The following is a 55,482-nucleotide window of genomic DNA, read 5'->3' as shown; positions in this document are numbered from 1 at the left end:
GAACTCCAGCACCTGTGGCAGTTGTGCGCGCGGGTCGTGCCAGGCATCGAAACCGGCGGCCTTGAGCTGGCGCTCGGCATGACGGGCGACGTCCTCGGCGCTGCCGTAAACGCTGCCGGAAAGGATGGCGACTTTCATGAGGGGATCTCCGCAAATTGAAGCCGGCCATTATGCCGCAAGGCGCGCGCCTGTCGGACATCGCGGGCGGCGAATCGGCAAAATCCGACAACCGTACTGAACTATTCTTGGAAATCGTGATCACAGCGCGCAACAAACCGCCCGGCACGGATCGCCGCGCCGCGGTCGTCGGCGCCCGCCGCGCCGACTCTTCGAGGAAGCGACATGGCCGAACGGACAGTCCTGACCAGCGATGAGCTGGCCTTCATCAACAAGCTCATGCATCGCGCGGCCAACGGCCATGGCGAGCGCACTGCCGGCTTTCGCCTCGACGGCGGAGCGCAGTCCAACGAACTGCTGCTGGCGCTGGCGACCCACGCAGAGCTTTCGCTCGAAGCGAAAACCGCCGAGTTCCGCATGAGCTTCCCGGTGCAGATCAAGGAGGACGAGTTCCACAGCCTGCATCTGCATCTGGCGCCGCCGGTCATCTTCGAGCGCGGCCCGATCAACCGGGCCTGGCGCCTGCACCTCGAACAACCGCTGGCGCTGCTCAAGCGCGACGGCGAGGCAAGTCCGCTGCGCGTCTGCGAGCTGTCCTCGCACGGGTTGCTGGTCAAGGCCGGCAGCGGGCGCAAACCACCCAAGCATTTCCACCTTTGTCTGGCACTGCCCGACGACACGCCGCTGGAAGTCGAGGCGCACCGGGTGCGCGAAATCGACGACGGTTTGGCGGCCTACGAGGTGGAGTTCAACGGCGAACAGGATGCCGAACGCATCCGCAGCTTCCTTTACCGCCAGCATCGGCGCCTGCACCCCGAGTCGTCCGCCGATCTGGTGTAAGCTGGACGGCCAGCGCTGCACACCGGCATGACGGCAGCGCCTGACCGACCGAGGCGCCCGATGAGCCAATCCCCGCTTCCCATCCTGATCACCGGCGCCGGCCAGCGAATCGGCCTGCATTGCGCCGAGCGCCTGCTCGACGACGGCCATCCCGTCATCATCAGCTACCGCCGCGAACGCGAAGGCGTGGCGCATCTGCGCAGCCGCGGAGCGATCACGCTGGCCGCCGATTTCGCCGATACCGCCGGCATTCTGGCCTTCATCGAAACGCTCAAGGCGCACACCGACGGCCTGCGTGCCATCGTGCACAACGCTTCCGAATGGCACAGCGAAACGCCCGGGCAGGAAGCCGAGCTGTTCCAGCGCATGTTCAGCGTGCACATGCTCGCGCCATACCTGATCAACCTGCACGGCGCCGCGCTGCTACGCCACGGGGGCGCGGCGGACATCGTGCACATCGGCGACGACGTCACCCGTCGCGGCAGCAGCAAGCACATTGCCTACGCGGCGAGCAAAGCCGGGCTGGACAACCTCACGCTGTCGTTCGCCGCCAGCCTGGCGCCGCAGATCAAGGTCAACGGCATCGCCCCGGCACTGATCCAGTTCAATCCCGACGATGACGAGGCCTACCGGCGCAAGGCCCTGGCCAAATCGGCTCTGGGCATCGAGCCCGGCGCCGAGGTGATCTACCAGAGCCTGCGCTATCTGCTCGACAATCCCTATGTCACCGGCACCATCCTCACGGTGAACGGCGGCCGCCACCTGATCTGACCCGCCTACAAGGAGACCCCATGCCCAGACTGGAACCCTCGATGGCGCGCATTCGCGTCAAAGACCTGCGCCTGCGCACGTTCATCGGCATCAAGGAAGAGGAAATCCTCAACAAGCAGGACGTGCTGATCAACCTGACCATGCTCTACCCCGCCGCCGATGCGGTGCGTGACAACGTTATCGATCACGCCCTGAACTACCGCACCATCACCAAGGCAATCATCCGTCACGTCGAGGACAACCGTTTCGCCCTGCTGGAGCGCCTCACCCAGGAAATCCTCGACCTGATCATGCAGCACCCGCAGGTGCGCTATGCCGAAGTCGAAGTCGACAAGCCCCACGCGCTGCGCTTCGCCGAGTCCGTCTCGATCACCCTGGCCGCGCACCGCGACTGAAACGCGACGGTCCAGCGCCTCGCGCGACGGCGCTGGCGAGGCTGGTCGCTGCCCAGTACCGAGGTTATGATCCGGCCCACCTCAGCCAACGCCGAGAAGCAGACATGAACGAGCAAGAACGCACCGAACTGGAAGCCGCCGCCTTCCGCCGCCTGGTCCAGCACCTGCGCAGCCGTCCGGACGTGCAGAATATCGACCTGATGAACCTCGCCGGCTTCTGCCGCAATTGCCTGTCCAAGTGGTACAAGGCCGCCGCCGACGACCTCGACGTCGCCGTCAGCGTCGACGAGGCGCGCGAAGAGGTGTACGGCATGCCCTACGCCGAATGGAAGAAGCGCTACCAGAAGGAAGCGACGTCCGAGCAACAGGCCGCCTTCGACAAGGGCCAGAAGCCATGAGCAGCCTCAAGGACTTCCGCGCCAGCCTGCGCAACCGCAACCACCCGTTCAGCGCCACGCTCGCATTCATCGCTGAGCACTACGACTACCAGCCGAGCCGCTTCATCAACGGTGGTGTGGAAAACGCCGCGGGGGAGAACGAGGGTTCCTGCAAGACGCTGGGCCTCGCGCTGCTGGAAGGCTTCTCCACCGAGGAAGCGCTGCTGGCCTTCGGCGAGCATTACCAGGCCGTGCTGGCCTCACCGACCGGCTCCGACCATCGCAACATCCGCGCGCTGATGGAAACCGGCCTGCCGGGCGTTCGCTTCGACCGGCAGCCGCTCAGCCGGCGCTGAGCACCGCGTCGCCAGAAGAAAAAAGGGCCATTCCAAAGCGCTAGGGGAAGGCTGTGAGTGGATGACCCTTGGGAAACCGATGGCGCCACTCTAGGCGCCCCGCGCTGCCCGGTAAAATTCAACCCGTCCATCCTCACCATAGACCTAACCTATCCCTCCCCGGTGCGACTTTGCGCCGTCGGGCAAAGTCGGTATGGTCCCGTCGTTTTCCTCTGCTGGAGCTTGCGCATGTCGTTGCCCGCCCTTTCCGGCCCGCAGTACCTTCGTGAGGGCCTGAAACTAGTCCTCAGCCCGGGGTTGCGGCTGTTCGTGCTCCTGCCGCTGACCGTCAACGTGCTGCTGTTCGTCGGCCTGATCTGGCTTGCCATGCGTCAGTTCGGACTCTGGGTCGAGGCGTTCATGCCGAGCCTGCCGGACTGGCTGACCTTTCTCGAATATCTGCTCTGGCCGCTGTTCGTCGCGCTGGTCGTGCTGATGGTGTTCTTCACCTTCACCCTGCTCGCCAACGTCATCGCCGCGCCGTTCAACGGCTTCCTCGCGGAGAAGGTCGAGGTGGTGGCGCGCGGTGAGGATACGGCGCCGCCGTTCAGCTGGGCCGAACTGCTGGCCATGCTGCCGCGTACCCTGGCCCGCGAAGCGCGCAAGCTGGCCTATTTCGCGCCACGCGCGCTGGCGCTGCTGCTGCTGTCGTTCATTCCGGTGCTGAACCTTGTCGCCGCGCCGCTGTGGCTGCTGTTCGGCATCTGGATGATGGCGGTGCAGTACATCGACTATCCGGCGGACAACAACCGGGTGAGCTGGACGGAGATGCTGACCTGGCTGCGCCAGCGCCGCTGGCAGAGCCTGAGCTTCGGTGCGGTGACCTATGCGGCGCTGCTGGTGCCCGGCCTGAACCTGCTGATCATGCCGGCCGCGGTCGCCGGAGCGACCCTGTTGTGGGTCCGAGAGGGTGGCCAAAGTCACGCGCTGGCCAAACGCCCGAGCTAGCGCCGGGCGAAAAAGAAAAAGGCCGGAACGCCGCAAGCGTTCCGGCCTTTTTGCATCGCGACGAATGCGTCAGGCGAGCGTCTTCAACGCCTCGCGGCTGAATGGCAGCACGTCCTGCATCCGCCCTTCGCGCACTTTCTGCGCCCAGTCCGGATCGACCAGCAGCGCACGCCCCACCGCGACCAGATCGAATTCCTGCCGGTTCAGGCGCTCCAGCAGGCCTTCGATGTTCGCCGGTTGAGCGACCTTGTCGGTCTTGACCATGTACTGCAGGAACTCGTCGTCCAGGCCGACGCTGCCCACGGTGATCGTCGGCTTGCCGGTCAGCTGGCGCGTCCAGCCGGCGAGGTTCAGCGGTGAACCCTCGAACTCCGGCTCCCAGAAACGCCGCGTCGAACAATGGAAGATGTCCACACCCGCCGCTGACAGCGGCGCGAGGAATTCGCCCAGCTCCTCGGGGGTCTGCACCAGCCGTGCGCTGTAGTCCTGCTGCTTCCACTGCGAGAAGCGGAAGATGATCGGAAAGTCCGGCCCTACTGCCGCGCGAACCGCCTGAATCAGTTCGATGGCGAAGCGCGAACGGTTGGCCAGGCTGCCGCCATATTCGTCGGTACGCTGGTTGCTGCCGGCCCAGAAGAACTGGTCGATCAGATAACCATGAGCGCCGTGGATCTCCACGCCGTCCATGCCGATCGCCTGGGCATCGCGGGCGGCCTGGGCAAACGCGGCGATGACGTCCTGAATGTCCTGCTTGGTCATGCCGTGCACGACGACTTGGCCATCCTTGAGCTTTTCCATCGGGCCGTACCCCGGCACGCTCGCCTCCGGCTCGGTGCCGATGCGGCGCACATTGCCGACGTGCCAGAGCTGCGGAACGATGCGTCCACCAGCGGCGTGCACGGCATCGACCACCTGCTTCCAGCCGGCCAGTGCATCGGCGCCATAAAACCGCGGAACCTGCGGATAGCCGTTGGCGGCCGCGTGCCCGACCGTGGTGCCCTCGGTGATGATCAGCCCCACCCCGGATGCCGCCCGCCGCCGGTAGTACTCGACCACATCGGCGGTCGGCACGCCGTTGGGCGAGAACGAGCGGGTCATCGGCGCCATCACCACGCGGGTCGGCAGGTGCAGCGAACCCAGCTCGAACGGCTGGAACAAGGCATTTGCGGTAGCGGTCATGCGACTCTCCTGTTGTGTGTGTTGCGACGGTGCCGGGCGCAGGCTCACTGGCACTCCAGCAGCCGCGCCAGCTGATCGAGAAAACGCTGCAGCGGCGTCACGCTGCCGCTGACCTTCATGCGCAGCAGCGCGCCTTCCCAGGCGTTGCCGATGAATTCGGCGATGGCGGCGCAATCGCTGTCGGCGGCTATTTCGCCCTGACGGCGCGCCTGTTCCAGGCAGTCGGCCAGCAGCTCGACCGATTGCCCGAGAATCGCCAGCACCTTCTGGCCGATGGGCGGACACAGCTCGGCCATCTCGAAACTCAGGCTGCCGATGAAGCAGTGGTATTCGGGCTTTTCCTGGCGAGAGAAGTGCGCGGTCAGCTCGCGGTAATAGGCGAGGATGCGCTGGCAAGGGGTGCCGGGTGCCTCGTTGAGCGCCACCCGGTAACGCTCGAGGCGCGGGCGATACAACGCCTCGAGCGCTTGCAAGGCGAAGTCTTCCTTGCTGGCGAAGTAGTGATAGAACGAGCCCTTGGGCACGCCCGCGGCCTGCACGATCTCCTGCACGCCGGTGCCGTGATAGCCGCGACGGATCATCACCTGGGCACCTCTGGCGAGGATCAATGCGTGCTTGTCGTTGCGGGTCTGAGTGGTCATGCGGCGAGGATATGACCGGTCGTCTCGTCAGCCTAGGATCATCACCCGGGCTTATCGGCCACGATGTGTTACGAAGGCGCTACCGGCTTTCCCGGCGAGCGCGCAATCCCGAAACCCCGGCGCCCGTTGCAGGCGCCGGGGCGTGGGGATCAGGGCAGCGCCGCCTCGATCGCCTGGATCAGCGCCGGGTCATCCGGGCTGGTGCGTGGCGAGAAACGCGCCAGCACGCGGCCGTCGCGGTCGACCAGGAATTTCTCGAAGTTCCAGCTGATGTCGCCAGGAAAGTCCGCCCCCTCGCCTGCCAGCAGGCGATACAGCGGATGGCGTTGCGGCCCGTTGACTTCGAGCTTGCCGGTCAGCGGGAAGCTGACGCCGTAATTGAGGCTGCAGAACGCACGAATCTCTTCGTCGCTGCCTGGCTCCTGCGCGGCGAACTGGTTGCACGGCACGCCGAGCACGCTGAAGCCACGCTCGCGATACTGCTGGTGCAGCCGCTCAAGGCCCGCGTACTGGGGCGTCAAACCGCATTGCGAGGCGACGTTGACCACCAGCGTGAGCTTGTCGCCGAACGACGCCAGCGGCAGCTCCTGACCACCCAGCCCCGGCAGGACCAATTGATGAAATGCGCTCATGTCTTCCCTCCAGACAAAAAAAACGCCCCGGCCGCAACCGGAGCGCCTTCTACACGATCAGCTCGACCTGGCGCGGTCTCCAACGACCGGCGCCGCGGGCGTGCCAATCAGTGGTGATGACCGCCTTCGCCATGCACGTGGCCGTGGGCCACTTCTTCCTCGCTGGCGTCGCGGACGCTGACGATCTTGACGTCGAAGCTCAGGCGCTGGCCGGCCAGCGGATGGTTGCCGTCGACGATCACATCGTCGCCCTCGACGTCACGGATGGTGACGATCTGCATACCGCCATCCGGACCGGAGGCATGGAACTGCATGCCGACTTCCAGTTCGTCGACGCCTTCGAACATGGCGCGGTTCAGCGTGGCGACCAGCTCAGGGCTGTACTCGCCGTAAGCGTCCTGCGGCTCGATGGTGACCTGGATCTGGTCGCCGCCCTGCTTGCCTTCCAGTGCCTTTTCAAGGCCGGGAATGATGTTGCCTGCACCGTGCAGGTAGACCAGCGGCGCGCCGCCGGCGGAGCTGTCGATCACCTCACCGGCGTCGTTGGTGAGGGTGTAGTCGATAGAGACAGCCTTGTTAGCGGCGATCAGCATGGGCTCAAACCTTTGCTTGGGAAAATGACGACACAGTCTAACCGCGCGCCAGGCCGAATGTGAACCGACGGCCGAGCAACGGACAGTGTGGTTCTCGACGAGCTAATCGTGTAGTGCCATCGACAGCCCGACTACAACCTTTGGATGGCATCGCTTTTACTGTGGTTATGCAAGAATCCGGCTGCCTGAGATTCTTTTGTCACTTCATATCAATAACTTTCAGTGAATCAAGGAGCACCGATGCCGGCTCGTAACATCCTGGTGATCAACTGTGGCAGCTCGTCGATCAAGTTCGCCCTGGTCAACGAAGCGCAAGCTACCTTCCCGCTGCAAGGTCTCGCCGAATGCATCGGTACCGCAGAGGCTGTCATCCACTTCGAGAGCGCCGCCGGCAAGGAAAGCGTCAAGGTACCGAATGCCGACCACCAGGCCGCGCTCGCGCAGATCCTGCCGCGCGTCGAAGACGCCGCCGGCGGTCATCTGGACGGCATCGGCCACCGCGTGGTGCACGGCGGCGAGAAGTTCTTCGCGTCCACCCTGCTCACCGACGAAACCCTGGCCAGCATTGAAGCCAACATCCAGCTGGCGCCGCTGCACAACCCGGCCAACCTGAGCGGCATCCACGCGGCCATCAATCTGTTCCCCGAACTGCCGCAGGTCGGCGTGTTCGACACTGCGTTCCACCAGACCATGCCGCCGCATGCCTACCGTTACGCGATCCCGGGCTTCCTCTACGAGGAGCACGGTGTGCGCCGCTACGGCTTCCACGGCACCAGCCTGCGCTTCGTCAGCCGACGCGCCGCCGAAATGACTGGCCTGCCGGTGGAAAACAGCGGCTGGCTGGTTGCTCACCTCGGCAATGGCTGCTCCACCTGTGCGGTGCAGAACGGCGAAAGCCGCGACACCAGCATGGGCCTGACTCCGCTGGAAGGCCTGGTGATGGGCACACGCAGCGGCGATGTCGATCCGAGCCTGCACTATTTCCTCAACCGCACCCTCGGCTGGGATCTGGCCAAGATCGATAACCTGCTGAACAAGGAAAGCGGCCTGAAGGGTCTGTCCGGCCTGTCCAACGACATGCGCACCCTCGCCGACGCCCGCAACGCCGGCCATCCGGGCGCCGTGCTGGCGTTCGAGGTATTCTGCTATCGCCTGGCCAAGTCGCTGGCAGCCATGTCCTGTGGTCTGGACAGCCTGGACGGTCTGGTATTCACCGGCGGCATCGGCGAGAACTCCGCTGCCGTGCGCCAGCGCACCCTCGAGCACCTCAAGCTGCTCGGCTTCAAGCTTGACGACGCGGCCAACGCCCGCTGCACCCGCGGTGTTTCCGGCGAGATCCAGGCCGAAGGCAGCCGCCGCATCCTGGTGGTGCCGACCAACGAAGAGCGCCAGATCGCTCTGGACACCCTTGCGCTGCTCGACGCCTGATCCGACCCCGACAGGCGGGATGCCTGTCTCGCAGGCCCGGAGACCGCAAGGTCACCGGGCCTTCGCTCGTCCCGCCTGCGGCCCCGCATTCTGCAGCCAGAGCTCCCCGCTCCCCTGAAGGAGAACCCATGCACACTCTGTTTCTAGCCCCAACCGGTTTCGGCGGCGGTCTGAACTCCGTCAGCCTCGGCCTGATTCGCGCGCTCGAAAGCGCCGGCCTGAAGGTCGGTTTCTTCAAACCGATCGCACAACCCTTCCCGGTCGACCAGGGCCGTGAACGCTCCTGCATCCTCGTCGAAAAGACCCTCAACCTGCCCTCGCCCGAACCGCTGGCGCTGGAACAGGTCGAGCGCCAGCTGGCCGACGGCGAGCTGGACCTGATGCTCGAGGAAGTGGTCAGCCGCTTCCAGCATGCCGCTGCCGGTAAGGACGTGGTCATCGTCGAAGGCATGGTGCCGACCACCAGCTCCGACTACACCTCGCGCATCAATACCCAGTTGGCCAAGAGCCTGGACGCCGAGATCATCCTGATCGCCGCCCAGGGCAAGGACAGCCTCAAGCGCATGGCCGAGCGCATCGAAATCCAGGCGCAGCAGTTCGGCGGCGCCAAGGACCCGAAGGTACTCGGCGTGATCCTCAACAAGGTCAAGAGCGAGGACGGCGTGCCGGCCTTCATCGAGCGCCTCAAGGAACACCTGCCGCTGCTCGGCAGCTCCGACTTCCAGCTGCTCGGTGCCATTCCCTTTGCCGAGGAACTCAACGCGCTGCGTACCCGTGACATCGTCGAACTGCTCGGTGCGCAGGTGCTCAACGCCGGCGAAGCCGATCAGCGCCGCGTCGGCAAGATCGTGCTGTGCGCCCGCGCCGTGCCGAACACCGTGCAACTGCTGCGCTCCGGCGTGCTGGTGGTAACGCCGGGCGACCGTGACGACATCATCCTTGCCGCCAGCCTGGCCTCGCTCAACGGCGAGAAGCTCGCCGGCCTGCTGTTGACCGGCGACTTCACGCCGGACCCGCGCATTCTCGAGCTGTGCAAGACCGCCCTGGCCGGTGGTCTGCCGGTGATGATGGTGAGCACCAACTCCTATGACACGGCCAACAACCTGTTCGGCCTGAACAAGGAAACCCCGTCGGACGACATCGAGCGCGCCAGCCTGGTCACCGACTACATCGCCAAGCACCTGCATCCCGAAGTCCTGCACACCCGCTGCAGCGTCCCGCGCGCCGAGCCGCGTCTGTCGCCGGCCGCATTCCGCTATCAGCTGGTCAAGCGTGCGCAGGACGCCAACAAGCGCATCGTCCTGCCGGAAGGCAACGAGCCGCGCACCATTCGCGCCGCGGCCATCTGCCAGGAGCGCGGCATCGCTCGCTGCGTGCTGCTTGCCAAGCCAGCCGAAGTCGAGCAGGTCGCTCGTGAGCAGGGCATCAAGCTGCCCGCCAGCCTGGAAATCCTCGATCCGGATCTGATCGCCAACCGCTACGTCGAGCCGATGTGCGAAATGCGCAAGGCCAAGGGCCTGACGCCCGAGGATGCCCGCGAGCAGCTGAAGGACACCGTCGTGCTCGGCACCATGATGCTGGCGCTGGACGAGGTGGACGGCCTGGTTTCCGGCGCCGTGCACACCACCGCCAACACCATCCGCCCGGCGCTGCAGCTGATCAAGACCGCGCCGGGCTACAGCCTGGTGTCCTCGGTGTTCTTCATGCTGCTGCCGGACCAGGTGCTGGTCTATGGCGACTGCGCGGTGAACCCGAACCCGAGCGCCACCGAGCTGGCCGAAATCGCCCTGCAGAGTGCCGAATCGGCCGCCGCCCTCGGCGTGCCGCAGCGTGTGGCGATGATCAGCTACTCCACCGGCAGCTCCGGCAGCGGCGCCGAAGTGGAGAAGGTCGCCGAAGCCACCCGCATCGCCCAACAGCGCGCACCGCAGCTGCCGATCGACGGCCCGCTGCAGTACGACGCCGCCTCGGTACTCAGCGTCGGCAAGCAGAAGGCGCCGGACAGCAAGGTCGCCGGCCAGGCTACCGTGTTCATCTTCCCCGACCTGAACACCGGTAACACCACCTACAAGGCCGTGCAGCGCAACGCCAACTGCCTCAGCGTCGGCCCGATGCTGCAGGGCCTGGCCAAGCCGGTGAACGACCTGTCGCGCGGCGCGCTGGTCGAGGACATCGTCTTTACCATCGCCCTCACCGCACTGCAGGCGGCCAGCCAGAAAGCCTGACGCCAGCGTCACCCAAAAGCCCGCCCGCGCCTCGCGTGGGCGGGCTTTTTACTGCCGCTTCAGATAGTTACAGATGCCTGCATAATCGCTACTCTTGGCGACTCGACTCAGCCGTATCGACGAGCCAGCCATGCTTAGCTTCCTTCCCGCGCCGCTGCGCGGCGTGCTTTCCGCGCTTCTCCTCGCGCTCAACACCCTGTTCTGGTGCTGGCCGCTGTTCGCCCTCGCCCTGCTCAAGCTAGTGCTGCCCTTCGCGCCGATCCAGCGCACGCTGCGCTACGGCATGCATTGGATCGCCGAATCCTGGATGGCGGTGAACAGCTTCTGGATGAACCTGGCGCGGAACGTCGACTGGGATGTCCAGGGCCGCGAGCTGGTCGACATGCACCATTCGTATCTGGTCACCAGCAATCATCAGAGCTGGGCCGACATTCTGGTGCTGCAGTACCAGCTCAGCCGCCGCATGCCGATTCTGAAGTTCTTCCTCAAGCAGGAACTGATCTGGGTGCCGGTCATCGGCCTGTGCTGGTGGGCGCTGGAATTCCCCTTCATGAAGCGCTTCAGCAAGGAATACCTGGCCAAGCACCCGGAAAAACGCGGTGAGGATCTGGCCACTACCCGCCGTGCCTGCGAGCGCTACCGCACCAATCCGGTGTCGGTGTTCAACTTCCTCGAAGGCACGCGTTTCACGCCAGCCAAGCACGACCAGCAGGACTCGCCGTTCCGCCACCTGCTCAAGCCGCGTGCCGGCGGCATCGCCTTCGTGATCGACGCGATGGGCGAGCAGCTGAGCGCGCTGGTCGACATCACCATCCACTATCCCGACGGCCGTCCGAGCTTCTGGGACCTGCTCGCCGGGCGCATCCGCCAGGTGGTGCTACGCATCGAGCGGCGGCAGATTCCGGGCGAGTTCCTCGGCCGCAATTACGATCAGGACGAAGCGTACCGGCTGGCGTTCCAGCAGTGGGTCAACCAGCTGTGGACCGCCAAGGATGCCCAGCTGGCCAGCCTGCACGCGCAGTTCCCGCCGCGCTGAGGCGTCTCAGCGCGACTCCCAGCTCACCCGCGCCGGAAAGGCGGTTGCCTGTGCCGGGGCGACCGCCGGCGAAACCAGGAAGCCCTGCATCACATCGCAGCCGTTGGCCAGCAGCCACTCGCGCTGCGCCAGGCTCTCGACGCCTTCGGCGATCACCTCCAGCCCCAGGTTGCGCCCCAGGTCGATGATGGCATTGACCACCGCCGCATCGCGCGGCGAGTCGAGCATGTTGGTGATGAACAGACGGTCGATCTTCAACGTGTCGAGCTCGAAGTGGCGCAGGTAGGCCAGTGACGAGTAGCCGGTGCCGAAATCGTCGATCGCCACGCGGACCCCGAGCTTGCGCAGGCGCCGCAGCTTGTCGCAGCTCTGCTCCAGATCCTGCATCAGCGTGCCTTCGGTGACCTCCAGCTCGAGTTGCGCCGGCAGCAGCTGGTACTCGTCGAGCAGGCGCTGCAGGCTATCCAGCAGGCCGGCGCGGGCAAACTGCACCGGGCTGACGTTGACGCTGAGAATCAGCCCGTCGTCGAGCGCCTGCGGCCACAGGCGATGCTGGTTCAGCGCCTCGCGCAGCACCCAGTCGCCGACTCGCTCGATCAGCCGCGTCTCCTCCAGCAGCGGAATGAACACCCCCGGCTCAACCTGCCCACTCTGCCCGTTGGGCCAGCGCAGCAACGCCTCGAAACCCCGCAGGCGGCCGCTCTCGAGCATGATCTGCGGCTGGTAGGCCAGCTCGAAATCGTTGCGCTCGATGGCGCTGCGCAGGTTCTCCTCCATCATCAGGCGGGTGTGGGCCCGGCCGTTCATCTCGTCGGAGAAGAAGCGATACTGCCGACGCCCGGCACGCTTGGCCTCGTACATGGCCATGTCCGCCGAGCGCAGCAGCTCGTCGACGCTCTGCCCGCTGTCGGGGAAATGCGCGATGCCGATGCTCGCGCCCAGGGTGACTTCGGTGCCGTCGACGCGGTGGCGCACCGAGATCAGCTCGATGAGCTTCTCTGCCACGCGCGCCGCATCTTCTGGTTGATCGAGCGAGTCCAGCAGCGCGGTGAATTCGTCGCCGCCCATGCGCGCGATGATGTCGTAGGGACGCATGCAGGTTTCCAGCAGCCGCGCCACCTTGCAAAGGATTTCGTCGCCGGCGTCGTGACCGAGCGAATCGTTGATGCGCTTGAAGCCGTCCAGGTCGATGTAGAGGATCGCCATGCGCTTGCCGTTGCGGTCGACCCGCGCCAGCGCCGACTCCAGCGCCTGGTGGAAACCGCGGCGGTTGAGCAGCCCGGTCAGCGAGTCGGTCACCGCCTGGGTTTCCAGCTGCACATGGAGATTGCGCACCACCGACATATCCAGCGCGATGACCACCATCGAGCGTTGCTGGCGTGGCAACGGCGAGCTGGACAGCGCCACCGGCAGCGTCGAGCCGTCGCTCCTGTAGAGCTGCGCCTCGTGCAGACGGTAGGTCGCGCCGTTGCGCCAGTGCTCGTAGAACTCCGACTCGCGCCACGACACGCCAACCTCGGGCACCGCCAGATGCGCCAGCAGAGCGGTGCCCTGCAGGTCCTCCACGCGGGCATGCAGCATTTCGGCGATGGCCGGATTGGCGAAGGTGACGTAGCCGTCCTCGCCCACCACCAGGATGCCCTCGGCGGCGTTGCTCAGCACCGAGGCGTTGAACGCCCGGGCGCTGTCCAGCTGCTGGGAGAGCAACTGCAGGTCGCGACGGTTGTGTTCGTGCGCCAGCAGCGTGTTGATCTTGTGCTTGAGCACCTGCGGATCGAACGGCTTGAGAATGAAGTCCACTGCGCCGCTGGCGTAGCCGCGCAGCACCGACTCGCGGGTGTGCGCGATGGCCGAGACGAAGATGATCGGCGTGTAGCGCGTATGCGGGCTGCCGCGCATCAGCCGGGCGACCTCGAAGCCGTCCATGCCGGGCATCTGCACGTCCAGCAGTACCAGCTCGACGTCCAGTTCGAGCAGCGCCTTGAGCGCCGCCTCGCCGGAGTTGACGCTGTGCACCTGCCAGTCGCCGTCGCCGAGCAGGGCCTCCATCGCTACCAGGTTGGCCTCGCGATCATCCACCACCAGCAGCGTACGGCTGCGCGGTTGCGTCTTAAGCTGCGCTCTTCCCATAGAGGCCCTCCCGCATCGCTGCGCGCGCGTGCACGCGGGCACCCTCGCACGTAACGGCGCCGTACCTGTTTGCGGCAACTCCAGCGTCTACTCCCACCGCTCCTCTACTCCTCTTCAGCCTTGCCCTGCTCCGCCTGCAGCCCCAGCCAGTGCTGCAGCAGCGTCGCCAACGCGGCACGCTCCACGGGCTTGGCCAGCACATCATCGGCACCGAGCGTCAGGCAGCGCTGGCGCTGCTCCGCGCCGGCATCCTCGACGAGGGCGATGATCGGCACCTGACAACCGTGTTCGCCCTTGAGCGCGGCGGGCAACATCACACCTTCCGCGTCCGCTCGGCTCATGTCCAGCAGCACCAGATCGAAGGCACCCTCGGCAAACCGCGCCAGCGCCGACTCGGCACTGGTCACCGGCTCGACCTGCAGTCCCAGCTGGTCGAGATCGGCGCTCAGCGAATAGATCAGCCGCACGTCGTCGCCGACCAGCAGCACCTGGCGGCCCAGCTCCGGCCGCGGCGCCTGCTGCATCGTCTCGGGTCTGTCCGTCGCGGTGGCCTGGCGCACCAGCTCGCCGATGCGCTCTGGGCTGTCGGATTTCGCCAGCAGCACCGCCGAATAGCGCCGCAGGCGCTGCAACTGCTCGTCGTCCAGCGGCGCCTGGCTGCTCACCAGCACCAGCATGCCCTGCAGCGGTCGCAGACGTTCGAGCGCTTCGAGCAGCTCCAGACCGTTGTCATCGGCCAGGTCGAAATCGATGGCCAGCGCACTGAACGCCTGCTCGGCGAATGCCAGGCGCGCCGACTCGCTGCGCCCGGTGGCGGTCACGCTGTAGCCCAAGTTCTCGAAGCATTCGCGAATCTGCCGTCGCCGCTGCGGATCGCCTTCGACCAGCAGCAGGCGCAGCGGGTTGTGGCCTTGGCGGCGCAGCTCGATGAACAGCTGTTCGAGCGTCACCCGCTCGACCGGCTTGGTCAGGTAACGCGCGTCATCGTCGTGCCAGTCGCCCGGTTGCGGCACGCTGGAAATGATCGCGACCGGCAATCCCTGCAAACGCTCGTCGGCGCGCAGCTCGCGATAGACCTGCCAGCCGCTGATATCCGGCAGCAGGATGTCGAGAATCACCGCGGCGAAACGCCGTTCGCGCAGCATCGCCGATCCTTCGTTGCCGGTGGCGCAGCGCGTGCTGACGAAGCCGTGGCTCTGGCCGACTTCATCGAGCAGCGCGGCAAACGCACCATCGCCCTCGACGATCAGCAGGCTCGGCTCGTCGCCACGCGGCTGCACGGCGTCCGGCAGCGCCGGTCGACGCTCCGGCAGCGGCAGCTCGACGGTGAAGCGCGAGCCCTGCCCCGGCTCGCTCTGCAGCTCGATCCGGCCACCCAGCACGGCGACCAGCTGCTGGGTGATCGCCAGCCCCAGGCCGGTGCCACCGTAATGCCGGCTGATCGAACCATCGATCTGCTGGAAGGCCTGAAAGATCCGCTCATGCTGGTCCCGCGCGATGCCGATGCCGGTGTCGCGCACCTCGATCTGCAACGTATCGCCGCCACTCGCCCCGTTTTGCGCGAGGCAACGCACCAGCACCTGCACCTCGCCGCGCTCGGTAAACTTCAGCGCATTGGTCAGCAGGTTATGCAGGATCTGCCGCAGGCGCAGGCGGTCGCTTTCCAGCCGCTCGGGGACGTTCGAGGCAACATCCAGCGTCAACTTCAGGCCCTTCTGCTGCGCCATCGGCGCCAGCGCCGCCTCGGTCTCGGCCAACAGGTCGCGCAGATTCAGCGGCTCGAGCTTGAGCTGCAAATGTCCGGCCTCGATCTTGGCCAGGTCCAGCACGTCGTTGATCAGCTGCAGCAGATCGTGGCCAGCGCGGTAAATGATGTCGGCATGCCGTACCTGCTTGTCGGTGAGATTGCCGCCACCGTTCTGACGCAGCTGGTCGCTGAGGATCAGGATGCTGTTGAGCGGCGTGCGCAGCTCATGGGACATGTTGGCCAGAAATTCCGATTTGTAGCGATTGGCGACCACCAGCTGGTCGGCCTGGTCACGCAGGCGGCGCTCGGCCGCCTTGCGATGGCTGATATCGATGATCACCGCCTGCACCAGCTGCTCGTCGCCGCTGCGCAGCGGCGACAGGCCGATCTCCACCGGCACCTGGCTGCCGTCGCGATGGCGGCCGAACAGCTCGCGGTTGCCGCCCATCCGCCGCGGTTCGGGGTGCGCGGCGTACTCCTGGCGAACGCCGCGGTGGGCTTCGCGCGCCGCTTCCGGCAGCAGCAGTTCGACCGGCTGGCCGAGCAGCTGCTCGCGCTCATAGCCGAACAGCAACTCGGTCTGGCGATTGACCATGACGATGCGTCCTTCGCTGTCGACCAGCACGAAGGCGTTGGGCGACGCCTCGACCACATTGCGGAATCGCTCTTCGTCGCGCTTGCGCGCCTGCAGGTCGAGCAGGTTGAGCACGTAGTAGCGGGCCTCGTCATGGTTGAAGCTGGTCAGGCTGAGCGCAACCGGCACCGGCGTGGCGTCCTCGCGCAGCGCCTGGGTTTCCTGCTGATGGAGCCCGCTGCGCTGGGCCAGCGAATCGTCGCTCAGCAGGAACGGCAGATAGCGGCTGACCCGCTCGCCGGCCAGCAGCCCGGCGTTGGAGCCGAGCAGGCTGGCAGCGCTCTGGTTGGCCAGTTCGATCCGCCCGGCGGCATTGCACAGCAAGGTGGCCACCGGCAGTTGTTCGATGAGCTGGCGAAAGCGCGCCTCGCGTTCCTGCGACTGCACGCTCAACCGCTGGCTGGCCTGCAGCGCGCGCTCGCGCAGATAGAGATAGCCGCCGATCAGCAGCGAGAACAGCGCGGCCGCGAGCAGTGGCGACACCAGATCGAACGTGCGATTGCTGTGGCGCAGCACCGCTTCGTACTCGGGTGTGCTCGCCACCTTCAGCTGCCAGCTGCGGCCATACATGTAGATGTTGCGCGTGCGCTGGAAGCCGGCCTCCTCATTGGCCGGTCGGCGCCCGGCGAGCAGCGGTACGTCCGGCGCGGCGGCGTCACGCAGCTGCAGCTGCAGCGCGCTGCTGCGCGAGCCGAGGATGCCTTCCATCAGGTCGGTCACCCGGAAGGCGCCATGCAAGGTGCCGACAAAGGCGCTGCGCCGCTCCTCCTCAGTGGTGGTCGGCGCGTTGGCGCGGTACAGCGGCAGGTAGAGCAGCACGCCGGTCTGCACGTTCTGCTCGGTCTCCTGCTTGAGTCGCAACGGCCCGGTCAGGACCGGATTGCCGCTATCGCGCGCCGCCGCGGCCGCCTCGCGGCGGAACGTCTCGCTGAACAGGTCGAATCCCAACACCCGACGGTTGCGCCAGTCGACGGGATGGATGTAGTCGACGATCAGGTATTCGTCGCGCACGCCGGGCGGATACATGCGAAAGCGCTCGCGTCCGGACTTGCGGATCGCCTTCAGTTGCGCCTCGATCGTCTGACTGGTGGCATAGCGCGCCAGCGCCACGGCCTGGATGCCCGGGTAGAAATCCTGCAGCTGCAGCTGATCGGCCGCGCGCATCCAATCGTCCAGGGAAACGCTGTCGCTGCCCGCGACCAGCCCGGCGACACCGCGCAGGACCATTTCATAGGCACGCATGCGCTCGCGCAGCGTGTGCTCGATGTCATCGACGGCAAAGGTGAAGCGCTGTTCCTGCTCGATGCGGTTGCGCGTTTCCTGAGCATGCCATTGCCAGCCGATCCATCCACCGAGCCCCGCCATCAACGCCAGCGTGACGAACAAAGGCAGCCAAGGCTTGCGGGAATGGAGAGCGGGACGATCATCCATTCGACCTCCTCTGCGCCATTACTGGCGTGCTTCAAGTGCTTGAGAGTCACGAAGCGGACAGAGGTTCCGTGCGACGAACGGAGGGGCGGATTTCATGACGCCGGCTTTCCGGCAGCGGCGGAGCCATTGCGGCTCCGCCGGATATTGCGGGGGTTACAGCGGACGCAGATTGATCTCGACGCGGCGGTTCTGCGCGCGGCCGGCGGCCGTGTCGTTGCTGGCGATCGGCTGGCTCGGGCCGACACCCGAGGCGGAAATGCGCGAGGACGGCACGCCGTTGCTGATCAGGTAGGACGCCACGCTCTGCGCGCGACGGTTGGACAGGTCCTGGTTCAGCTGCAGCGAGCCGGTGCTGTCGGTGTGACCGACGATGTCCACTCCGTTCTTGTCGAACTCCTTGAACACCTGTACCAGCGAATTCAGCGTCGGATAGAAGTTGCTGGAGATGTCCGCCGAGCTGCTGGCAAAGGTGATGTTGCCCGGCATGATCAGGGTCAGGTTGTCGCCCTCGCGCTGCACCTGTACGCCGGTGCCCTGCAGCGTCTGGCGCAGCTTGGCTTCCTGGGTGTCGACGTAGTAGCCGTAGCCGCCACCGGCCGCGCCACCGACTGCCGCGCCGATCAGCGCGCCCTTGGCGCGGTCCTTCTTGCTGGAAGTCGCCGCACCGATCACCGCGCCGCTGACCGCCCCGATGCCGCCATAGATACCCGCCTTGCCGGCTTCGCGCTCACCGGTGTAAGGGTTGGTGGTGCAACCGACCAGCAGGGCAACGGCCACCGCAGCGGCGGTCAAGTTCAGCTTTTTCATATGGACTTCCTTCGTTTCGTCAGTGACCAGGGCGCGCAACATGCCGGCGCTCCCCGAACGCAGCGCTAGATTAACACCGGCCAGCGCCGCAGGACTGCAACCAAGGCAGCAGAACCGCGCGGCGCGCGGCGCACCGGTTCATACCTGCCGCTGCAGCGCCCGCCCTTGGGCGAGATAGGCCGCGAACTCCGCCTCCGGCACCATGCTGCCACCGGTTCCCCAGACCAGATGCGTCGCGCGCGCCAACCGCGCCGGATCGACGCCGATCCGCTGCAGGTAATCGGGCGCGCGCAGCACGCGCTGCAGGCCCGGCATCCCCGCCAGCGCCGAAGGCTCCAGGCGCACCTGCTCCAGCTCCCAGGCGCTGGCCAGCAGGCGCGAGAGCGTCTCGTCCGTGACCGTGTAGTAGCCGTCGATCAGCCGTTGCATGGCCCTGCCGACGAAACCGGACGGCCGCCCGACCGCCAGCCCATCCGCGGCAGTGACGTTGTCGATGCCGAAATCCTGCACGCTGACCGCATCGTGCAGCCCGCTGTAGACGCCCAGCAGCATGCACGGCGAGTGGGTCGGCTCGGCGAACAGGCAATGCACCGCATCGCCGAAGGCCAGCTTGAGACCGAAGGCGACCCCGCCGGGGCCGCCGCCGACGCCACACGGCAGATAGACGAACAGCGGGTGTTCGGTATCGACCAGGATGCCGGCCTGCTCGAACTGCCGCGCGAGGCGCTCGGCGGCGACCGCGTAACCGAGAAACAGCTGCGGCGAGTTCTCGTCATCGACGAAATAGCAGTTCGGATCGCCCGCCGCCTGTTCGCGCCCCTGGGCCACCGCGACGCTGTAGTCCGAGGCGTATTCGACCACCGTCACGCCGCTGGCCCTGAGCCGGTCCTTCTTCCATTGGCGGGCGTCCGCCGACATGTGCACGGTCGCCTGAAGGCCTAGCCGGGCACTGACAATGCCGATCGACAGGCCGAGATTGCCAGTGGACCCGACAGCGATACGGTAGCGGCCAAAGAACGCCCGGGCGGCGTCGCTGGCCAGCGCGGCGTAATCATCGCCGGGACGGATCAGGCCGGCTTGCAGCGCGAGATCTTCGGCGTGCTTGAGCACTTCATGAATACCGCCGCGCGCCTTGATCGAGCCGGAGATGGGCAGCTGGTTGTCCGCCTTCAGCCACAGCGCGCCGCCCGCGGCCACGCCGATCTCGTCCAGCAGCTGGCGCCCCAACGTCGGCAACGGCACCAGCGGCGATTCGATGATGCCGCCGGCCGCCGCGGTTTCCGGGAAGACCTTGGCCAGATAGGGCGCGAAGCGCTGCAGGCGGGCGCTGGCCGCGGCAACGTCCTCCGCCGTCAGGCCGACATCGGCCAGTGCCGTCGCGGTCGGTGCGATGGCCGGGTTGAACCACGTGGTTTCGCGCAGGGCCAGCAGCTCGCTGAGCAGCGGATGGCTGGCGCACCAGGCTTCGAGTGTCTTGCCGTGAATCATCGGAGGGCTCCTGTCGACGGTGTGTACCGACCCTAACAGGAGCCACCCACCAGCGTCAGCCGCAGCGTCAGAGCGCCGAGATCGCCGCGTGCCCCTCCTCCAGCCAGCGGGCGATATCCAGGCGGATGCGCTTCTTGTCCAGCTTGCCGACGCTGGTTTTGGGAATCTCGCCGACCACCGCGATCTGCTGCGGCACCGCCCACTTGTTGATATGCCCCTGCGCCACGGCGGGCTCGAGGAAGGTCTTCAGCGCCTGGGCAGTCAGCGTCTGTCCTTCGCGCAGCACCAGCAGGGCGAACGGCCGCTCGCCCCAACGCTCGTCCGGCACGCCCACTACCGCCACTTCGCGGACTGCCGCGTGCTGGCTGATCAGCCCTTCGAGCGCCAGCGAGGAAACCCACTCGCCGCCGGTCTTGATCACGTCCTTGAGGCGGTCGCGGATATCGATGTTGCCCATCTCGTCGATCACTGCCACATCGCCGGTGTGCAGCCAGCCGCCCGCCCAGAGCTCCTCGCTCTTCTCCGGCTCGTTGAAATAGCCCTGGGTCAGCCAGGGCGCGCGCAGCACCAGTTCGCCTTGCGCTTCGCCGTCGGCGGGCAGGAAGCGGCCATCCGGCGTCTGGATCGCGGCGTCCACCAGCACCACCGGCACGCCGGCCTTCAGCTGATAGGCGATACGGGTCTCGTCATCGGCGGCGAGCAGCTCGTCGTTAATGTGCGCACCGGAGATCAGCGGGCAGGTCTCCGACATGCCGTAGGCGGCAATCAGGTTCATTCCGCGGGCACGAGCCGCGTCGTAGAGCCCGCGCGTCAGCGCACTGCCGCCGATGGTGATCTTCCAGCCGGCAAAGTCCACGTCCTGCGCGGCCTTGGCATTGAGCAGCATCTGCACGATGGTCGGCACGCAGTGAGAGAAGGTCACCTGCTCGCGGCGCCACAGCTCGATAAGGAAATCCGGGTCGTAGCGCCCCGGATACACCTGCTTGAGGCCAAGCATGGTAGCGACGTATGGCAGGCCCCAGGCGTGTACGTGGAACATCGGCGTGATCGGCATGTAGACGTCGCCAGCGCCCATCAACTGTGGGTTCTCGCGACAGCCGACGGTCACCGCCGCCGCCAGCGTATGCAGCACCAGCTGACGATGGGTGAAGTACACGCCCTTCGGATTACCGGTGGTGCCGGTGGTGTAGAAGGTGGTGGCGACCGAATCCTCGTCGAAGTCGGGGAAGTCGTAATGCGGCTCGGCCGCCGCCAGCAGGCTTTCATATTCGCCTACGCAGCCCGGCAGATCAGTCGTGACGGCCTCGCCGTCGGTGAGCAGCAGGGTCTTCTCCACGGTGCTCAGCTGCCCGGCGATGGCCTGGTAGAGCGGCACGAACTCGCTGTTGACCAGCACGAAGCGGTCCTCGGCGTGATTCATGGTGTAGAGGATCTGGTCCGGCGACAGGCGCACGTTGATGGTGTGGACCACCGCGCCGATCATCGGAATGGCGAACATGCATTCGAGGTAGCGGTGGCTGTCCCAGTCCATCACCGCCACCGTATCACCCGCTTTGACGCCAGCGGCGGTCAGCACGTTGGCCAGCCGCGCGATGCGCTGGTTGAGTGTGCGGTAGTCGAATCGCAGCCGGTCGCGGTAGACGATCTCGCGGCTGCGCTCGTAACGCAGCCCCGACAGCAGCAGGCGCTTGATCAACAGAGGGTACTGATAGGCGCTCGCGGCGGGCTTGATCACGCGGGTCTGCAGCATGAGGGCATCCTTTTTCTTGGAGTTGTAGGTGCACTCTAGAGCGTCGCAAGCGGGGCAAAATCAGTCCAAAGTAGGATTTTTCCGTCGAGCGGCCATGGCGCTTCAGCCAATTTCGCTGAGTGCCAGCCGTGCGCCGAGCGCGATCAGCACCGCTCCGGTGGCGCGGTCGAACCAGTGCCCCATGCGCGCAAAGCCAGCGCGCACGCGGGCCCGGCTGAACAGCCAGGCCACCAGCAGGAACCAGCAGATCGTCGCGATCGCCAGGTAGGCGCCGTAGCCGGCCTGCACCAGCAGCGGCGTATCGTGGTCGATCACCACCGTGAATAGCGACAGGAAGAACAGCGTGGCCTTGGGGTTCAGGCCGTTGGTGACGAAGCCCATGACGAAGGCGCTGCCGGCCGAACGCGCAGGTCCACCAGCACCCGTTACCTCGGTCAGCGCCTGCGGCCGGGCACGCAGCGCACGCCAGCCCAGATAGAGCAGATAGGCCGCCGCCAGCCATTTGAAGAGGTTGAACAGGACGATCGACTGCGAGACGATCAGGCCGATCCCGAGCAGCGAGTAGGCGACGTGCAGGAAGATGCCGCAGCCGACGCCCAGCGCCGTCCAGCTGCCGGTCCGATGCCCCTGCGTCACGCTCTCGCGCACCACCACCGCGAAATCCGGTCCGGGGCTGGCCACGGCGAGCAGATGCACCAGCGCCACGGTCAGAAACTCCATCCAGTACACGATCAACCCCTCGCTCATTCATCTCGGGCTGTATTTTCGACCAGTCCGTGCCACTCCGAAAGGTACAGTTGATGACCCTTTATCGCGCCGTTTTCCTCGATCTCGCCCCGCTTGACCAGGGCGATCTCGATCTCGCCCCGCTGCGGGCCGCCTTCGACGAGCTGATCTGCCACACGCAGAGCGCGCCGCAGGAGATCGTCGAGCGCCTGCAAGGCGCGCAGGTGGCGATCGTCAACAAGCTCGCCCTGACCGACGAAACGCTCGCCCGCTGCCCCGATCTCAAACTGATCCTGATCGCCGCCACCGGCACCAACAACGTCGACCTGGAATCGGCGCGCCGCCGCGGCATCACCGTATGCAACTGCCAGGCGTACGGCACGCCGACGGTGGCCCAGCACACGCTGATGCTGCTGCTGGCACTGGCTACCCGCCTGCCGGACTACCAGGCCGCCGTAGCCAGCCGGCGCTGGCAGCAGAGCGGGCAGTTCTGTCTGCTGGATTTCCCCATCGTCGAGCTGCAGGGCAAGACGCTCGGCCTGCTCGGCCACGGTGAACTCGGCAGCGCCGTGGCGCGCCTGGCCGAAGCCTTCGGCATGCGCGTGTTGACCGGCAACCTGCCGGGGCGTCCGCCACGTCCGGGACGTCTGGATCTGGATGAGCTGTTGCCGCAGGTCGATGCGCTGACGCTGCATTGCCCGTTGACCGAGCAGACCCGCAACCTGATCGGCGCGCGCGAACTGCAGCTGATGAAGCCGAACGCGTTTCTGATCAACGCAGCACGCGGCGGCCTGGTCGACGAACAGGCGCTGGCCGACGCCCTGCGTCGTGGCCATCTGGGCGGCGCAGCCACCGACGTGCTGACCAGCGAACCGCCCAGCGATGACAATCCGCTGCTGGCCGCCGACGTGCCACGGCTGATCGTCACGCCGCACAGCGCCTGGGGCAGCCGCGAGGCACGCCAGCGCATCGTCGGTCAGCTGGCGGAGAACGCCACGGCATTCGCCGCCGGCACGCCGACGCGGCAGGTGAACTGAAGCGCCGAGCGCTGATGGCGGTGGGCAAAGGCTGTTAAGCTCGCCGCTTTTTCCGGAGGCCCCATGGATCCTCGAAGCGAAGTGTTGCTGCGGCAGGCGCAGCTGTTCGACGGCAAGCTGCTGCTGGCCGGACTGCCGGCCGACGACCTGCTCGGTCAGCTGCCGCAGGCGTCCGGCTGGAGCTGGCATGCCGGCGAGCAGCAGCGTCTGCAGCGGCGTTTTGCCGGACGCTGCAGCTTCGGCGTCGATGCGCCGGCCGGTGACTTCCAGGCCGCCGTGCTGTTCCTGCCCAAATCCCGCGAGCTGACCGAGTACCTGCTGCAGACGCTGGCGGCGCGCCTCGCCGGGCGACCGCTGTACCTAGTCGGCGAGAAACGCGCCGGGGTGGAGCGCGCCGCGCGCCAGCTGGCCGCCTTCGGCCATGCACGCAAGCTCGACAGTGCGCGGCATTGCCAGCTCTGGCAGGTGCAGGTCGAGCAGGCCCCGGCCCATCCCGAGCTGAGCGCGCTGGCCGAACGCTTCCAACTGGAGCTGGCGGACGGTCCGCTGCAGGTGGTCAGCCTGCCCGGGGTGTTCAGCCATGGCCGGCTGGATCGCGGCAGCGCCCTGCTGCTCGAACACCTCGACGGCCTGCCCGCGAGCGGCCGGCTACTGGACTTCGGCTGCGGCGCCGGCGTGCTCGGCGCCACGCTGAAGCGGCGCTATCCGCAGAGCGAGCTGTTCCTGCTGGACGTGGATGCCTTCGCCCTCGAGAGCAGCCGCCTGACCCTGGCCGCCAACGGTCTGGAGGCGCTGCTGATCGCCGGCGACGGCATCGACGCCGCGCCGTTCGAGCTGAGCGCCATCGTCAGCAATCCGCCGTTCCACCACGGCGTGCACACCAGCTACGAGGCCAGCGAAGCGCTGCTCGAACGCGCCGCGCGGCACCTGGCCGCCGGTGGCGAGCTGCGTCTGGTGGCCAACGCCTTCCTGCGCTATCCGCCGCTGATCGAAGCCCATCTGGGCCACTGCCAGACCCTCGCCGAGGCCGACGGTTTTCGCATCTACCGCGCCGTACATCAGCCGTAGCGGTTGCGAAACCCGTAGCGCTTGGGCAAACTCGCGCCCGTCCCTGGGGGAGTAGTCTCGGGCGAGCGCCAGCCCGCCTGGCATGCGTCAACACACTTGATCGGCAGATCATGGCGCATGCGACCCGCGCGATCGTGACCACCACGTTTCGCCTCCGGTTTGACAAGACCCATGACATGAACACCTGGCCCGGGGCGGGCAGGTCGTGCATGTCATGGTGTTCATGTCGACCCGCCCTGAGGAATAGCGCTTGGAATCGTTCTTCATCCCCACACTGATCGTTGCGCTCGCCGAGATCGGCGACAAGACGCAGCTGCTCGCCCTTCTGCTCGCCGCCCGCTATCGCCGCCCCTGGCCGATCATCTGGGGCATCGTGGTCGCCACGCTGGCCAATCACGCCGCTGCCGGTGCTGTCGGCAGCTGGGTTTCGGGGCTTTTCTCGCCCGCCGCCCTGAGCTGGATTCTCGCCGCCTGCTTTGCCGCCGTCGCGCTATGGACGCTGGTGCCCGACAAGCTGGACGAGGATGAAACCAAGCTGGGCCGCCCCTACGGCCCCTTCGTCGCCACGGTGATTGCCTTCTTCATCGCCGAGATGGGCGACAAGACGCAGATCGCCACCGTGATGCTCGCCGCCCAGTACCCGGACTTCCTGCTGGTCATTCTCGGCACCACCGCCGGCATGCTGATCGCCAACGTGCCGGTGGTACTGGTCAGCCACTTCGCCGCCGACCGCCTGCCGCTGACGCTGATCCGCCGCGTGGCCGCCGCCGGCTTCGGTCTGCTGGCGTTGTATGCCGTTTACGAGGCGCTGAAGCTCAGCGGCATGCTCTCAGGCTGATACGCAGCGCAAATCCGCGAATCGGGGGAGCTGCTAGAGTGCTCAGCCGCAGCACCCAGCACCCCGAGGAGACCGGCTGCATGTCAGCGGATGGACGCAAGAAACGAGTCTGCACTCATATCGATCTGAGCTGGAACAAGGGCCGCCTGGCCCTTTCCGAGCAGTTGCAGAGCCGCTATTTCAGCTACAAGAGTTCGCTGCTCAGCCAGCCGCTGAACGCGGCCGGCTTTGCTGAGCTGGTGCGCGCCGTTCGCGGCGCGATGCCGGACCTGGAAGTGATGGTCGATGAGTGTCTCTGCGAAGGCCACAAGGTCATCACCACCAGCACGGTGATGGGCACCCTGACTCAACCGCTGCTGGGCTGGCCGGCGAGCGACAAGATTCTCGCCATCGCGGCGGTCAGCACCTGGACGCTGAACAGCGCTGGCGACATCGAGGAAATCAGCACGCTGATCGATCTGGAAAATGCGCGCCTGCAGCTCGGGCTGCATAGCGCGCTCTCCGGTTTTCTGCCGGCCAGCTGAGCGCCAGCCGGGCGCTAGTCAGCGACGCGCCTGCTCGTACAGCGGCATCACTTTCGGGATATTGGCCTTGAGCGTCGCGGTACGCGTGCTGGAAGACGGGTGGGTGCTCATGAACTCAGGCGGCGCCGAACCGCCCGCCGAGGCCATTTTCTCCCACAGGGTCAGCGCCGCGTTGGGGTTGTAGCCGGCGCGCGCGGCCAGCTCCAGGCCGATCAGATCCGCCTCGTTCTCGTTGCCCCGGCTGTTGGGCAGCGTCATCAGGTATTCGACGCCCATGTTCGCCAGCTGCAGGCTGCCGCTACCGACACCCATCGCCGAACCGAGCTGGGTGGCCATCTGCACACCATAGGCCTTGGACATCGCCTCGCGGCCGTGCTCGCGCAAGGCGTGGGCGATCTCGTGGCCCATCACCGCGGCGATCTCGTCGTCGCTGAGCTGAAGCTTCTCGATCAGCCCGGTGTAGAAGATGATCTTGCCGCCCGGGCCGCAGTTGGCGTTGAGTTCCGGGCTGTCGATGACGTTGACCGCCCAGTCCCACTGCGCCGCATCCGGGCGGAAAACCGGAACCTTGGCGATCAGGCGCTGGGCGATGGCGTCGACGCGCCGCGTCATTGGCCCGCTCTTGGCCAGCACGCCCTTGCTGGAGGCTTCGCTCAGCGTCTGCTGATACGACTGGGCATACATCTGGTTGACCTGTTCGGTCGACAGCATGCTGAACATGTACTGCTTGCGGTCGACACCGACGGCACCGCCGCTGGTGGTGTTGACGGCCTGGCAGCCGGCCAGCAGCGCGGCGGCGATCAGCACGGACAAGGGTTGCAGCTTGGGCATGGAGCGTTCTCCGGGGAAACTGCGCGGTAGATTAGAGCGGCGTCGACGCTCAGGCAACCGAGGCTGTTGGGCGGCCGCCGGCGGCGGTTCGACAACCGGTTGACGACCGTTCGACTGCCTCAGTTGGCCGGCGTCAGGCACTCCGGCGCATCGAGTTGCGGGTCGTTGACCAACGTCGCCAGCGGGCGCTCGCGCAGTGGTGGCTGCACCTGACCGAGCAGTGCCTGCAGCGTCTGTGGCGAAGCCTGCGGGTCGAGCCAGGCGGCCTGCGCGGCCTCGTCGAGAATCAGCGGTCGCCGCTGGTTGGCGGCCGCGACGGTGACCACCGCGGCGCTGAGGTAGGTGTAACCCTCCACCGGATAGGCCTCCCACAGCGCCGCGAAGTACATCAGCGAGCCTTCGGCGGTCATCCAGTACGGCCGCTTGCGCGCCGTGCCGCGCCATTCATAGAAGCCGTTGGCCGGCAGCAGCCCGCGGCGCAGGCGGAAGGCTTCGCGGAACATCGGCTGCTCGGCCAGCGTCTCGGCACGCGCCTGCGCGGGCGTGCGGGTCAGGTCGCTGAGCCAGGCAGGCGTCAGCCCCCAGCGCACGCGATCGAGCCTGAGGCCGTCCTCACACCTACGCAACAGCAGCACCTGTGCGCCCGGCGCAAGGTTCCAGTGCGGCGCCTGGTCGGCGGGAAACCCGGGCAACGCGGCAAACGCCGGGCTCCAGCGGAAAAAGGCATAGCGGCCACACATAACGGCACTCGTCAGCAGATCAGTTCGCCGGGATAACTATGCGGTTCATCATCCGGCAGCGGCAACGCGCCATTGTACGCGGCGATCAGCTGCTGCGCCCTCGCCGCGTCGCGGTCCGCCACCATCAGCCCGAGCAGGCCGATCGCCGGCAGCTCGCCCACCGCCCCGACCAGGTGGCCGCCGGCAAGAAACGCCTCGACGCCCTCATCGGCCAGCATGCCGGTGAGCATCTGCGCCTCCAGCAGGTCGCGCGGCTCGTAGATGCGCTGCATCACTCGTCCTCCCGGCGAACCTGCAGCTGCCAGTCTTCGCCATCGACGCTCAGATCGAATACCGCCGGCCGGCAGCACACCGGACAATCCTCGACGTACTGCTGATCGCCGCCGCTCAGATCGAGCAGCGCCTCGGCCGGTTCGCCGCAGTACGGACATTGGTAAAGCTGTGATTCCAGCATGGACGTCTCCCTCGTGACTTGCCGCTATAATCGCCGTCCAGTTTCAGCCCACTACCGCAACTCGCCGTGACAATCCGGCAGGCACGGCCGGACAGCAGGCTCGGGGCGCATCCGCGTTGGCGCGGGTCATGCGCCGTCGCCTTCCTACTGTATAGCGCGTCCGTGTCGCAGTGAGGTCGCGCGGTCTTGCGCCGTTTCCTTCCAACCAGAGAGCATGATGGACGAATTCGAAGCCATCCGACCCTATGCCGACGCCGAAGTACCGGCAGTCATGTCCCGCCTGTTCACCGATCGGGACTTCCTCGACATCCTGCTGCGCTTTCGCTTCCCGCGGCTGGCCAACACCTTCGGCTGGCTGCTCAAGCCGATCATCGCCCATCGTCTGCGCCGCGAATTCGCCACGATCGATTCGGTCGACGCGCTGCAGCACAAGATCGAAGCCTACGTCGACCGGACCATCGAACGTGCCACCGACGGGGTGACCTATTCGGGCGTGCAGCACCTGCAGCCCGGACGCGCCTACCTGTTTCTCGCCAATCACCGCGACATCGTGATGGACCCGGCCTTCGTCAACTACGCGGTCTATCACGCCGGCATCCGCACCCCACGCATCGCCATCGGCGACAACCTGCTGCAACGCCCCTTCGTCAGCGATCTGATGCGGCTGAACAAGAGCTTCATCGTGCGCCGCTCGATCACCGCGCGACGCGAGAAGCTCGCGGCTTACCAGGTGCTCTCGGCATACATCAACCACTCCATCCGCGAGGACGGCGAGTCGGTATGGATCGCCCAGGCCGAGGGGCGCGCCAAGGACGGTGATGATCGCACCGACTCGGCCATCCTCAAGATGCTGCACATGAGCCGCAAGGACCAGTCCTTCGCCGAGGTACTGGCAGCGCTGCAACCGACGCCAGTGGCGATCAGCTACGAATACGACCCCTGCGACCTGGCCAAGGCGCGCGAGCTGTACACCCGCGCCACCACCGGCAGCTACACCAAGGCGCCGGGCGAAGACGACGCCAGCATCGCGCTCGGCATCACTGGCTACAAAGGCCGGGTTCACGTGCACTTCGGCGCACCCATGAGCCAGGTTGCGGATGACCCGAAGGAGCTGGCCGCCGCCCTCGACCGCGAAATCCTCTGCGGCTACCGGCTGTTTCCGGTGCACTACCTGGCGTACCGCATGTGGGACGCGCAAGACCCGGCGATCAGCGTGCCGAGCGCGGCCGAGCTGTTCGAACCGGCCGAGCTGCAACGCGCCGAGGCGCAGTGGAGCGCGCGCCTGGCCGCCTGCCCGCCCGAGCAGCAACCCTACCTGATCCAGCAGTACGCCAACCCGGTGCGCAACCAGTACCGTCTCAACGCTGGCCTGCCCCTCTGAGTGGGGCGCCGCGCCGGCGCTCCCGCTGTCCATGCCGTGCCGTGCCAATTGGCAAGAGGCACGGCTGCATTATTGATGCCGTTGATGCCCCGCCCTTCGCCGGATCGGCTTGACGTGGGGGCTCCCCGCCCTCACCCTCCGAACACCCCCGAAGGGGCGAACTAGAGCCTCCGCCCAGGCGGCGAAGGCAATCGAGGGGCCCGTTACCAGCCTGCGCCGCGTGCGATGAGGGTTCGCATGCGGCACCGCGCAGGCATCTCGCCGGGACACAACAACAAGGATCACAGGACCACAACGATGCGCACGACACTTTTCAGATTGGGGACTCTTACACTCGCCCTGCTGGCCGGCAGCGCCAGCGCGGCAGTATCCGAGGCAGACGCCGCCAAGCTCGGCGACAGCCTGACCCCGGTGGGCGCCGAACGCGCCGGTAATGCCGCCGGCACCATTCCGGCCTGGACCGGCGGCCTCCCGGTGGATGCCGCACCGGTGAGCGCCGAGGGCTTCGTCGGCGACCCGTTCGCCGCCGACCAACCGAAATTCACCATCACCGCGCAGAACTACGAGCAGTATCAGGACAACCTGAGCCCCGGCCAGATCGCCATGCTCAAGCGCTATCCGCAGAGCTACCGCCTGCCGGTATACGAAACCCGCCGCAGCGCCGCGCTGCCGCAGCACATCTACGACGCCGCGGCGCGCAACGCGCGCAACACCACGCTGGTGCGTGGCGGCAACGGCCTGGAGAACTTCGACACGGCGCTGGCCTTCCCGATCCCGGAGAACGGCCTGCAGGTGGTCTGGAACCACATCACTCGCTACCGCGGTGCCTCGGTGCGCCGCGTGATCGCGCAGGCCACACCGCAGGTCAACGGCAGTTACAGCCTGGTCAAATTCATCGACGAGGTGGTCTACGCCAACACCCTGACCGACTACAACGCCGAAAAGCACGGCAACGTGCTGTTCTACTTCAAGCAGCAGGTGACCGAACCCTCGCGCCTGGCGGGCAACGTGCTGCTGGTGCACGAAACCCTCGATCAGGTGAAAGAACCGCGCATGGCCTGGATCTACAACGCCGGCCAGCGCCGTGTGCGCCGCGCTCCGCAGGTGGCCTACGACGGGCCCGGCACTGCGGCCGACGGACTGCGCACCGCGGACAATCTGGACATGTTCAACGGCGCGCCGGATCGCTATGACTGGAAGCTGGTCGGCAAGCGCGAGCTGTACATTCCCTATAACTCCTACCGCCTGGACTCGCCGCAGCTGAAGTACGACGACATCGTCAAGCCCGGCCATATCAACCAGGACCTGACGCGCTACGAGCTGCACCGCGTCTGGGAAGTCGAGGCGACGCTCAAGTCGGGCGACCGCCACATCTACGCCAAGCGCCACCTGTTCATCGACGAGGACACCTGGCAGGCCGCGGTGATCGACCACTACGACGGTCGCAACCAGCTGTGGCGCGTTGCCGAGGCGCATGCGCAGCAGGTCTACAACGTGCAGGTGCCGCTGTATGCCGTGGAAACCCTGTATGACCTGATCTCCGGGCGCTACTTGGTGATGGGCATGAAGAACGAGGAAAAGACCCCTTACACCTACAACTACAAGGCCAACTCCAACCAGTACACCCCGGCCGCCCTGCGCAACGCCGGCGTCCGCTGAGGCACGTGAACAGCGCCCCGGGACGGGGCGTTCATTCCGCCACCCAATCGTAGGAAACGAAAAAGCCCGCAACTGCGGGCTTTTTCATGGGTGCGGCAAGTGCCTGATCAGCGCTTACTGCGCCAGCAACTGACCGATGTTCTGGTCCTTGAACACACGGGTCAGCGCATCGCTCAACACATCGCTGACCAGCTTGGTATTGGTCTGCTCGTTGGGCGCCATGCCAAAGCGCTGATTCAGCGAGGCACCATAGCGCCCGCTGTAGCGGCGACCGGAGTTCTGCACGTCGACGCGCAGGGTTGCGCCGATGTTGGCCTCGGTGACGTACAGGCCTTCCTTGGGCGACTGGTACTTCAGTTCGGCCAGAGTCAGCGTCAGTTGCGGTGCGTTGTAGGCGTTGGGTGAAGGCGTGAAGCCGAGCAGGCGCACCGCCGCTTCAGTCTGCGCCTGCAGCTTGGGCAGCAGTTTTTCGCTCGGCACGATCACTGCGCTGGTTTCCGGGTAGAGGCCGCCGCGTGTGCCCAGCGTGGGCGACGGACGTCCGTCGACGACCCGCACGACGACCGGCTGGCCCCGGCCGACCGGATTGATGGTGCCCAGCAGTTTGGGGTTGGGATCGAGCTGCTGCGGGCTGTGGGCACAGCCTGCGAGAGCCAGTCCAATAACCGCGGCAAGTCCGAACAACAGGCGCTGCAGCATGCTGTTTTTCTCCAAGTGAGGGGGATGACGAACGCGGCGCAGTATACCGGGCGCATCCGTACCCCGACAGTGATGCGCTTCAGACCGACCGCCCGGCTGACGCGTTCCGTCATTCGCCTGTCATCGACACCTGCGATAAAGCGCGCACCGCTTCCATCGAGGTGCCCGACCATGAACTTCCTGCGCCGCCTGTTGCGCCTGCGCTCACGCCAGCACTATGCATTCGTCGACGAGCAGGGCTGCTGCCGCATGCTGTGCACCGCCACCAACCGCCCGCGGGGCCGCCAGTGGATCGAAGTGGGCGAAGTCCGGCTCGACTGGATCGGCCGCCCGCTGCCGCACGACGCGATCCTCGCTGGCCGCTGAACCGGCCAGAGCCGCAACAGCTGCATAAAAAAACCGCTCTGCCTCAAGGAGACAGGGCGGTTTTTCGTTCAACCAACGAACGTGGCGAATGTCAGTCCGCCAGGCCCAGACGCTTGTCCGACAGCGCGCTGATCTCGCGATAGGCCGTTGCGTCGCTTTGCAGCTGGTCTTCGCGTGCCGGGAATATCTCGCCCAGCTTGCTCGACCAGGCCTGCGACCGGTACTGCTCGGGGAAGCAACGCTCGATCAGCTCGAGCATGATCGAAACCGTCACCGAGGCACCCGGCGAGGCGCCGAGCAGCGCGGCGATGCTGCCATCATTCGCGGCGACCAGTTCGGTACCGAACTGCAGGATGCCGCCCTTTTTCGGATCCTTCTTGATGATCTGCACGCGCTGCCCGGCGATCTCCAGACGCCAGTCCTCGGCCTTCGCCTCGGGATAGAAACCGCGCAGGGTTTCCAGGCGATCTTCCATAGACTGCATCACTTCCTTGATCAGGTAGCGGGTCAGGTCCATGTTGTCGCGCGCCACCGCCATCATCGGGCCGATGTTGCTGGGACGGATCGACAGCGGCAGGTCCATGAAGGAACCGCGCTTGAGGAACTTGGTGGTGAAGCCGGCGTAGGGTCCGAACAGCAGGGACTTCTTGCCATCGACCACGCGGGTATCCAGGTGCGGCACCGACATCGGCGGGGCGCCGACCGCGGCCAGGCTGTAGACCTTGGCCTGGTGCTGAGCGACGATTTCCGGGTTGTCGCAACGCAGCCACTGACCGCTGACCGGGAAGCCGCCGAAACCCTTGCCTTCCTCGATGCCGGACATCTGCAGCAGCGGCAGTGCCGCACCACCGGCGCCGAGGAACACGAAGCCGGCAGCCACTTCACGGGAGTCGCCGTTGCGGGTGTTCTTGATGTCGACCTTCCAGCCGGACGCGGTGCGCGCCAGCCCGGTGACCTTCTGGTTGTAGGAAACCTTGACGCCGGCGCTGCGCGACAGATAGCTGAGCATCTGGTTGGTGACTGCGCCGAAGTTAACGTCAGTGCCGTTCATCGCACGGGTTGCGGCGATCGGCTCGTCGGCCGCGCGTCCCGGCATCATCAGCGGCATCCACTCGGCCAGCGTGGCACGGTCTTCGGAATAGACCATGTCGGAGAAGGCGTGGTGGGTCTTCAGCGCATCGAAGCGGCGCTTGAGGAAATCGATGTTCTTGCTACCGCGCACGAAGCTCAGATGCGGTACGGCATTGATGAAGTCGCGGGGAGAGCCGAAGCCTTCGCGATCGGCGAGATATGCCCAGAACTGCTTCGAGACCTCGAACTGGGTATTGATATGGACGGCCTTCTTGATATCGATCGTGCCGTCCTTGCTGTCGGGGGTGTAATTCAGCTCACAAAGCCCCGCGTGGCCAGTACCGGCATTGTTCCAGGGATTGGAGCTTTCGATGGCTCCGGATTCCTGCAGTTCGACGATCTCAAGCTTGATGCTGGGGTCGAGTTCCTTGAGCAATACCGCGAGGGTAACGCTCATGATGCCGGCCCCCACCAACACCATATCCACTGCTTCGCTATCGTGTTGCGTCATTAACGCGTTCTCCAGAATCACAGCATTAAACTGTCACGTCCGCAGTACGCGGCCGCGTATAACCCACCAGCCAGACGGCCAGAAACGGAGGAGGTCTCTGTATCCGCTGCTCGGGATATCTGTGCCCGAGAACAGGCGAGAAGAACGCCTGCCAGCTGTTGGAAGGACGGCTTTTGGCTTCCTTCCTGACGCCTCGATCGGACCGGAGCGGGGTTAGACCCAGGCTCTACAGCCGGATGCGGCGAAAAAAACGATTTGCGAATCCTGCAGGCGATCGATACCGGGTGCGCCATGCGCTCACCGATCACCGAATATCCATTGCGTAGGTGCAGCCTCGTCAGCCACGAGCCGCTTCGATCACCTCGATGTACGGCCGCGCCTGATGCTGATCGGCGACCAGCTCGATGAAATCCCGCCCCTTGGCGTCACGTGCGCCGAGATCGTAGCCGGCGGCCTGGAAGAAACCGATGTAGCGCTCGAAGTCATCGATGCGCAGGCCGCGATAGGCCTTGATCAGCTTGTGCAGCGACGGCGGCGTATCGTCAGCCGGTTCTGGCAGAAGAAACAGTTTGATCGCTTCGTCGCCGATCTCCTCGCCGATCACCTGCTTCTTGTCTTTACGCATGTCAATTCTGCTCCGCGGTTTCTCACCGGGGCGGCAGTTTACTCCTCGCGGCCGGCACGCTCAACGCGCCAGGGCAGCTTGCGACCAAGGTCGTACTCGCAGCGGCGTACGCGGACGGAGGATTACCATCGATCCGAGCGCCACGCCGGTGCTTATACTGCTGCATTGCGTACAAGGAGCGTCACGGCATGAACCTACCGCCTCTATTCGCCGCCTGGCGTCAGACGCTACGCCTGGGTTACGGCCCCGCGCAGCTGCGTGGCGATCTCAGCGCCGGCCTGACCGTCGGCATCATCGCCATTCCGCTGGCGATGGCACTGGCGATCGCGGTCGGTGCGCCGCCGCAGCACGGCCTGTACACGGTATTGATAGCCGCGCCACTGATCGCACTGACCGGCGGTTCGCGCTTCAACGTCAGCGGCCCGACCGCCGCCTTCGTGGTGATCCTGCTGCCGATCACCCAGCAGTTCGGCGTCGGCGGTCTGCTGCTGTGCACCATGCTGGCCGGGCTGATTCTGATCGCGCTCGGCGTGCTGCGTGCCGGCCGGCTGATCGCCTTCATTCCTTATCCGGTCACCCTGGGCTTCACCGCCGGCATCGGCATCGTCATCGCCACGCTGCAGGTCAAGGACCTGTTCGGCCTGACGCTCAGCGAGCAGCCTCAGCACTACGTCGACCAGGTCGTCCTGCTGGCGCGCTCGCTGCCGGGGGCGCAGGTGGGCGATGGGCTGGTCGCGATCGTCTGCCTGGCCGTTCTGATTCTCTGGCCACGCTGGGTGCCGCGCGTGCCCGGCCATCTGGTCGCGCTGACAATCGGCGCACTGGTCGGTCTCGCTCTGGAATCGTCCGGCATGCCGGTCGCCACGCTGGGCGAACGCTTCAGCTATGAACTCGATGGCATCCGCCATCCGGGCATCCCGCCACTGCTGCCGGACTTCACCTGGCCGTGGCTGCTTCCGGGCCCGGATGGCCAGCCACTGCAGCTGACTTACGAACTGTTCCGCCAGCTGCTCGCCCCGGCGTTCGCCATCGCCATGCTGGGTGCCATCGAATCGCTGCTCTGTGCGGTGATCGCCGATGGCATGACCGGTAGCAACCACGAACCCAATGGCGAACTGATCGGCCAGGGCCTCGGCAATCTGATCGCCCCGCTGTTCGGCGGCATCACCGCCACTGCCGCCATCGCACGCAGCGCCGCCAACATCCGCGCCGGCGCGTTCTCGCCATTAGCGGCGATCATCCATGCCGGCGTGGTGCTGGTGGCGATTCTCTGGCTGGCACCGCTATTCAGCTATCTGCCGATGGCCGCGCTGGCGGCGCTGCTGCTGATGGTGGCCTGGAACATGAGCGAAGCGCCGCACGTCGTGCATGTGTTGCGCATCGCGCCGCGCAGCGACGTGCTGGTGCTGCTGACCTGCCTGGTGCTAACCGTGCTGTTCGACATGGTGCTGGCGGTGGGCGTTGGCCTGCTGCTGGCCGCCGGACTGTTCATCAAACGCATGAGCGAGCTGACCGACACCGGCCAACTGTCACGCGATCAGCGTCGCGTCCTGGCCGACCTGCCGGAGCACGTGGCGGCCTATGCCATCCGCGGTCCGCTGTTCTTCGGCGCCGCGGAAAAGGCATTGGGCGCACTGCGCCGCTTCAACCCCGAAGTGCGGGTGGTCATCGTCGACATCAGCGCCGTGCCCATGCTGGACATGACCGCCCTGGCGGCGCTGGAGAACGTGCTGGTGGATTACCGGCGGCTCGGCGTCACGCTGATTCTCAGCGGTAGCAATGCCCGCGTACGGCTGAAGCTGCGGCGTGCCGGTATTCACCGGCTGCCGGGTCGCCTGCTATACGTGCGCGATCTGACCCAGGCGCGGGAGAAGGCCCTGCGTCTGCTGCAGGATGAGGACAAACCGCTGCCGCAGCCGGCCTGAGGGCCGCGCGGCAGCCAATGCCACGGTGATGGTCAGCCGGCGTACTTCTGCAGGTTGGCCATCATTTCCCGCAGCGCCTCAAGGTTGTCCGCCGGATGCGCTGCGTCTTGGAAGTCACAGATGCGCGCCCAGTAGGCGGCGACGTCCTCGGCAGCGAAACCAGTGCGCGGATCGAAGCCAACGCCCAGGCTGCGCTCCCAGCGCACCTTGCCCATCCAGCCGCCACCCACCTCGAACAGCCCACCACTGTCCTGGCATTGCTCGCTGGCGAGATACACCACCAGCGGGCTTACCAGCTCGGGCTTGAGCTTCTCGAATACCTGCGGCGGAATCAGCCCCTCGGTCATGCGCGTACCGCCGGTCGGCGCGATGGCGTTGACCAGGATGTTGCTTTTGCGTCCCTCCAGCGCCAGTGTGCGGGTCAGACCATAGAGGCCGAGCTTGGCCATGCCGTAATTGGCCTGGCCGAAGTTGCCGTAGATACCCGAGGTGGACGCGGTGAAGATCACCCGCCCGTGCCCCTGCTCGCGCATCAGCGGCCAGGCGGCGCGCGTGACCTTGTAGGCGCCCTCGACGTGCACGCGGTAGACCAGATCCCAGTCGGCATCCTCCATCTTGTGGAATGTACGGTCACGCAGGATGCCGGCGTTGTTCACCACCACGTCCACGCGCCCGAAGCTATCCAGCGCCTGCTCGACGATACGCTCGCCGTCAGTCACCGAGTCATGGTTGGCCACCGCGGTACCGCCGGCCTGGCGGATCTCCTCGACGACCCGATCCGCGGCGGAACTGCTGGCGCCGTCGCCCTGGGCGGTCCCGCCCAGATCGTTGACCACCACCCGCGCGCCGTGCCGGGCGAACAGCAGTGCGTGGGCGCGCCCCAGGCCGCCACCAGCGCCGGTCACGATGACCACTTTGTCTTCAAAACGAATGGGTTGCGTCATGGACTGCTCCTCGGTCATGAATGCCGCGAGTCTCCCTGTCGCCCGGCGCCGCGACAATCAAACGCCTCGAAATGAATGGATCGGCATAACGCTCGACGATGCGCTGATCGTTTTTTGTACCGTAGCCACGCAGCCCAGATATCACGGCGCTTCGCCCGTTTTGCCAGCAGTTTATCCACAGCGGCATCCACAGTTTTCGGGGATAACAATTTGCCCGCATGCTCCCATGGCGACGTCCGTCGGAAAGCTGCAAACCACTGATTTAACTGGCGTTACACGGCTAACAAGCCGATCGATCAAAAATCGAACAGACGGTTACAGGCCAGGCGCCATCACCTGGGCAGGCATTGCTCCAAAGGTTATCCACAGAACGCTGCACAGTTCACGGGGATAACACGATTGCCGTATAGCTATTACGGCCATGGCATAAATCAACCGGCCCACGAGCGGGCCCGGGCTTATCCTTCAGCTGCCAGTCACAGCCCGGAGTTACGCCATGATCAGTCGTGCCATCTTGCAATGCCTTTTCGCTAACTATGCCTCGGCGGTCAGCGGTACATGCGCGGACGAATGAGCCCATCGAAACCATTGCTCAAATTTCATCCACCAGGCCGCAGCCCGCATGCTTCGAGGCATGTGGCGCTGTTTGCCCAACTTATCCACAAATAACTGCACAGCAATCGTGGCTAACAGGTTTCGTGCTGCAGTCGTTGCCGTGACGTTCATTCAACGCACTGTTCAAAAAGCGAGCAACCGCGGCAAGCGCCCACCGTTGTTGGGGTGCACGCATCCATGCAGAAGTTACCCACAAGGTAGCGCACAGCATGAGTGGATAAGCCTGGGCCTGCGCTGATTTGTCCCGGCCGGTTCGGGCACTGCCGGGGCGACCACGCGGTCACAACCGGGTCGGCCTTGCCGGCGGCGGACACTGTCCGTCTTCCAACAACCGATCCGGAAAAAAAAGAATGAAATACGCCCTCTCCCTGATCATCGCCACGGCGGCGCTGCTGCCATTCACCGCGCAGGCCGCCGACGATGCCTGTCCGAGCAGTAGCGAGGACGATATCGCCGCATTGTTCACGCAATGGAACGCAGACCTGCGCAGCGGCGATCCCAAGCGAGTAGTTCAACGTTACGCCACCGACTCGCTGCTGCTGCCGACCTTGTCGAATACCCCACGGGAAACCGCAGCGGGCAAGGAAGACTACTTCTCGCATTTCATGGCCAAGCGTCCGGACGGGCGCATCGACTCGCGCATGATCCGCATCGACTGCCGCACCGCGCTGGATACCGGGCTCTACACCTTCCGCTTCGGTGACGGCTCGGCGGTGCAGGCACGCTATACCTTCACCTACCGGTGGGATCCGCAGCAGGCGCGTTGGCTGATCAGCAGCCATCACTCGTCGGCAATGCCCGAGCGTGCCGCTACGACGCCCTGACAACCCTCTTGACCGGCCCGTCGCAGCGGGCCATTGTGCCGCCCGCATGTGCGGGCAGCATGGCTGCCGCATACAATTCCCGCATTCCCGTATTGTCCAACCGGATAAACCCACCGGCTCGAAGTGATCCTCGCATGCGCCTGAAAGCCCGCCTGGCGCTGCTGATCGACCGAATCAGCGCGCTGCTCCGTCGTTTCCCCGGCACCGTTGCGCTGTTCGGTTTTTGCTCGGGCGTGGCCAGTTTCCTGCTGGTCGAGCGCCACGCCGGGCTGGCCAAGGGTATCGCCGTCATCATGCTGGTGAGCTGGGTCTGGCTGACGCTCGAACACAGCCTGCGGCGCAGCCTGAAGCGCTGGTTCGGCTGGCAGTTGCCGGCACCGCTGCTGCGCTATGCGACGCAGATGGTCCACCAGGAAAGCCTGTTCTTCATCATCCCGTTCTTCGCCATCACCACGACCTGGAACAGTGGACAGGCACTGTTCACCGGCCTGCTTGGCGGCGCGGCGCTGATCTCGCTGATCGATCCGCTGTACTACCGCTGGCTGGCGCCACGCCGCTGGGTCTACCTGGGCTTTCATGCCGTAACGCTGTTCGCCGTGCTACTCACCGCACTGCCGATCATCCTGCATCTGTCCACACCGCAGAGCTATCAGCTGGCGCTCGCCGTGACGGTGCTCTTGGCCTTGCCCAGCCTGGGCAGTTTGTTCCGCCAATGGAACTGGCGCAGCCTGCTTGGCATCGTCGGTCTGGCCGTCGCGCTCGCCGGCGCAGGCTGGCTCGGACGCACCTGGGTACCGCCGGCGTCGCTGTGGCTCACCGATGTCGCCGTGACGACCCAGCTGGACGACCGCCAGCGTAAACCCGGCAAGGGTCTGCGCCAGCTCAGCAGCGCCGAACTGCACGCCACCGGCCTCTACGCCTTCACCGCGATCAATGCCCCGCGCGGGCTGAAGGAGCGCATTTACCACGAGTGGCTGCACGAAGGACGTCAGGTCGACCGTATCGCCCTGGACATCAGCGGCGGTCGCGAAGCCGGCTACCGCGCCTGGACGCACAAGCGCAACTTCCCGCCGCAATCGGCCGGCAAGTGGCGCGTACGGGTGGTGACGGAAGCGGGTCAGATGATCGGCATGTTGCGCTTCGAGGTCAGCGAATAGCGAACGTCCGCTCGCGCCGCCACTCCTAACGAGAAAGCGCAGCGTGAATCGGAGGCTGACATGGACTGGTGGGATATCGTTGCCCGGACGATCGCCGCGGAATTCGCGGATATCCCCGATCTGGACGAAGCCGTGCGCGTCGCCATGCGCCTGCTGCTCGCCGCCTTGCTGGGCGGCCTGCTCGGCTACGAGCGCGAACTCAGACGCCGCGCTGCCGGCCTGCGCACGCACATGCTGGTGGCGCTCGGTGCCGCGCTGTTCGTGCTGGTGCCGGTGCAGGCCGGTGTGGAGGTTTCGCGGGTGATGCAGGGCATCATCACCGGCATCGGTTTTCTCGGCGCCGGGACCATTCTCAAGGGCACTTCCATCGAAGACGTGCAGGGGCTGACCACCGCCGCCAATATCTGGATGACCGCAGCCATCGGTGTCGCCGCCGGCCTCGGCCACGAAGCGACCGCGGTGCTGAGCACGTTGCTGACGCTGCTGGTGCTGCTGCTCATGCCAACGGTGGAACGCCACGCGGCGCACAAGCGGAACGACACGCCCCCGTCCTGACGAACGCGCGAACGATGAAGCAGCCAGGGGGGTCGTAAATCAGACAGTCCGCGTCCCGGAGCCGAGACCATGCCCGCTGCCCGCCCCTGTTTGATCGCCACCACCTTCGCCCTCGCCCTGGGCGGTTGCGGCGATACCGCAAAGACGCCGGCCGAAGCCGGCTATGGTCCTGATCCGGCGCTACCGGCGCCGAACAAGACGCTGTTGCCAACGGTCAACATCGCCCCAGCCAAAGGCTGGCCAGAAGGCGGCAAACCACAGGCCGCACCCGGGCTGGAAGTCGTCGCGTTTGCCGACGACCTGAAGCATCCGCGCTGGATTCACGTGCTGCCCAATGGCGATGTGCTGGTCGCCGAAGCGGATGCCCCGCCCAAACCGGAAGGCAGCCAAGGCATCCGCGGCTGGATCATGAACAAGGTCATGGCCCGCGCCGGCTCGCGAACACCGAGCGCCAACCGCATCACCCTGCTGCGCGACCGCGACGGCGACGGCCAGCCGGAACAGCGCAGCGTCTTTCTCGAAGGACTCAACTCACCGTTCGGCATGGCCCTGGTGGACGGCCAGCTGTACGTCGCCAATACCGACGCCCTGCTGCGCTTTCCATACCGGGACGGCGCCACGCGCCTGGAGCTGGCCACCGGCGAGAAGGTCGTCGACCTCCCGGCAGGGCCGATCAATCACCACTGGACCAAGAACGTCATCGCCAGCCGGGATGGCACGCGGCTGTACGTCACCAGCGGATCGAACAGCAACGTCGCGGAAAACGGCATGCAGGCCGAGGAAAACCGCGCCGCGATCCTCGAAGTCGACCCGCAGGCCAAGACCTTGCGCCTTTTCGCCTCAGGGCTGCGAAATCCCAACGGCTTGGCCTGGCAGCCCGATAGCGGCCAGCTGTGGACGACCGTCAACGAGCGCGACGAGATCGGCAGCGATCTGGTTCCCGACTATATGACCTCGGTACAGGAAGGCGGCTTCTATGGCTGGCCCTACAGCTACTACGGCCAGCACGTCGACAAGCGCGTCGAGCCGCCGCGCCCGGACCTGGTCGCCAAGGCCATCGTGCCCGACTACGCGCTGGGCGCGCATACCGCGTCGCTGGGCCTGGCCTTCTACGAGGGCGATCTGCTGCCGGAGCGCTACGCCAAGGGTGCTTTCGTCGGTCAGCACGGCTCCTGGAATCGCAAACCGCTCAGCGGTTACAAGGTGGTCTTCGTGCCGTTTCGCGACGGCAAGCCCGCCGGGCCGGCCGAGGATGTGCTGACCGGTTTCGTCAACCCGGACGGCGAGGCGCAGGGGCGTCCGGTCGGCGTCGCGGTCGACCGCCGTGGGGCGCTGCTGGTGGCCGATGACGTCGGTAACCGTGTCTGGCGCGTGACCCCCACCCTGACTCAAGACAAGCACGCGCAACCACGCGAAGGAGATTCCGATGGCCCGCGGTGACAAATCCAAATACACCGACCAGCAGCAGCGCAAGGCCGAACATATCGAGGAGAGCTACGAAGAGCGCGGCGTACCGCCAAAGGAAGCTGAAGCGCGCGCGTGGGCCACGGTCAACAAGCAATCCGGCGGCGGTGAGCGCAAGGGCGGCGCGGGCCGCAAGAAAAGCGAGACGGCCAAACGCGCCGATCGCAAGGACTCGGCACACCGGGCCGCGCAGACGCGCGCTGGCGATTCGCCCAATCGCGGCTCGGCACGCCAGCGCCGCGGCGCAGCCAGCACGTCGCTCGCTGAGATGACCCGCGACGAACTGCTGCAGAAGGCCCGCGAACGTGACATCCGCGGCCGCTCGAAGATGCGCAAAGCCGAATTGCTGCGCGCATTGAGCTGAGCGAACACATGCAAGCACCCGAACGCCCGATTACGCCGGATCCCGCCACTAACCCAAAGCGCGAGGAGCCGGGCGAGCCGCTGCCGATCGACGATCCCGGCCAAGCGCCACCGGTCGAAAAGCCGCCTGCGCGTGAACCTGGGCAAGCAACGCGTTTTCCACGGCATAAAAAAAGCCACCCGAAGGTGGCTCAAGAATACTAGGAAGGAGGTATCGCTTAGCCGGCTGCCGCCGGACGCATGTAGGAGATCGGGGCGGTCTGCGCATCATCGAAAGTGACCAACTCCCACGCATCCTTCTGGGCCATCAGGGTGCGCAGCAAGCGGTTGTTCAATGCATGCCCGGACTTGAAGCCACGGAACTCGCCGATCAGGCTGGTGCCCAGCAGATAGAGATCGCCGATGGCATCCAGGATCTTGTGCTTGACGAACTCGTCCTCGTAACGCAGGCCGTCTTCGTTGAGCACGCGGTTCTCGTCCACCACGATGGCGTTATCCACGCTGCCGCCGAGCGCCAGATTGTGCGAGCGCAGGAATTCAATGTCGCGCATGAAACCGAAGGTTCGCGCACGGCTGACTTCCTTGACGAAGGAAGTGCTGGAGAAATCCACGCTGGCGGTCTGGGTACGGCCCTTGAACACCGGATGGTCGAAATCGATCTCGAAGCTCACCTTGAAGCCGTCGAACGGCAGGAAGGTCGCACGCTTGTCGCCCTCCTCGACGGTGACTTCGCGCTTGATGCGAATGAACTTCTTCGGCGCGTCCTGCTCCTGCAGGCCGGCTGACTGAATCAGGAATACGAACGGCCCGGCACTGCCATCCATGATCGGCACTTCCGAGGCGGAGAGTTCGACGTAGGCGTTGTCGATTCCCAGCCCGGCCATTGCCGAAAGCAGGTGCTCCACTGTGTCGACCTTGACGTCACCGTTGACCAGCGTCGTGGACATGGTGGTTTCGCCGACGTTCTCGGCCCGCGCGGGAATCTCCACGGGCGGGTTGAGATCGGTGCGACAGAACACGATTCCGGTATCCACCGGCGCCGGTTTCAGGGTCAGGTAAACCTTCTCTCCCGAATGCAAGCCGACGCCAGTGGCGCGAATGATGTTCTTCAGGGTGCGTTGTCTGATCATGGCCTTTGGTTCGCTATTGCACTAGTTGCGAATTGTTTTCAACAATTGCCGGCGATAATAGCAGATGCCAACTTTGCTGAACACCAATCACAACAATACTCCTGATAACTTCAGTCAATCGGCCTGACGACGCAGAAACGCCGGGATGTCCAGGTAATCCAGATCCTCTTGCGGGTTCAGTTTGGCGGCAGTGGCCGCGGCATGGGCCTGGTTGCGCATGACGGTCGGACGCTCCAGGTCACGGTAGTTGACTGCCACCTGCTCTTGACGCGGTGCAATCGGTGCGGACGGAGCAACCGAAGCCTGCAGGGTATTGTCGATGACCTTGACCGGCTTCTCATTACGCGGACCCAGGCCGGTAGCGACCACGGTGACGTGCAGCTCGTCGCGCATATCCGGATCGATCACGGCGCCTACCTTGACGGTAGCCTCATCGGAAGCGAAGGCTTCGATGATCTCGCCGACCGCGGCGTATTCGCCCAGCGACAGATCCAGGCCGGCTGTGATGTTCACCAGGATGCCGCGAGCGCCCTGCAGGTTCACATCTTCCAGCAGCGGGTTGCGGATCGCCGCCTCGGTGGCCTCGCGCGCACGATTCGGGCCGGTAGCGCAGCCGGTACCCATCATCGCCATGCCCATCTCGCCCATGACGGTCTTGACGTCGGCGAAGTCGACGTTCATCAGCCCCGGACGCTGCATGATGTCGGAGATGCCGCGCACCGCCCCGGTCAGCACGTCGTCAGCCTTGGCAAAGGCGGACAGCAGGCTGGCGTCCTTGCCGAGGATGGTCAGCAGCTTCTCGTTGGGAATGGTGATCAGCGAATCGACGCATTCGGACAGCGCGCGAATGCCCTCGTCGGCCACCTGCATGCGACGACGGCCCTCGAACGGGAACGGACGGGTGACCACTGCAACGGTGAGGATGCCCATTTCCTTGGCCACCGAAGCGATGATCGGCGCAGCGCCGGTACCGGTACCGCCACCCATGCCGGTGGTGATGAACACCATGTCGGCACCTTCGAGCACCTCGGCAATGCGCTCACGATCTTCCATCGCCGCCTGGCGACCGATGTCCGGATTGGTGCCGGCGCCCAGGCCCTTGGTGATGGCCGAACCGAGCTGCAGCACGGTGCGCGCCTCGATCTTCTTCAGTGCCTGCGCATCGGTGTTGGCACAGATGAATTCCACGCCTTCGACGTTGTTGCGCACCATGTGATTGACGGCGTTGCCGCCACCACCGCCGACGCCGATGACCTTAATGACTGCACTCTGCGGGGTATGATCTACGAGTTCGAACATGGCCCTCTCTCCTTCCAGCTTTCTAGTTTTGGGTTGCCGCGTACTGTTAGAAATTGCCCTGGATCCAGCCCTTGAGCCGGTCCAGAACAGACGTTTTGGGTTCTTCGTTCAGGCTGCCGGTGCCACGCGGACCGACGCCATCGACCTGCTTCTGCACGCCGTAGAGCAACAGGCCAACGCCCGTCGCATAAATCGGGTTGCGCACCACATCATTCAGGCCCTTGACCGTATGCGGCACGCCCAGGCGTACCGGCATGTGGAAGATTTCCTCGGCCAGCTCGACCGCGCCTTCCATCTTCGACGTACCGCCGGTGAGCACGATGCCGGCCGGAACCAGGTCCTCGTAGCCACTGCGGCGCAGCTCGGCCTGGATCAGGGTGAACAGCTCGTCATAGCGCGGCTCGACCACTTCGGCCAAGGCCTGGCGCGACAGCTCGCGCGGCGGGCGATCGCCGACGCTGGGTACCTTGATGGTTTCGCCGGCACCGGCCAGCTTGGCCAGCGCGCAGGCGTAACGGATCTTGATTTCCTCGGCGTACTGCGTGGGGGTACGCAGGGCCATCGCGATGTCGTTGGTGACCTGGTCGCCGGCGATCGGAATCACCGCGGTGTGGCGAATCGCGCCTTCGGTGAAGATGCAAATGTCGGTGGTGCCGCCGCCGATGTCGACCAGGCACACGCCCAGTTCCTTCTCGTCGTCGGTCAGCACCGCATGGGCGGAGGCCAGCTGTTCGAGGATGATGTCGTCCACTTCCAGGCCACAGCGGCGCACGCATTTCTCGATGTTCTGCGCGGCATTCACCGCACAGGTCACCACATGCACCTTGGCCTCCAGGCGGACGCCGGACATGCCCAGCGGCTCGCGCACGCCCTCCTGGTTGTCGATCACGTAATCCTGCGGCAGCGTGTGCAGCACGCGCTGGTCGGCCGGGATTGCCACGGCCTGGGCGGCATCGAGCACGCGCTCGAGGTCGGCGGTGCTGACCTCACGGTCGCGGATTGCGACGATGCCGTGCGAATTCAGGCTGCGGATATGGTTGCCGGCAAGGCCGACGAACGCCGAGTGAATGCGGCAGCCGGCCATCAGCTGGGCTTCCTCGATGGCGCGCTGGATCGACTGTACGGTCGACTCGATGTTCACCACCACGCCCTTCTTCAGGCCGCGCGACGGGTGAGTGCCGATACCGACGATTTCCAGATCGCCGTCGGCCGTGACCTCGCCCACCAGCGCGACCACCTTGGAGGTGCCGATATCGAGACCGACGATCATCTTGCCGCTTTGCACGCTAGACATGTGTTTCATTCCTCAATTCTTCGCCGCGACGGTCACGTCCGTCGCAGTCGGGATCGGTTCACGCCAGGCGACGGCGAGGCCGTTGGCGTAACGCAGGTCGATCCTTGCAATTTTCTCGCTTTGTGCCTGCAACGCCTTTTGATAGATGGCATTGAAGCGGCGCATTTTTTCCACTACGTGGTCCCGTCCCAGCAGCAGCTCGATGCCCTGGCTGGTGGTCAGGAACCAGCTGCCACGCTCGCGCAGTTCCAGACTCGCGATGGAAAAGCCCAGCGGCCGCAGCATCTGGCTGAGCATCTGGTACTGCTGCATGACCCGCTGCTGAGCCCGCTTCGGACCATGCAATTGCGGCAAGTGTTCATAATGATTGAGGTTATTCGGCGCAAATGCCTGGCCACGGTTGTTCAACAGCGCTTCGTCGCCCCAGCGAGCAATCGGCAGCTGTTCCTCGAGATTCACCTGCACCTGGTCCGGCCACACACGGCGCACTTCCACATGGGCGATCCACGGCATCTGCTCGAGATCGTGACGCATGCCGTTCAGATCAACCTTGAAAAAACTCGCATCGACGAACGGCGCGATACGCTGCTGCACCGCCTCGCGCGCCACGTAGCTCAGCTCGCCCTGCACGCTGACCTTGGCGATCGGCCGGTCAGCGTAGGGCAGCAGGCGCTCGCCCAGCTCGTACAGACCGAAGGCCAGGCCGACGAGCAGCAACGGCCAGACGGCACGCTTGAGCCCTGTCAGATTCGGCCGCGGCAGCCGTGCGGACAGTGGCTCGCGGGCCACCAGCCGGGTGGCCCCACGCGGCGCCGGCTTGCGCAGCGCACGGCCGCCTCCCGGTTGCGAGTGACGCAGCGTGGTGATCATCTCAGTTCTCCGCTCCGACGCTGTCGTCGAGAATGCTCAGCACCAGTTGCTGGAAATCCAGCCCCGCCGCACGCGCCGCCATCGGCACCAGGCTGTGGTCGGTCATCCCTGGTACGGTGTTCACTTCCAGCAACCAGAAGTCGCCGTTGGCGTCCTGCATCACGTCGACCCGCGCCCAGCCGCGTACGCCGACCGCTTCGCAGGCGCGTGCCGACAGCTCCTTGAGCTGCTGCTCACGCACCGGATCGAGCCCGCAGGGAATGCGGTACTGGGTGTCGGAGGCCAGGTATTTGGCGTCGTAGTCGTAGAAACTATGCGGCGTGCCCAGGCCGATCGGCGGCAATACTTCGCCGCGCAGCACCGCAATGGTGAATTCCGGGCCCTGGATCCACTGCTCGACCAGCACCTGCGAATCGAAGCGACTGGCCTCGCGCCAAGCGGCCACCAGCGCCTCGACGTCGTCCACCTTGGCCATGCCGATGCTCGAGCCTTCATGGGCCGGCTTGACCATCAGCGGGAACCCCAGCTCGACGGCCGCGGCGTGGCAGTCCTCGACGCTGGCCAGCGCGGCGTGACGCGGAGTAGGCAGGCCGAGGCTCTGCCAGACCTGCTTGGTGCGCAGCTTGTCCATCGCCAGCGCCGAGGCCAGGATGCCGCTGCCCGTGTAGGGGATGCCGGCGCACTCCAGCAGACCCTGCATGCTGCCGTCCTCGCCGCCACGTCCGTGCAGAACGATGAACGCACGGTCGATACGCTCGCGGTCAAGACGCTGCAGCAGATCGTCGCCGACATCGATACCGAAGGCATCCACGCCGGCCGCCTGCAGTGCCTGCAGCACCGCCGCACCGGATTTCAGCGATACTTCGCGCTCGGCGCTTTTGCCGCCGAACAGCACGGCGACCCGGCCAAACGCCTGCGGGTCACGGGTCGAATGCAGGGCGCTCATGGTTGTTTCCTCGCGGTGCCTTCGGCATCGCCAAACAGGGGACTCTTGATCAGTTGCGGGGCTACGCCGCCGATATCGCCGGCACCCTGGCAGAGCAGAATGTCGCCGGCGCGCAGCAGCGGCTTGATGATCGATGCCAGGTCGGCGCCTCGCTCGACATAGATCGGATCGAGCTGGCCGCGCTGACGGATGCTGTGGCAGAGCTGACGGCTGTCCGCCCCCGGAATCGGCTCTTCGCCGGCCGGGTAGACCTCCATCAGCAGCAGCACATTGGCGTCGGCCAGTACCTGCACGAAATCGTCGTAGAGGTCGCGGGTGCGGCTGAAACGGTGTGGCTGATAGACCATCACCAGCCGGCGCTCCGGCCAGCCGCCACGCACGGCCTTGATCACCGCCGCGACTTCACGCGGATGGTGGCCGTAGTCGTCCACCAGCATCACGCTGCCGCCTTCGACCGGCAGCTGACCATAGACTTGGAAGCGCCGGCCGACGCCCGCGAATTGCGACAGGCCCTGGATAATGGCCTCGTCATCGATGCCTTCGTCGGTGGCGATGGCGATGGTCGCCAGCGCGTTGAGCACGTTATGGGTGCCGGGCATGTTCACCGACACGTCCAGCGGTTCGCAGCCGGCGCGCAGCACGGTGAAATGGGTGCGCATGCCTTCCTGGCGGATGTTGATGGCGCGCACGTCGGCATCTTCGCTGATGCCATAGGTGGTGGTCGGCCGGCCGATCTGCGGCAGGATCTCGCGCACCACCGGGTCGTCCACGCAGAGCACGGCCAGCCCGTAGAACGGCAGGTTGTGCAGGAACTCGATGAAGGTCTTCTTCAGCTTGCCGAAATCGCCGCCGTAGGTGCTCATGTGATCGGCGTCGATATTGGTGACCACCGCCACCATCGGCTGCAGGTGCAGGAAGCTGGCGTCGCTTTCGTCCGCCTCGGCGATCAGATAGCGGCTGCCGCCGAGCTGGGCGTTGGTACCGGCGGCGGTCAGCCGGCCACCGATGACGAAGGTCGGATCCAGGCCGCCCGCTGCGAACACCGAAGCCAGCAGGCTGGTGGTGGTGGTCTTGCCATGAGTGCCGGCGACCGCGATGCCGTGGCGGTAGCGCATCAGCTCGGCGAGCATTTCCGCGCGCGGCACCACCGGAATGCGCTGTTCCAGCGCCAGAGCGACCTCGGGATTGCTGGCATTGATCGCGCTGGATACCACCAGCACGTCGGCGCCGGCGACGTTACCGGCCTGGTGGCCGATGAAGATATGCGCGCCGAAACTCTGCAGCCGCTCGGTGCTGGCCGATTCCTTCAGGTCCGAACCGGAAACTTCGTAGCCGAGGTTCAGCAGCACCTCGGCGATGCCGCACATGCCCACGCCGCCGATGCCGACGAAATGGATGCGGCGGATGCGCCGCATGCGCCGGACTTCAGCCTTTACCGCAGCCGGGGACTTAGCCATTGGCCACCTCCAGGCAGATATCGACGACGCGCCGCGTCGCATCGGGTCGCGCCAGCCGGCGAGCGGTGGCGCCCATGACCTTGAGTTTTTCCGGGTGCATCAGTACCTCTTCAAGCTGCTCGGCGAGGGCGGCAGCATCGGTCTTGGCTTGCGGCAGAAGGACGGCCGCGCCCTCCTTCGCCAGATATTCGGCATTGCGCGTCTGGTGGTCATCGATAGCATGCGGCAGCGGCACCAAAAACGACGGCAGGCCCGCGGCGGCCAGTTCGCAGACGGTCAGCGCGCCAGCGCGGCAGATCACCAGATCGGCCCAGGCATAGGCGCGCGCCATATCCTTGATGAACGGCGCCACTTCGGCGGCGACGCCGGCTTCGGCGTAACGCTCGGTAGTGATGTCGGCGTGCTGCTTGCCGGCCTGGTGGAACACCTCTGGGCGCAGCTCGCCCGGAACACGCGCCAGCGCAGCAGGCAGCAGCTTGTTGAGCGGCTCGGCGCCCAGACTGCCGCCGAGGACCAGCAGGCGCGGACGGCGATTGACCAGGGCATCGCGCGGCGTCTCAAGAAACAGCTCCTCGCGCACCGGATTACCGGTGGTGCGACGCTTGTCGCTGGCCTTGAACGTATCCGGGAACGCCTCGCAGACACGGCGCGACAGCGGGACCAGGCTGCGATTGGCAGTGCCGGCGACGGCGTTCTGCTCGTGGATGATCAGCGGTACGCCGGCGAGCCAGGCCGCCAGTCCGCCCGGCCCCGTGACATAGCCACCCAGGCCGAGCACGCAGACCGGCTTCAGTTCGCGGATGATCCGCCGCGCCTGCAGCAGCGAGCGCACCAGCTGCAGCGGCGCCTTGAGCAGGGCCATGAGGTTCTTGCCGCGCAGTCCGCTGACCTGAATCAGATGCAGTGGCAGACCGGCGGCCGGCACCAGCTCGTTCTCGATACCACGCGGCGTACCCAGCCAATGCACGGCATAGCCGCGCGCCTGGAATTCGCGGGCGCAGGCCAGCGCCGGGAATACGTGGCCACCGGTGCCACCGGCCATGATCAGCACGTTAGCGGCCACGGGCGACCTCCTTGGCGGCTGGCGCCTCCTCGAAATCGGCTTCGCTGAACTCGACATCCTCGCTGCCGAGTACCGTGCGGCTTTCCCATTCGATACGCAGCAATAACGCCATGCTCGCGCAGGTCACTACCAGCGAGCTGCCGCCATAACTGAGAAACGGCAGCGTGAGTCCCTTGGTCGGCAGCAGGCCAACGTTCACCCCGACATTGATGAGGAATTGCCCCAGCCAGAGGAATGCCATGCCCCAGGCGACGTAGGCGGCGAAGAACTGACGCGCCTTCTCGGCCTGCAGGCCAATGTACAGCGCGCGCACGCCGACGAAGGCAAACAGCAGGATGGTCAGCAACGCGCCGACCATGCCCAGCTCCTCGGCCAGCACGGAGAACACGAAGTCGGTGTGCGCCTCGGGCAGGTAGAACTGCTTCTGCACGCTGTTGCCCAGCCCGACGCCGAACCATTCGCCGCGGCCGAAGGCGATCAGCGCCTGGGTCAGCTGGTAGCCGGCGCCGTACTGGTCGGCCCACGGATCGGTGAAGGTAATCAGGCGCTGCAGGCGATATTCCTGCGTCTGCACCAGCACGAACACCGCACCGACCGCCGCCGCAACCAGCAGGCTGAAGCGGATCAGGCCGACGCCACCGAGGAACAGCATGGCCACCGCCGAGCCCATCATCACCACGGTGGCGCCGAAGTCCGGCTCCATCAGCAGCAGGAAGGCCATCGGCAGCAGTACCAGGAACGGCTTGGCGAAGCCCCAGAAGCTCTCGCGTACCTCTTCCTGGCGACGCACCAGATAGCCGGCGAGATAGATCACCACGAACACCTTGGCCAGCTCGGACGGCTGTACGTTGAACGCACCGAACCCGATCCAGCGCATCGAACCGTTCACTTCGCGGCCGATACCTGGGATCAGTACAAGGATCAGCAGACCAAAGGCCGCCAGCAGCAGCATCCAGTCCAGCCGCTGCCAGGTCGAAACCGGCACTAGTAGCATCAGGCCGGCGGCGCCCAGGCCGAGCGCGACGTACACCATGTGGCGGGTCATGTGATACAGCGCGTTGCCCGAATTCACCGCCGCCACTTCCGACGAAGCCGAGGTGATCATCACCAGCCCAAGGCCGAGCAGCGCCAGACAACCGGCCAGCATCGGGAAGTCCAGATCCAGGCCGCGAGGGCCGAACAGCGGTGAAGGCGCACCACGCAGGAAGGCAAACATCAGACGAGCGCCTCCACCGCAGCGGCGAACAGGCGACCGCGCTCCTCGAAGTTCTTGAACATGTCCAGGCTGGCGCAAGCTGGCGACAGCAGCACCGCATCACCAGCCGTGGCGCAGGCCGCCGCCTGTTGCACGGCCTCTTCCAGCGTGCGCACGCGCAGCAGCGGCGCGGCGCCGTCCAGCGCGGCGGCCAGCACGTCGGCATCACGTCCGAGCAGAACGACCGCACGACAGTAGCGCGCGACCGGTGCGTGCAGGGCGGAAAAATCCGCACCCTTGCCATCGCCACCGGCAATCAGCACCAGCTTGCCGGGGATGTCCGCACCCAGCCCGTCGATAGCCGCCAGTGCAGCGCCGACATTGGTGGCCTTGGAGTCATCGTAGAACGCCACGCCGCCGCGCTCGCCGACCCACTGGCAGCGATGCGCGAGACCGGCGAACGAACGCAGCGTCTGCAGCATTGCGTCGAACGGCAGGCCAACCGCATGCCCCAGCGCCAGCGCCGCCAGCGCATTGGCCTGGTTGTGTGCGCCGCGAATCTTCAGCTCGGTGACCGGCATCAGCGTCTCGAACTGGAACGCCAGATACTTCTCGCCACCCTCCTCGAGCAGGCCGAAGCCCTTGAAATCCGGTTTGCCGAGGCCGAACGACCAGACCGGCACATCCTCGCCGATCAGCGGGCGGCTCAGGCGGTCGTCACGGTTGATCACCACCTGCCGGGCACCGCGAAAAATGCGGTGTTTGGCCTGATGGTAGGCCGGCAGCCCGCTGTAGCGATCCATATGGTCTTCGCTGACGTTCAGGCAGGTGGCAACCTCGGCGTTCAGCTGGTCGGTAGTTTCCAGCTGGAAGCTCGAAAGCTCGAGCACGTACAGCTCGACCCCATCATCCAGCAGATCGAGCGCCGGCGTGCCCAGGTTGCCGCCCACGGCGACCTTGCGGCCAGCCGCGGCTGCCATCTCGCCGACCAGCGTGGTCACGGTGCTCTTGGCGTTGGAGCCGGTGATGGCAACGATCGGTGCTTTCGCTTCCCTGGCAAACAGGTCGATATCGCCGGAGAGCTTCACGCCGCGCGCGGCAGCCGCCTGCAGCGCCGGGGTGGCGATCGCCAGGCCGGGGCTGACCAGCAGTTCGCTGGCGCGACAGAGGAATTCGACGTCCAGCTCGCCGCAGCGCACTTCCACGCCGGGGTACTGCGCCTTGAGCGTGGCCAGCTCCGGCGGATTCGCGCGCGTGTCGGCGACCGCGAACGGCAGACCACGGCGCGCCAGATGGCGAACCACGGACATGCCGCTCTTGCCGAGGCCGACAACGATGCGGAACTGGTCGGAAGCGATCAGCACTCTCTATTACCTCAGTTTCAATGTGGCCAGGCCGACGAGCACCAGGATCACCGTGATGATCCAGAAGCGCACGATCACTCGGGGTTCGGGCCAGCCCTTGAGTTCGAAATGGTGGTGGATCGGAGCCATGCGGAACACGCGCTTGCCGGTCAGCTTGAAGCTGGCGACCTGGATCATCACCGACAGGGTTTCCATCACGAACACGCCGCCCATGATGAACAGCACTACTTCCTGGCGAACGATGACGGCGATGGTGCCCAGCGCGGCGCCCAGCGCCAGTGCGCCGACGTCGCCCATGAAGACCTGGGCCGGATAGGTGTTGAACCAGAGGAAGCCCAGGCCGGCACCGGTCAGCGCACCGCAAAACACGATCAGCTCACCAGCCCCCGGCACATAGGGGATCAGCAGGTACTCGGCGAAATTCATGTTTCCCGACAGATAGCAGAAGATGCCCAGACCGCCACCGACCATGACCGTCGGCATGATCGCCAGGCCATCGAGGCCGTCGGTGAGGTTCACCGCGTTGCTCGAGCCGACGATCACAAAGTAGGTCAGCACGATGAAGCCGATGCCCAGCGGAATCTCGATGTTCTTCAACAGCGGCAGGATCAGCGTGGTTTCCACCGGCGTCTGCGCGGTCATATAGAGGAAGACCGCGGCGCCGAGGCCGAACACCGACTGCCAGAAATACTTCCAGCGGCTCGGCAGGCCACGCGAGTTCTTCTCGATCACCTTGCGGTAGTCGTCGACCCAGCCGATGGCGCCGAACAGCAGCGTCACCGCCAGCACAACCCAGACGTAGCGATTGGACAGATCGGCCCAGAGCAGCGTGCTGATGGTGATGGCGCTGAGAATCAGCGCGCCGCCCATCGTCGGCGTGCCGGACTTCGACAGGTGCGACTGCGGGCCGTCGGTCCGCACCGCCTGGCCGATCTGGCGCAGCTGCAGGGTGCGGATCAGCCAGGGGCCCATCCACAGCGACAGCACCAGTGCGGTGAGCACACCAAGAATCCCGCGCAGGGTCAGGTACTGGAAGACCGCGAAGCCCTTGTGGAACTGTTGCAGGTACTCGGCGAGCAGCAGCAGCATCAGTGTTTCTCCATGACGACATCGCTCAGGGCGGCGACAACCTTGTCCATCGCCGCGCTGCGCGAGCCCTTGACCAGAATGGTGGTGTTGCCCTGCTCGCTACGCAGCGTCTCGATCAGGCTCGCCTGATCGGCGAAATGCCGGGCTCCGGCGCCGAATGCAGCTACTGCACGCGCCATCAGCGGACCGACTGCATAGAGCACATCGACCTTGCCGCGCGCATAGGCGCCCACGTCGCGGTGCGCCTGTTCGGCCCATTCGCCCAGCTCGCCCATGTCGCCAAGGACGAGAACGGTACGCCCGGCGAATCCGCTGAGGACGTCGATCGCCGCGCAGATGGAAGCCGGGTTGGCGTTGTAGCTGTCGTCGATCAGGCGCGCGCCGTTGCCGAGCATCTGTGCGACGCCGCGCCCTTTGACCGGCTGCAGGTTCTGCAAGCCTTCGACGATGGCCTGCGGTGCGACACCCAGCGCATGCGCCGCAGCGGCGGCAGCCAGGGCATTGGCGACGCTATGCCGACCGAGCAGGTTGAGCTGAACCCGGACGGCTGCGCGCGGGCCGGTGAGGACGAAATTGGCGCAACCGCGCACATCGAAGGCGATCGATCCGGCATGAAAATCGGCCAGCGGGCTCTGCAGCCCAAAGCTGACGATGCGCTTGCCGGCAGCGCGTGCGGCCCAGCGCGGATATGCCTTGTCGTCACGATTGAGTACCGCGATGCCGTCAGCCGCCAGGCCGTCGAGGATTTCGCCCTTGGCTTCGACGATCTTGTCGGGGCCGCCAAATTCGCCGACGTGAGCAGTGCCGGCGTTGGTGATCAGGCTTACCTGCGGACGAACCAGACCGACGGTATAGGCGATCTCGCCCAGGCGGGACGCGCCCAGCTCGATGACCGCCGCGCGATGCCGAGGGCCGAGCTCAAGAAGCGTCAATGGCGCACCGAGATCGTTGTTGAGATTGCCACGGGTCGCCAGCACGGCATCTTCGCCGAAGGCGGCGCGTAGAATGCTGGCAAGCATTTCCTTGACGCTGGTCTTGCCGCTGGAGCCGGTAATCGCGGCCACCGGACCATCGAAGCCGTCGCGGCTCAGCGCGCCGAGCCGTCCAAGCGCCAGACGGGTATCTGCCACTACCAGCTGCGGCAGCGACACGTCCGCTATCTCGCGCTCGACCAGTGCCGCGACTGCGCCTTTGACCGCCACCTCGGCGAGATAGGCATGGCCGTCGAAACGCGCACCGCTGAGGGCAACGAACAGCTGCCCCGGCTCGATGGCGCGGCTGTCGGTGCTAACCGCAGCAAAGACAGCATCGGCACCGACCAGCCGGCCCGAGAGCGGAAGAGTCAGCGCGCTCAGGCGCATGGCGTCACGCATCATGCTTCTCCCAGGCGGCCAGGGCCTTGCGAGCTTCATCCAGGTCGGAGAACGGCTGACGCACGCCGCAGATTTCCTGATAGTCCTCGTGCCCCTTGCCGGCCAGCAGCACCACATCCTCCGGCTGCGCGGCGGCAATCGCCGCGGCGATCGCAGCGCCACGTCCCGGGCGGAACTGGACCCGCTCCGGCTGGGCGAAGCCCTGACGAATGTCTTCCAGAATTTGCTCGGCCGGCTCGTTGCGCGGATTGTCGTCGGTCGCCACCACCCGATCGGCCAGCCGTTCGGCGACCTGCGCCATCAGCGCACGCTTACCGCGGTCGCGCTCGCCACCGCAGCCGAACAGGCAAACCAGTTGTCCGCGTGCATGCGGACGCAGGGCGGTAAGCACCTTTTCCAGCGCATCGGGCGTATGGGCGTAATCGACCACCACCAGCGGCAGGTCGCCGCCGCCCAGGCGC

General features: G+C 65.7%; 53 protein-coding genes and 1 riboswitch (2 of these 54 cut by a window edge). Of the genes, 22 read left to right on the top strand and 31 right to left on the bottom strand.

Annotated features, from left to right (window positions below):
• A protein-coding gene (locus tag AC0ZJQ_RS04725) for a flavodoxin (RefSeq protein WP_003287196.1) crosses the window boundary here: on the bottom strand, positions 1-138 show its 5' end (the start). The gene continues 315 nt to the left of window position 1, outside the view; 138 of the gene's 453 nt are visible here — the first part of the coding sequence; its start codon is at positions 136-138; its stop codon lies off the left edge, out of view.
• Positions 139-342: 204 nt separating this feature from the next.
• Here AC0ZJQ_RS04725 and AC0ZJQ_RS04720 point away from each other — a divergent pair, with 204 nt between their 5' ends.
• The 6 genes from AC0ZJQ_RS04720 to cysZ all read left to right on the top strand — a co-directional run bounded on the left by AC0ZJQ_RS04720 (position 343) and on the right by cysZ (position 3,843).
• Complete coding sequence (locus tag AC0ZJQ_RS04720; RefSeq protein WP_213662753.1) at positions 343-957, top strand: PilZ domain-containing protein; 615 nt, start codon at positions 343-345, stop codon at positions 955-957.
• Positions 958-1,017: 60 nt separating this feature from the next.
• Entirely contained in the window at positions 1,018-1,728 is a 711-nt protein-coding gene (folM, locus tag AC0ZJQ_RS04715) for a dihydromonapterin reductase (protein ID WP_314019777.1), read from the top strand.
• A gap of 20 nt (positions 1,729-1,748) precedes the next feature.
• Complete coding sequence (gene folX / locus AC0ZJQ_RS04710; RefSeq protein ID WP_003287200.1) at positions 1,749-2,123, top strand: dihydroneopterin triphosphate 2'-epimerase; 375 nt, start codon at positions 1,749-1,751, stop codon at positions 2,121-2,123.
• Positions 2,124-2,227: 104 nt separating this feature from the next.
• Positions 2,228-2,521, top strand: coding sequence for a DUF1244 domain-containing protein (locus AC0ZJQ_RS04705; protein ID WP_003287201.1), 294 nt, complete (start codon positions 2,228-2,230; stop codon positions 2,519-2,521).
• The gene (locus tag AC0ZJQ_RS04700; RefSeq protein WP_009867883.1) at positions 2,518-2,856 is read left to right on the top strand and encodes a HopJ type III effector protein; all 339 of its coding nucleotides are present in this window, start codon (positions 2,518-2,520) and stop codon (positions 2,854-2,856) included. Before AC0ZJQ_RS04705 ends, AC0ZJQ_RS04700 begins: the two co-directional genes overlap by 4 nt.
• Before the next feature lie 228 nt (positions 2,857-3,084).
• The gene (gene cysZ, locus AC0ZJQ_RS04695; RefSeq protein WP_476477384.1) at positions 3,085-3,843 is read left to right on the top strand and encodes a sulfate transporter CysZ; all 759 of its coding nucleotides are present in this window, start codon (positions 3,085-3,087) and stop codon (positions 3,841-3,843) included.
• Positions 3,844-3,912: 69 nt separating this feature from the next.
• On the opposite strand, the gene AC0ZJQ_RS04690 is transcribed toward cysZ, so the two are convergent.
• The 4 genes from AC0ZJQ_RS04690 to AC0ZJQ_RS04675 all read right to left on the bottom strand — a co-directional run bounded on the left by AC0ZJQ_RS04690 (position 3,913) and on the right by AC0ZJQ_RS04675 (position 6,888).
• Positions 3,913-5,022, bottom strand: coding sequence for an NADH:flavin oxidoreductase (locus AC0ZJQ_RS04690; protein ID WP_003287204.1), 1,110 nt, complete (start codon positions 5,020-5,022; stop codon positions 3,913-3,915).
• A 44-nt stretch (positions 5,023-5,066) separates the two neighbouring features.
• The gene (locus tag AC0ZJQ_RS04685; RefSeq protein ID WP_003287206.1) at positions 5,067-5,663 is read right to left on the bottom strand and encodes a TetR/AcrR family transcriptional regulator; all 597 of its coding nucleotides are present in this window, start codon (positions 5,661-5,663) and stop codon (positions 5,067-5,069) included.
• Positions 5,664-5,812: 149 nt separating this feature from the next.
• A complete protein-coding gene (locus tag AC0ZJQ_RS04680; RefSeq protein WP_077683648.1) occupies positions 5,813-6,295 on the bottom strand; it encodes a glutathione peroxidase in 483 nt (160 codons plus the stop codon).
• 107 nt (positions 6,296-6,402) lie between these two features.
• Positions 6,403-6,888 (bottom strand): FKBP-type peptidyl-prolyl cis-trans isomerase, encoded by a 486-nt coding sequence (locus AC0ZJQ_RS04675; RefSeq protein WP_043295870.1) that lies wholly within the window; start codon positions 6,886-6,888, stop codon positions 6,403-6,405.
• A gap of 240 nt (positions 6,889-7,128) precedes the next feature.
• Between AC0ZJQ_RS04675 and AC0ZJQ_RS04670 the strand changes: the two genes are divergently transcribed.
• The 3 genes from AC0ZJQ_RS04670 (at position 7,129) to AC0ZJQ_RS04660 (ending at position 11,577) form a co-directional block, all read left to right on the top strand.
• Positions 7,129-8,316 carry an acetate kinase gene (locus AC0ZJQ_RS04670; protein ID WP_009867896.1) on the top strand — a complete coding sequence of 396 codons (1,188 nt, stop codon included), beginning with the start codon at positions 7,129-7,131 and terminating at the stop codon, positions 8,314-8,316.
• Positions 8,317-8,444: 128 nt separating this feature from the next.
• Positions 8,445-10,541, top strand: a complete 2,097-nt coding sequence (pta, locus tag AC0ZJQ_RS04665; RefSeq protein WP_314019775.1) for a phosphate acetyltransferase — start codon at positions 8,445-8,447, stop codon at positions 10,539-10,541.
• 130 nt (positions 10,542-10,671) lie between these two features.
• Positions 10,672-11,577: an acyltransferase gene (locus tag AC0ZJQ_RS04660; protein ID WP_476477383.1), complete on the top strand. Its 906-nt coding sequence runs from the start codon at positions 10,672-10,674 to the stop codon at positions 11,575-11,577.
• 6 nt (positions 11,578-11,583) lie between these two features.
• On the opposite strand, the gene AC0ZJQ_RS04655 is transcribed toward AC0ZJQ_RS04660, so the two are convergent.
• From AC0ZJQ_RS04655 to AC0ZJQ_RS04630, 6 genes are all read right to left on the bottom strand, one after another.
• Positions 11,584-13,707 carry a two-component system response regulator gene (locus tag AC0ZJQ_RS04655; protein WP_476477382.1) on the bottom strand — a complete coding sequence of 708 codons (2,124 nt, stop codon included), beginning with the start codon at positions 13,705-13,707 and terminating at the stop codon, positions 11,584-11,586.
• A 104-nt stretch (positions 13,708-13,811) separates the two neighbouring features.
• The gene (locus tag AC0ZJQ_RS04650) at positions 13,812-17,519 is read right to left on the bottom strand and encodes a CHASE domain-containing protein (RefSeq protein ID WP_476477381.1); all 3,708 of its coding nucleotides are present in this window, start codon (positions 17,517-17,519) and stop codon (positions 13,812-13,814) included.
• Positions 17,520-17,672: 153 nt separating this feature from the next.
• A complete protein-coding gene (locus tag AC0ZJQ_RS04645) occupies positions 17,673-18,326 on the bottom strand; it encodes a YiaD family glycine zipper/OmpA-like lipoprotein (RefSeq protein ID WP_102827547.1) in 654 nt (217 codons plus the stop codon).
• A gap of 138 nt (positions 18,327-18,464) precedes the next feature.
• Positions 18,465-19,814 (bottom strand): D-serine ammonia-lyase, encoded by a 1,350-nt coding sequence (locus tag AC0ZJQ_RS04640; protein WP_155551595.1) that lies wholly within the window; start codon positions 19,812-19,814, stop codon positions 18,465-18,467.
• 67 nt (positions 19,815-19,881) lie between these two features.
• Positions 19,882-21,564, bottom strand: coding sequence for a fatty acid--CoA ligase (locus tag AC0ZJQ_RS04635; protein ID WP_476477380.1), 1,683 nt, complete (start codon positions 21,562-21,564; stop codon positions 19,882-19,884).
• Positions 21,565-21,666: 102 nt separating this feature from the next.
• On the bottom strand, positions 21,667-22,293 hold the full coding sequence (locus AC0ZJQ_RS04630) for a LysE family translocator (RefSeq protein WP_476477752.1): 627 nt from the start codon (positions 22,291-22,293) through the stop codon (positions 21,667-21,669).
• Positions 22,294-22,364: 71 nt separating this feature from the next.
• Here AC0ZJQ_RS04630 and AC0ZJQ_RS04625 point away from each other — a divergent pair, with 71 nt between their 5' ends.
• The 4 genes from AC0ZJQ_RS04625 (at position 22,365) to AC0ZJQ_RS04610 (ending at position 25,757) form a co-directional block, all read left to right on the top strand.
• Positions 22,365-23,327, top strand: coding sequence for a 2-hydroxyacid dehydrogenase (locus AC0ZJQ_RS04625; RefSeq protein ID WP_476477379.1), 963 nt, complete (start codon positions 22,365-22,367; stop codon positions 23,325-23,327).
• 63 nt (positions 23,328-23,390) lie between these two features.
• On the top strand, positions 23,391-24,395 hold the full coding sequence (locus AC0ZJQ_RS04620) for a methyltransferase (protein ID WP_476477378.1): 1,005 nt from the start codon (positions 23,391-23,393) through the stop codon (positions 24,393-24,395).
• Positions 24,396-24,436: 41 nt separating this feature from the next.
• Positions 24,437-24,618: riboswitch (yybP-ykoY riboswitch) on the top strand.
• A gap of 27 nt (positions 24,619-24,645) precedes the next feature.
• The gene (locus AC0ZJQ_RS04615; RefSeq protein WP_155551590.1) at positions 24,646-25,233 is read left to right on the top strand and encodes a TMEM165/GDT1 family protein; all 588 of its coding nucleotides are present in this window, start codon (positions 24,646-24,648) and stop codon (positions 25,231-25,233) included.
• Between the two features lie 80 nt (positions 25,234-25,313).
• Complete coding sequence (locus AC0ZJQ_RS04610) at positions 25,314-25,757, top strand: ester cyclase (RefSeq protein WP_037019936.1); 444 nt, start codon at positions 25,314-25,316, stop codon at positions 25,755-25,757.
• A gap of 18 nt (positions 25,758-25,775) precedes the next feature.
• On the opposite strand, the gene AC0ZJQ_RS04605 is transcribed toward AC0ZJQ_RS04610, so the two are convergent.
• From AC0ZJQ_RS04605 to AC0ZJQ_RS04590, 4 genes are all read right to left on the bottom strand, one after another.
• A complete protein-coding gene (locus AC0ZJQ_RS04605) occupies positions 25,776-26,588 on the bottom strand; it encodes a M48 family metallopeptidase (RefSeq protein ID WP_102827552.1) in 813 nt (270 codons plus the stop codon).
• Positions 26,589-26,707: 119 nt separating this feature from the next.
• On the bottom strand, positions 26,708-27,328 hold the full coding sequence (locus AC0ZJQ_RS04600) for an SOS response-associated peptidase (RefSeq protein ID WP_476477377.1): 621 nt from the start codon (positions 27,326-27,328) through the stop codon (positions 26,708-26,710).
• A gap of 11 nt (positions 27,329-27,339) precedes the next feature.
• Positions 27,340-27,600: a putative signal transducing protein gene (locus AC0ZJQ_RS04595; RefSeq protein WP_476477376.1), complete on the bottom strand. Its 261-nt coding sequence runs from the start codon at positions 27,598-27,600 to the stop codon at positions 27,340-27,342.
• Positions 27,600-27,782 carry a CPXCG motif-containing cysteine-rich protein gene (locus AC0ZJQ_RS04590; RefSeq protein WP_167136112.1) on the bottom strand — a complete coding sequence of 61 codons (183 nt, stop codon included), beginning with the start codon at positions 27,780-27,782 and terminating at the stop codon, positions 27,600-27,602. Before AC0ZJQ_RS04590 ends, AC0ZJQ_RS04595 begins: the two co-directional genes overlap by 1 nt.
• Positions 27,783-27,996: 214 nt before the next feature.
• Between AC0ZJQ_RS04590 and AC0ZJQ_RS04585 the strand changes: the two genes are divergently transcribed.
• The gene (locus AC0ZJQ_RS04585) at positions 27,997-29,163 is read left to right on the top strand and encodes a 1-acyl-sn-glycerol-3-phosphate acyltransferase (protein ID WP_476477375.1); all 1,167 of its coding nucleotides are present in this window, start codon (positions 27,997-27,999) and stop codon (positions 29,161-29,163) included.
• A gap of 297 nt (positions 29,164-29,460) precedes the next feature.
• Positions 29,461-30,822 carry a DUF1329 domain-containing protein gene (locus AC0ZJQ_RS04580; RefSeq protein ID WP_314019770.1) on the top strand — a complete coding sequence of 454 codons (1,362 nt, stop codon included), beginning with the start codon at positions 29,461-29,463 and terminating at the stop codon, positions 30,820-30,822.
• A 114-nt stretch (positions 30,823-30,936) separates the two neighbouring features.
• Here AC0ZJQ_RS04580 and AC0ZJQ_RS04575 read toward each other — a convergent pair whose 3' ends face one another.
• Positions 30,937-31,521, bottom strand: a complete 585-nt coding sequence (locus tag AC0ZJQ_RS04575) for a YajG family lipoprotein (protein ID WP_155551585.1) — start codon at positions 31,519-31,521, stop codon at positions 30,937-30,939.
• Between the two features lie 171 nt (positions 31,522-31,692).
• On the opposite strand from AC0ZJQ_RS04575, the gene AC0ZJQ_RS04570 reads away from it, so the two are divergent.
• A complete protein-coding gene (locus tag AC0ZJQ_RS04570; protein WP_213662738.1) occupies positions 31,693-31,887 on the top strand; it encodes a hypothetical protein in 195 nt (64 codons plus the stop codon).
• Positions 31,888-31,978: 91 nt separating this feature from the next.
• Here AC0ZJQ_RS04570 and mqo read toward each other — a convergent pair whose 3' ends face one another.
• Both mqo and AC0ZJQ_RS04560 read right to left on the bottom strand, forming a co-directional pair.
• Complete coding sequence (mqo, locus tag AC0ZJQ_RS04565; RefSeq protein ID WP_009867923.1) at positions 31,979-33,469, bottom strand: malate dehydrogenase (quinone); 1,491 nt, start codon at positions 33,467-33,469, stop codon at positions 31,979-31,981.
• Between the two features lie 337 nt (positions 33,470-33,806).
• Complete coding sequence (locus AC0ZJQ_RS04560; protein WP_102827558.1) at positions 33,807-34,094, bottom strand: PA4642 family protein; 288 nt, start codon at positions 34,092-34,094, stop codon at positions 33,807-33,809.
• A 188-nt stretch (positions 34,095-34,282) separates the two neighbouring features.
• Here AC0ZJQ_RS04560 and dauA point away from each other — a divergent pair, with 188 nt between their 5' ends.
• Positions 34,283-36,019 carry a C4-dicarboxylic acid transporter DauA gene (dauA, locus tag AC0ZJQ_RS04555; RefSeq protein ID WP_009867929.1) on the top strand — a complete coding sequence of 579 codons (1,737 nt, stop codon included), beginning with the start codon at positions 34,283-34,285 and terminating at the stop codon, positions 36,017-36,019.
• A gap of 32 nt (positions 36,020-36,051) precedes the next feature.
• On the opposite strand, the gene AC0ZJQ_RS04550 is transcribed toward dauA, so the two are convergent.
• Entirely contained in the window at positions 36,052-36,963 is a 912-nt protein-coding gene (locus AC0ZJQ_RS04550) for an SDR family oxidoreductase (RefSeq protein ID WP_237264548.1), read from the bottom strand.
• A gap of 965 nt (positions 36,964-37,928) precedes the next feature.
• On the opposite strand from AC0ZJQ_RS04550, the gene AC0ZJQ_RS04545 reads away from it, so the two are divergent.
• The 5 genes from AC0ZJQ_RS04545 (at position 37,929) to AC0ZJQ_RS04525 (ending at position 41,942) form a co-directional block, all read left to right on the top strand.
• Positions 37,929-38,402, top strand: coding sequence for an SgcJ/EcaC family oxidoreductase (locus tag AC0ZJQ_RS04545; RefSeq protein ID WP_476477374.1), 474 nt, complete (start codon positions 37,929-37,931; stop codon positions 38,400-38,402).
• Between the two features lie 134 nt (positions 38,403-38,536).
• The gene (locus AC0ZJQ_RS04540) at positions 38,537-39,559 is read left to right on the top strand and encodes a DUF5924 family protein (protein ID WP_009867932.1); all 1,023 of its coding nucleotides are present in this window, start codon (positions 38,537-38,539) and stop codon (positions 39,557-39,559) included.
• Between the two features lie 60 nt (positions 39,560-39,619).
• A complete protein-coding gene (locus tag AC0ZJQ_RS04535) occupies positions 39,620-40,114 on the top strand; it encodes an MgtC/SapB family protein (RefSeq protein WP_213662734.1) in 495 nt (164 codons plus the stop codon).
• A gap of 69 nt (positions 40,115-40,183) precedes the next feature.
• On the top strand, positions 40,184-41,554 hold the full coding sequence (locus AC0ZJQ_RS04530) for a PQQ-dependent sugar dehydrogenase (RefSeq protein WP_476477373.1): 1,371 nt from the start codon (positions 40,184-40,186) through the stop codon (positions 41,552-41,554).
• Positions 41,541-41,942: a Rho termination factor N-terminal domain-containing protein gene (locus AC0ZJQ_RS04525; protein WP_476477372.1), complete on the top strand. Its 402-nt coding sequence runs from the start codon at positions 41,541-41,543 to the stop codon at positions 41,940-41,942. Before AC0ZJQ_RS04530 ends, AC0ZJQ_RS04525 begins: the two co-directional genes overlap by 14 nt.
• Positions 41,943-42,159: 217 nt before the next feature.
• Here the strand turns inward: AC0ZJQ_RS04525 and lpxC are convergent, their stop codons facing one another.
• The 12 genes from lpxC to AC0ZJQ_RS04465 all read right to left on the bottom strand — a co-directional run.
• On the bottom strand, positions 42,160-43,071 hold the full coding sequence (gene lpxC, locus AC0ZJQ_RS04520) for a UDP-3-O-acyl-N-acetylglucosamine deacetylase (protein WP_009867939.1): 912 nt from the start codon (positions 43,069-43,071) through the stop codon (positions 42,160-42,162).
• Between the two features lie 114 nt (positions 43,072-43,185).
• Complete coding sequence (gene ftsZ / locus AC0ZJQ_RS04515) at positions 43,186-44,370, bottom strand: cell division protein FtsZ (protein ID WP_009867940.1); 1,185 nt, start codon at positions 44,368-44,370, stop codon at positions 43,186-43,188.
• 46 nt (positions 44,371-44,416) lie between these two features.
• Positions 44,417-45,664, bottom strand: coding sequence for a cell division protein FtsA (ftsA, locus tag AC0ZJQ_RS04510; protein WP_009867941.1), 1,248 nt, complete (start codon positions 45,662-45,664; stop codon positions 44,417-44,419).
• Between the two features lie 12 nt (positions 45,665-45,676).
• Entirely contained in the window at positions 45,677-46,534 is an 858-nt protein-coding gene (locus AC0ZJQ_RS04505) for a cell division protein FtsQ/DivIB (protein ID WP_476477371.1), read from the bottom strand.
• Between the two features lies 1 nt (position 46,535).
• Entirely contained in the window at positions 46,536-47,480 is a 945-nt protein-coding gene (locus tag AC0ZJQ_RS04500; protein ID WP_009867943.1) for a D-alanine--D-alanine ligase, read from the bottom strand.
• Positions 47,477-48,937 carry a UDP-N-acetylmuramate--L-alanine ligase gene (murC, locus tag AC0ZJQ_RS04495; protein WP_083862496.1) on the bottom strand — a complete coding sequence of 487 codons (1,461 nt, stop codon included), beginning with the start codon at positions 48,935-48,937 and terminating at the stop codon, positions 47,477-47,479. The genes AC0ZJQ_RS04500 and murC overlap by 4 nt, the downstream gene beginning before the upstream one ends.
• Positions 48,930-49,979, bottom strand: a complete 1,050-nt coding sequence (gene murG / locus AC0ZJQ_RS04490) for an undecaprenyldiphospho-muramoylpentapeptide beta-N-acetylglucosaminyltransferase (RefSeq protein ID WP_155551693.1) — start codon at positions 49,977-49,979, stop codon at positions 48,930-48,932. The genes murC and murG overlap by 8 nt, the downstream gene beginning before the upstream one ends.
• Positions 49,980-49,989: 10 nt before the next feature.
• Positions 49,990-51,216: a putative lipid II flippase FtsW gene (gene ftsW, locus AC0ZJQ_RS04485; protein WP_009867948.1), complete on the bottom strand. Its 1,227-nt coding sequence runs from the start codon at positions 51,214-51,216 to the stop codon at positions 49,990-49,992.
• Positions 51,216-52,559, bottom strand: coding sequence for a UDP-N-acetylmuramoyl-L-alanine--D-glutamate ligase (murD, locus tag AC0ZJQ_RS04480; RefSeq protein ID WP_167136086.1), 1,344 nt, complete (start codon positions 52,557-52,559; stop codon positions 51,216-51,218). Before murD ends, ftsW begins: the two co-directional genes overlap by 1 nt.
• 6 nt (positions 52,560-52,565) lie before the next feature.
• Positions 52,566-53,648: a phospho-N-acetylmuramoyl-pentapeptide-transferase gene (gene mraY / locus AC0ZJQ_RS04475; RefSeq protein WP_165593965.1), complete on the bottom strand. Its 1,083-nt coding sequence runs from the start codon at positions 53,646-53,648 to the stop codon at positions 52,566-52,568.
• Positions 53,648-55,021: a UDP-N-acetylmuramoyl-tripeptide--D-alanyl-D-alanine ligase gene (locus tag AC0ZJQ_RS04470; RefSeq protein ID WP_165593966.1), complete on the bottom strand. Its 1,374-nt coding sequence runs from the start codon at positions 55,019-55,021 to the stop codon at positions 53,648-53,650. The genes mraY and AC0ZJQ_RS04470 overlap by 1 nt, the downstream gene beginning before the upstream one ends.
• A protein-coding gene (locus AC0ZJQ_RS04465; RefSeq protein ID WP_167136084.1) for a UDP-N-acetylmuramoyl-L-alanyl-D-glutamate--2,6-diaminopimelate ligase crosses the window boundary here: on the bottom strand, positions 55,014-55,482 show its 3' end. It continues 995 nt past the right edge of the window; only the last 469 of its 1,464 coding nucleotides appear in the window; its start codon lies off the right edge, out of view; the stop codon is at positions 55,014-55,016. Before AC0ZJQ_RS04465 ends, AC0ZJQ_RS04470 begins: the two co-directional genes overlap by 8 nt.

Source organism: Stutzerimonas sp. 21-1 (genome assembly GCF_056336065.1).
This window is presented reverse-complemented; position numbering and strand designations above follow the sequence as displayed.

What these genes read in the sequence shown, in the direction of transcription:
- AC0ZJQ_RS04720 (WP_213662753.1), top strand. Translation starts at nt 343, where the DNA reads ATGGCCGAACGGACAGTCCTGACCAGCGATGAGCTGGCCTTCATCAAC.
- folM (WP_314019777.1), top strand. Translation starts at nt 1,018, where the DNA reads ATGAGCCAATCCCCGCTTCCCATCCTGATCACCGGCGCCGGCCAGCGA.
- folX (WP_003287200.1), top strand. Translation starts at nt 1,749, where the DNA reads ATGCCCAGACTGGAACCCTCGATGGCGCGCATTCGCGTCAAAGACCTG.
- AC0ZJQ_RS04705 (WP_003287201.1), top strand. Translation starts at nt 2,228, where the DNA reads ATGAACGAGCAAGAACGCACCGAACTGGAAGCCGCCGCCTTCCGCCGC.
- AC0ZJQ_RS04700 (WP_009867883.1), top strand. Translation starts at nt 2,518, where the DNA reads ATGAGCAGCCTCAAGGACTTCCGCGCCAGCCTGCGCAACCGCAACCAC.
- cysZ (WP_476477384.1), top strand. Translation starts at nt 3,085, where the DNA reads ATGTCGTTGCCCGCCCTTTCCGGCCCGCAGTACCTTCGTGAGGGCCTG.
- AC0ZJQ_RS04690 (WP_003287204.1), bottom strand. Translation starts at nt 5,022, where the DNA reads ATGACCGCTACCGCAAATGCCTTGTTCCAGCCGTTCGAGCTGGGTTCG.
- AC0ZJQ_RS04685 (WP_003287206.1), bottom strand. Translation starts at nt 5,663, where the DNA reads ATGACCACTCAGACCCGCAACGACAAGCACGCATTGATCCTCGCCAGA.
- AC0ZJQ_RS04680 (WP_077683648.1), bottom strand. Translation starts at nt 6,295, where the DNA reads ATGAGCGCATTTCATCAATTGGTCCTGCCGGGGCTGGGTGGTCAGGAG.
- AC0ZJQ_RS04675 (WP_043295870.1), bottom strand. Translation starts at nt 6,888, where the DNA reads ATGCTGATCGCCGCTAACAAGGCTGTCTCTATCGACTACACCCTCACC.
- AC0ZJQ_RS04670 (WP_009867896.1), top strand. Translation starts at nt 7,129, where the DNA reads ATGCCGGCTCGTAACATCCTGGTGATCAACTGTGGCAGCTCGTCGATC.
- pta (WP_314019775.1), top strand. Translation starts at nt 8,445, where the DNA reads ATGCACACTCTGTTTCTAGCCCCAACCGGTTTCGGCGGCGGTCTGAAC.
- AC0ZJQ_RS04660 (WP_476477383.1), top strand. Translation starts at nt 10,672, where the DNA reads ATGCTTAGCTTCCTTCCCGCGCCGCTGCGCGGCGTGCTTTCCGCGCTT.
- AC0ZJQ_RS04655 (WP_476477382.1), bottom strand. Translation starts at nt 13,707, where the DNA reads ATGGGAAGAGCGCAGCTTAAGACGCAACCGCGCAGCCGTACGCTGCTG.
- AC0ZJQ_RS04650 (WP_476477381.1), bottom strand. Translation starts at nt 17,519, where the DNA reads ATGGATGATCGTCCCGCTCTCCATTCCCGCAAGCCTTGGCTGCCTTTG.
- AC0ZJQ_RS04645 (WP_102827547.1), bottom strand. Translation starts at nt 18,326, where the DNA reads ATGAAAAAGCTGAACTTGACCGCCGCTGCGGTGGCCGTTGCCCTGCTG.
- AC0ZJQ_RS04640 (WP_155551595.1), bottom strand. Translation starts at nt 19,814, where the DNA reads ATGATTCACGGCAAGACACTCGAAGCCTGGTGCGCCAGCCATCCGCTG.
- AC0ZJQ_RS04635 (WP_476477380.1), bottom strand. Translation starts at nt 21,564, where the DNA reads ATGCTGCAGACCCGCGTGATCAAGCCCGCCGCGAGCGCCTATCAGTAC.
- AC0ZJQ_RS04625 (WP_476477379.1), top strand. Translation starts at nt 22,365, where the DNA reads ATGACCCTTTATCGCGCCGTTTTCCTCGATCTCGCCCCGCTTGACCAG.
- AC0ZJQ_RS04620 (WP_476477378.1), top strand. Translation starts at nt 23,391, where the DNA reads ATGGATCCTCGAAGCGAAGTGTTGCTGCGGCAGGCGCAGCTGTTCGAC.
- AC0ZJQ_RS04610 (WP_037019936.1), top strand. Translation starts at nt 25,314, where the DNA reads ATGTCAGCGGATGGACGCAAGAAACGAGTCTGCACTCATATCGATCTG.
- AC0ZJQ_RS04605 (WP_102827552.1), bottom strand. Translation starts at nt 26,588, where the DNA reads ATGCCCAAGCTGCAACCCTTGTCCGTGCTGATCGCCGCCGCGCTGCTG.
- AC0ZJQ_RS04600 (WP_476477377.1), bottom strand. Translation starts at nt 27,328, where the DNA reads ATGTGTGGCCGCTATGCCTTTTTCCGCTGGAGCCCGGCGTTTGCCGCG.
- AC0ZJQ_RS04595 (WP_476477376.1), bottom strand. Translation starts at nt 27,600, where the DNA reads ATGCAGCGCATCTACGAGCCGCGCGACCTGCTGGAGGCGCAGATGCTC.
- AC0ZJQ_RS04590 (WP_167136112.1), bottom strand. Translation starts at nt 27,782, where the DNA reads ATGCTGGAATCACAGCTTTACCAATGTCCGTACTGCGGCGAACCGGCC.
- AC0ZJQ_RS04585 (WP_476477375.1), top strand. Translation starts at nt 27,997, where the DNA reads ATGATGGACGAATTCGAAGCCATCCGACCCTATGCCGACGCCGAAGTA.
- AC0ZJQ_RS04580 (WP_314019770.1), top strand. Translation starts at nt 29,461, where the DNA reads ATGCGCACGACACTTTTCAGATTGGGGACTCTTACACTCGCCCTGCTG.
- AC0ZJQ_RS04575 (WP_155551585.1), bottom strand. Translation starts at nt 31,521, where the DNA reads ATGCTGCAGCGCCTGTTGTTCGGACTTGCCGCGGTTATTGGACTGGCT.
- AC0ZJQ_RS04570 (WP_213662738.1), top strand. Translation starts at nt 31,693, where the DNA reads ATGAACTTCCTGCGCCGCCTGTTGCGCCTGCGCTCACGCCAGCACTAT.
- mqo (WP_009867923.1), bottom strand. Translation starts at nt 33,469, where the DNA reads ATGACGCAACACGATAGCGAAGCAGTGGATATGGTGTTGGTGGGGGCC.
- AC0ZJQ_RS04560 (WP_102827558.1), bottom strand. Translation starts at nt 34,094, where the DNA reads ATGCGTAAAGACAAGAAGCAGGTGATCGGCGAGGAGATCGGCGACGAA.
- dauA (WP_009867929.1), top strand. Translation starts at nt 34,283, where the DNA reads ATGAACCTACCGCCTCTATTCGCCGCCTGGCGTCAGACGCTACGCCTG.
- AC0ZJQ_RS04550 (WP_237264548.1), bottom strand. Translation starts at nt 36,963, where the DNA reads ATGACGCAACCCATTCGTTTTGAAGACAAAGTGGTCATCGTGACCGGC.
- AC0ZJQ_RS04545 (WP_476477374.1), top strand. Translation starts at nt 37,929, where the DNA reads ATGAAATACGCCCTCTCCCTGATCATCGCCACGGCGGCGCTGCTGCCA.
- AC0ZJQ_RS04540 (WP_009867932.1), top strand. Translation starts at nt 38,537, where the DNA reads ATGCGCCTGAAAGCCCGCCTGGCGCTGCTGATCGACCGAATCAGCGCG.
- AC0ZJQ_RS04535 (WP_213662734.1), top strand. Translation starts at nt 39,620, where the DNA reads ATGGACTGGTGGGATATCGTTGCCCGGACGATCGCCGCGGAATTCGCG.
- AC0ZJQ_RS04530 (WP_476477373.1), top strand. Translation starts at nt 40,184, where the DNA reads ATGCCCGCTGCCCGCCCCTGTTTGATCGCCACCACCTTCGCCCTCGCC.
- AC0ZJQ_RS04525 (WP_476477372.1), top strand. Translation starts at nt 41,541, where the DNA reads ATGGCCCGCGGTGACAAATCCAAATACACCGACCAGCAGCAGCGCAAG.
- lpxC (WP_009867939.1), bottom strand. Translation starts at nt 43,071, where the DNA reads ATGATCAGACAACGCACCCTGAAGAACATCATTCGCGCCACTGGCGTC.
- ftsZ (WP_009867940.1), bottom strand. Translation starts at nt 44,370, where the DNA reads ATGTTCGAACTCGTAGATCATACCCCGCAGAGTGCAGTCATTAAGGTC.
- ftsA (WP_009867941.1), bottom strand. Translation starts at nt 45,664, where the DNA reads ATGTCTAGCGTGCAAAGCGGCAAGATGATCGTCGGTCTCGATATCGGC.
- AC0ZJQ_RS04505 (WP_476477371.1), bottom strand. Translation starts at nt 46,534, where the DNA reads ATGATCACCACGCTGCGTCACTCGCAACCGGGAGGCGGCCGTGCGCTG.
- AC0ZJQ_RS04500 (WP_009867943.1), bottom strand. Translation starts at nt 47,480, where the DNA reads ATGAGCGCCCTGCATTCGACCCGTGACCCGCAGGCGTTTGGCCGGGTC.
- murC (WP_083862496.1), bottom strand. Translation starts at nt 48,937, where the DNA reads ATGGCTAAGTCCCCGGCTGCGGTAAAGGCTGAAGTCCGGCGCATGCGG.
- murG (WP_155551693.1), bottom strand. Translation starts at nt 49,979, where the DNA reads ATGGCCGGTGGCACCGGTGGCCACGTATTCCCGGCGCTGGCCTGCGCC.
- ftsW (WP_009867948.1), bottom strand. Translation starts at nt 51,216, where the DNA reads ATGTTTGCCTTCCTGCGTGGTGCGCCTTCACCGCTGTTCGGCCCTCGC.
- mraY (WP_165593965.1), bottom strand. Translation starts at nt 53,648, where the DNA reads ATGCTGCTGCTGCTCGCCGAGTACCTGCAACAGTTCCACAAGGGCTTC.
- AC0ZJQ_RS04470 (WP_165593966.1), bottom strand. Translation starts at nt 55,021, where the DNA reads ATGCGTGACGCCATGCGCCTGAGCGCGCTGACTCTTCCGCTCTCGGGC.